A 42,981-nucleotide genomic window follows, 5' to 3' on the forward strand; every position below is an offset into this window, starting at 1 on the left:
CGAGCATGTCTCCTGGCGGTCGGCCGGCCCCGTGGGCAAGACGAGGCAGTACATGTCGTCGCCGTCCCGCGGCACGACGGTGGGCGGCTCGCAGCCGGGAAGCTGCTGGGTGGCCCAGTACCAGTCCTCGGTGAAGGCGAACTGCACGTTGGCGACCGCCGGTCCGCGCAGTTCGATATGCGTATCGCGCCACGGAGAGAGGCGCGCGTTCGCGCCCAGGTATTCGATACCCACGTTGTGGCCGCCCACGAACGCGTGCTGGCCGTCCACTACGACGATTTTGCGGTGGTTGCGGAAATTGAGCTGGAAGCGATTGACGAAGTGGCGCTTCGTGGAGAACGGGTGCACTTCCACGCCGCCGTCCTGCAACTCGTGCACGTAGCTGGCGGGCAGGTCGAACGAGCCGATGCTGTCGTACAGGAAATACACGCGCACGCCGCGTTTGCTGCAGTCGAGCAGCACGTCCTTGAGCATGTCGCCGAGCGCGTCGGCGCGCACGATGAAGAACTGCACGATCACGTAGTGCCGGGCTTGCTCGATCGCATCGAAGATGGCGGAGAAGGTCGCTTCGCCATTCACGAGCGTGCGCACGGCGTTGCCCGGCACGAGCGGCATCCCGCCCAGGCGCGCGAACGTGCGGATCACGCGCACGCCCAGTTCGTCGGCAGGCCATTCGCCCGTGGAGACGAGCTTGTCCCAGTCGGGCGCGTGGGCGCGTGAGCGCAAGGTTTCGTTGCGCAGGCGCCTCGCGTCCGCATAGCCCGCGAACTTGCTGCGGCCGAGAAAGAGATACGGGACGAGCGTGAGGTAGGGCATCGTCGCGAGCGAGACGGCCCAGGCAATCGCGCCTTGCGAGGTGCGCGTGTTGAGGATGGCGTGGCACGCTGCGATCAGTCCAAGCAGATGGATGATCGCGAGCAGCGTGCCGAGGTGTGACCAGTCGAATCGCATAGAGGCGTGGGACGCTCCTTCAGCCGGACGCAGGGCCGGCCCGCGCCGGGAGGCGCACGGCCGGAGGGCTCAATCTTACCGAACCCGCTGCGACGACGGCTATCGTCCCAGTCCTGCACGCGGGCAGACACGGCGCACGGGCGACGCGGCTCGCTCGCGCAGGACGATTAGACCGGCAGGTCGCATGCCTGAATCAGGAAGACCTGATCGTCGCCGGCGCTCGTCGAGAGCCAGACGAGATCGAGGCCGCCGAACGCTGCTTCCACGTTCTCGCGCTCGTTGCCGATCTCGATCACCAGCACACCGTCGTCGGTGAGCCAGTTGCGTGCATCCTTGATGATGCGGCGCACGATGTCCATGCCGTCCGCGCCGCCCGCGAGCGCCATTTCCGGCTCGTGGCGGTACTCGGGCGGCAGCGCCTGCATCGAGTCGGCGTTCACGTACGGCGGGTTCGTGATGATCACGTCGTAGCGGCGCTCGGGCAGCGGCGCGTACAGGTCGCCTTCGAAGAGGGCGATGCGCTCGTCGAGATCGTGTTCGTGCACGTTGCGCTGCGCGACTTCGAGCGCGGGCGCGGAAAGATCGACGGCGTCGACGTCGGCGTTCGGGAACGCGTGCGCCGCGAGAATCGCAAGGCTGGCCGAGCCGGTGCACAGCTCCAGCACCGCGCTGACCTGCTCGGGATCTTCCACGTAGGGCTGCAGGCCGTCTGCGAGCAGCTCGCCAATGAACGAGCGCGGCACGATGACGCGCTCATCCACGTAGAAGCGCAGGCCGTGCATCCACGCTTCCTGCGTGATGTAGGCGGCGGGTACGCGGTCGGTCGCGCGGCGCTCGATCACGCCGAGCACCTTGTCGATTTCCTCGCTCGTGAGGCGCGCGTCGAGAAACGGGTCGAGCAGGTCGAGCGGCAAATGCAGCGTGTGCAGGATCAGGTACGCGGCTTCGTCGTAGGCGTTGTTCGAGCCGTGGCCGAACGCGAGTTGCGCGGCCGAAAAGCGCGAGACACCGTAGCGCAACAGGTCGCGAACGGTGGCAAAGGTAGCGGCTAGCGGTTGGGTCATGTTCTGGACTCCAGAGCGTGTTCGGTTGGCCGGTCAGGCGATCAGCTGTTCGAGCACGCGGCGATATACGTTCTTGAGCGGATCGATGAATTTCACTTCGATATGCTCATCGATCTTGTGGATGCTGGCGTTCGGCGGCCCGAATTCCACCACTTGCTCGCACATGCGCGCGATGAAGCGGCCATCGGACGTGCCACCCGTAGTCGACAGTTCGGTCGTCACGCCGGTTTCGTCGTGGATCGCTTTTTCGAGCGCGTTCGAGAGCGTGCCGCGCGTCGTGAGGAAGGGCAGGCCGCTCACACTCCAGTGCAGGTCGTATTCGAGGCCGTGCTTGTCGAGGATCGCGTGTACGCGCTTTTGCAGGCCGTCCACCGTGCTCGCGGTCGAGAAGCGGAAGTTGAACATGACGTCGGCGTGGCCCGGAATCACGTTGCTCGCGCCGGTGCCGCTGTGCATGTTCGACACCTGCCACGTGGTGGGGGGGAAGTACTCGTTGCCGTCGTCCCACTTTTCGGCGACGAGTTCGGCGAGCGCGGGAGCCAGCAGATGCACCGGGTTCTTCGCGAGATGCGGATAGGCGATATGCCCCTGCACACCCTTCACGACGAGCTTGCCCGACATCGAGCCGCGGCGGCCGTTCTTCACGCAGTCGCCGAGCGTATTCGTCGAAGTCGGCTCGCCCACGATGCAGTAATCCATTTTCTCGCCGCGCGCCTGCAGCGCCTCGACGACCTTCACGGTCCCGTCGGTGGCCGGACCTTCTTCGTCGCTCGTGATGAGGAACGCGATGGCGCCGCGATGCTGCGGATGCGCTGCCACGAACTCTTCGCTCGCCACCACGAAGGCCGCGAGCGAGGTCTTCATGTCGGCGGCGCCGCGGCCATAGAGAATGCCGTCGCGGTGCGAGGGCTGGAACGGCGGCGAACTCCATTGCTCGATGGGGCCGGTGGGCACGACGTCGGTGTGGCCCGCGAAGGCGAGCAGCGGGCCCCGCGCGCCCGCGGTGCCGCGCTTGACGGCCCACAGGTTGGTCACGCCGTTGGATTCGATCGTTTCGCACGCGAAGCCGAGCGCGCTGAGGCGTTCGGTCATGATGCGCTGGCAGTGCTGGTCGTCGGGCGTGACGGACGCGCGCGCGATCAGGGCTTCGGTAAGGGCGAGGGTGGCGGACATAAAAAGACCACTTTCAATAAAAATGCCGGCGCCGCTGATGGAGCAGGGGCCGGCAACAACTTGTCATGACGGTGTGCGCTCGACCTGCCATGGAGCAGTTCAGGCGCACCGGTCTCATGCGGCGCTCAAGCAAACAGCTCCGCATACTGGTCGGCGGAAAAGCCGAGCGTCTTCACGCGGCCGTTCACGACGACCACGGGCCGCTTGATGATCGACGGCTTGTGGATCATCAGCGCGATCGCACCGGCGGTCGTGTCGGCTTCCGCCTTGTGCACCTCCGAAAGGCCGCGCCAGGTGGTGCCGCGCTTGTTGATGAGCTGATCCAGCGAGACGTCCTTGAGCCAGTCCTGGACGAGCGCATTCGACACGCCCGCCTTCTTGAAGTCGTGAAACTCGAACTCGACGCCGTGCTCTTCGAGCCACACACGGGCCTTCTTCACGGTGTCGCAGTTCGGAATGCCGTAGACGACGGTCTTGGCAGACTTCGCCATCAGTCGCCTCGCAGCAGCTCGTTCAGGCCGACCTTCGCGCGCGTCTTTGCGTCGACCTTCTTGACGATCACGGCGCAATACAGGCTGTGCGAGCCGTCCTTCGAGGGCAGGTTGCCCGCGACCACGACCGAGCCCGCCGGAATGCGGCCGTACGAGACTTCGCCGGTTTCGCGGTCGTAAATCTTGGTCGACTGGCCGAGGTACACGCCCATCGAGATGACCGAGTTCTCTTCGACGATCACGCCTTCCACGACTTCCGAGCGCGCGCCGATGAAGCAGTTGTCTTCGATGATGACCGGGTTGGCCTGCAGCGGTTCCAGCACGCCGCCGATGCCGACGCCACCCGAGAGGTGCACGTTCTTGCCGATCTGCGCGCACGAACCGACCGTGGCCCACGTATCGACCATCGTGCCTTCATCGACATACGCGCCGATGTTGGTGTACGACGGCATCAGCACGACGTTTTTCGCGATGAACGAGCCGCGGCGCGCGATGGCCGGCGGCACCACGCGGAAGCCGCCCGCGGCGAAGTCTTCGGCCGTGTAGTTGGCGAACTTCGAGGGCACCTTGTCGTAGAACTGGCTGTAGCCGCCAGCGGGCATCGGCGCGTTGTCTTCCAGGCGGAACGACAGCAGCACGGCCTTCTTCACCCATTGGTTGACGACCCAGTCGCCGTCCTTCTTCTCGGCGCAGCGCAGCGCGCCACGATCCAGTTCGCCGATGACGTGGGCGACGGCTTCGCGCACATCGTTCGGGGCCGACTTGGGCGAAAAGTCGGCGCGGTTTTCCCAGGCGGTGTCGATGATCTGCTGAAGTTGTTGCGACATGGTGGTGATTTCGTGAGATTGATGGTTGAAAGCGGTGTTGCGCGCAGCGAGGTGCAGGCCCCCGGCGCGCAGGCAAAGGCTTTACGGTTTGAGCGAGCGGCAGAACTCGACGATACGCTGCGCGCCCTCGATGCACTCCTCGACGTCGGCGACGAGCGCCATGCGGACGAAGTCTTTACCCGGATTCGTGCCATGCGCCTCGCGCGCGAGGAACGAGCCGGGCAGAACCGTCACATTATAGTCGGCGTAGAGACGCTGGGCGAACGCGGTGTCCGTGAGGCCGCTGCGCGCGACGTTGGCCCAGAGATAGAACGCGGCGTCGGGCAATTTCACGTCGAGCACGTCGGCGAGCATGGGCGTGACGGTCGAGAATTTCCGCACGTATTTCGCGCGGTTTTCGCGCACGTGCGCCTCGTCGCCCCAGGCCGCGATGCTGGCGGTCTGCCAGACCGGCGACATGGCCGAGCCGTGATAGGTGCGGTACAGCAGGAACTGCTTGAGGATGGCGGCGTCCCCGGCCACGAAGCCCGAGCGCATGCCCGGCGCGTTCGAGCGCTTCGAGAGGCTCGACAACATCACGAGGCGCTCGAAGCCGCGGCCCAGCTGGTGCGCTGCTTCGAGACCCCCGAGCGGCGGATTGGCTTCGTCGAAGTAGATTTCCGAGTAGCACTCGTCCGAGGCGATCACGAAGCCGTAACGGTCGGAGAGCGCGAACAGCTCGCGCCAGTCGTCGAGCGTGATCACAGCGCCGGTGGGATTGCCCGGCGAGCACACGTACAGCAACTGTGTGCGCGCCCAGACTTCTTCGGGAACCTGCGAATAGTCGCAGGCGAAGTTGCGGGCCGGATCGCTGTTCACGAAGTACGGCTCGCCGCCGCCGAGCAGCGCGGCGCCTTCGTAGATCTGGTAGAAAGGGTTCGGGCAGAGTACGATCGCCCGCTTTGCCGGGTCTTTGACGCCCGCTGTCGGGTCGATCACGGCCTGCGCGAGCGCAAACAGCGCCTCGCGCGAGCCCGAGACGGGCAGGATTTCCGTGTTCGAATCGATGGCCGGCAGCCCGTAGCGCGCCTTCATCCAGTTCGCAATCGACTCGCGCAGCGCTGGGGTGCCCGCCGTGGCCGGGTACGACGAGAGGCCGTCGAGCGAAGCGACGATGGCGTCGCGGATCAGCGCCGGAGTTGGGTGTTTCGGCTCGCCGATGCCGAAGCTGATGTGGCGCAGGCCGGCGTTCGGCGTGACGTCCTTGAAGAGCACGCGCAGCTTTTCGAAGGGGTAGGACTGAAGGGTGTCGAGTAGCGGATTCACTTGGGGCTGGACAGGCGTGGGCGAAAGACGGATGGCGTGGCGCGCGGGATCGGAGTGGCCACTGCGGGCCGGCGAGCCAGTCGCACCGCGCTGGGCGAAAAACGCGGATGCGCAGCGTGGCCCTGCGGCTGCAAGCGGTCGATTATAGCGTGGCGCTGCTGCTGCTGCGGGCGCCCGCCAGATCCCGCCTTGGCGCCGCCGGTGCTTGCCGGGCGACGAAACAAAGGAAAAGCATGAAATTTTCGAACAACGACGCACGTGCTGCGAACGCGCGGCCGGGCCAAGGGAAGCGCGAGCGATGAGCCAGAGCACAGGCTTGCGCGCCGCCTGGCCGACGCTCGCCATCATGATTGGCGCATCCGTATGGGGTTTTGTCTGGTATCCGCTGCGCATGCTGGCGGCCGCCGGGCTCACCGGCACGGCCTCCAGCGCCGCAACGAGCGCGGCCGGCTGCCTCTTCGTGCTGGTGCTGCGCTGGCGCTCGCTCGCGACCGTGCGCTGGCACTGGGTGCTGCCGATGCTCGGACTCGCCGCGGGCGTGACGAACGTCGGTTTCGTGTGGGGCGCGATCCACGGCGAAGTGATGCGCGTGCTGCTGCTCTTCTATCTGACCCCGGCGTGGACGGCGATCTTCGCGCACTTCATCCTGCACGAGCGCCTGAACTGGGCGGGCGGCGCGCTTGCGGCGCTTTCGCTGCTGGGCGCGGTGCTGATGCTCTGGTCGCCGCAGTTCGGCGTGCCGCTGCCCGCGAACGCGGCCGAATGGGCGGGGCTGATCGGCGGCATGGGGTTCGCGATGAGCAACGTGCTCGTCGTGAAGACGAGCCGCGTGCTTCCGCACATGAAGCCGGAAATGCGCACCGCCGTGATCTTCGCGGGCGCGGCGCTGTTCGGCGCGCTGACCTCCTGTTTCGAGCCGATGTCGGCCGCACCGGCTGGCGAACATCTCGCGCGCGTCGTGCTGCTCGTGCTCGCGCTCGGCATCGTGCTCGGTACCAACAACATGCTCGTTCAGTACGGGCTTGCCCGCGTGCCGGCGAACCGCGCCTCGATCATCATGCTGTTCGAGATCGTCGTGACGGCGCTCACGTCCTGGCTCTTCGCCGGCGAGACGCCGGGCCCGCGCGAATGGGCAGGCGGCGCGTGTATCGTGCTGGCTTCCCTGCTGTCGAGCTGGGTGCACCGGGCGCAGGACGCGCGCAAGGGCGTCGCGCACGCGAGCGCCGACGCGAGCGTCATGACCCACGCCGACGCCAGCCGCACCGATGACGCGGACGATGCCGACAGCAGCGGCCCCGGCGGTGACGATGGCAACGGCGGCGGCAACGGCGATGGCAGCGCAGGCGGTGGCACGGGTGCTGGGCCTTCCCGCGCGCGGAATGGCGCGCGTGCGATGGTATGATTGCCGCTGATTCCCGCCGGCTGCACGCGCTCATGCGCGTTCGTACGGCGAGCCGTGGCGGCTGCCCAGTGCGCACTCCGCCGTCGCGCGATCGATACCGGATTCGCGGCGGCAAGCGACGTACGGCACAGCCGGTCCCGTTCACCACTATTCCAACAGCGATATCGCCGTGCGTCTGACTTCGATTAAACTCGCTGGCTTCAAATCATTCGTCGATCCCACGCATTTCCAGGTTCCGGGCCAACTCGTCGGGGTGGTCGGGCCAAACGGCTGTGGGAAGTCCAACATCATCGACGCGGTGCGCTGGGTGCTGGGTGAATCCCGGGCGTCCGAGCTGCGCGGCGAGTCGATGCAGGACGTCATCTTCAACGGCTCCACCGCGCGCAAGCCCGGCAGCCGCGCGAGTGTCGAACTGGTGTTCGACAACGCGGATGGCCGCGCCGCCGGCCAGTGGGGCCAGTATGCCGAGATTGCCGTGAAGCGCGTGCTCACGCGCGACGGCACGTCGAGCTACTACATCAACAACCTGCCGGCGCGCCGGCGCGATATCCAGGACATTTTCCTGGGTACGGGCCTCGGCCCGCGCGCCTACGCGATCATCGGGCAGGGCATGATCGCGCGGATCATCGAGGCGAAGCCCGAGGAGTTGCGCGTGTTCCTCGAAGAAGCCGCGGGCGTTTCGAAATACAAGGAACGCCGCCGCGAGACCGAGAACCGCCTGCACGACACGCGCGAGAACCTCACGCGTGTCGAGGACATCGTGCGCGAGCTGTCCAGCAACCTCGAAAAGCTCGAGGGCCAGGCGGTCGTTGCCACGAAATTCCGCGAACTGCAGTCCGAGGGCGAGGAAAAGCAGCGCCTTCTGTGGCTCTTGCGCAAGAACGAGGCAGCGGGCGAGCAGCAACGCCAGCAGCGTGCGATCGAGCAGGCGCAGATCGACCTGGAGCGCCATACCGCGCAGCTGCGCGAAGTGGAAGCGCAACTCGAAACGCTGCGCGTGGCCCACTACTCGGCAAGCGACGCCATGCAGGGCGCACAGGGCGCGCTTTACGAAGCGAACGCCGAGGTGAGCCGTCTCGAAGCCGAGATCAAGTTCATCGTCGAGTCGCGCAACCGCGCGCAGGCGCAGATCGCCGCGCTCACCGCGCAGCGCGAGCAATGGCAAGTCCAGGCGCAGAAGGCGCAGGACGATATCGAAGACGCCGAAGAACAACTGGCGATCGCCGAGGAAAAGGCGGCGCTGGCCGAGGACGATGCGGCGGCGAAGCAGGAAGCGCTGCCCGCGCTCGAAAACCGCTGGCGCGACGCGCAGGCGCAACTGAACGACGAGCGCGCGGGCATCGCGCGCACCGAGCAGGCCATCAAGCTCGAAGCCGCGCATCAGCGCAATGCCGACCAGATGCTCCAGCAGCTTCAACAGCGCCACGAGCGTCTGAAGTCGGAGGAAGGCGGCCTCGACGCGCCGGACGAAGCCCAGCTCGAAGAGCTGCGCATGCAGCTGGCCGAGCAGGAGGAAGTCCTGCACGAAGCGCAGGCGCGCCTCGCCGACGCGCAGGAAACGGTGCCGCGCCTCGACGCGGAACGCCGCGCCGCGCACGAGCGCGTGCAGGCGGAAAACGCACAGATCCACCAGTTCGAAGCCCGTCTCGCTGCACTCAAGCAGTTGCAGGAAAACGTGCAGACGGAAGGCAAGATCCAGCCGTGGCTCGAACGTCACGAACTGGGCGCGTTGCCGCGGCTGTGGAAGAAGCTGCACGTCGAAGCGGGTTGGGAAACGGCGCTCGAATCGGTGTTGCGCGAGCGGGTCGCCGCGCTCGAGGTGTCGAACCTCGACTGGGTGAAGGCATTCGCGAGCGACGCTCCGCCTGCGAAGCTCGCGTTCTATTCGCCGCCGGCTGCGGGTCAGGCGAGCGCTGCGGCCGCGGGCCTCACGCCACTGCTCTCGCTCGTGCGTATCGACGATGCGGGCTTGCGCGCGGTGCTCACCGAATGGCTCGGCTCGACCTACGTTGCCAACGATCTCGGCGAGGCGCTCGCCCAGCGTGCGCAATTGCCCGGCAGCGGCGCGTTCGTCGTGAAGGCCGGCCATACGGTGACGCGCGTGGGTGTGCAACTGTACGCCGCCGACACCGAGCAGGCCGGCATGCTCGCGCGTCAGCAGGAAATCGAGAATCTCGAGCGCCAGGTGCGTGCCCAGACACTGCTCGCCGACGAGGCACGCACGGCTGTCGTGCGCGCGGAAGCGGCGCACACGCAGGCCGCCCAGGTGCTCACGGATGTGCGCCAGCAGACCGAGCGCGCGACCCAGCGCGTGCACGCGCTGCAGATGGATGTGCTGAAGCTGACCCAGGCGCATGAGCGCTACACGGCGCGCAGTACGCAGATCCGCGAAGAGCTCGACGAAATTCGCACGCAGATCGAAGAGCAGCGCGCGTTGCGGGCGGAGTCGGAAGCGAACTTCGAGCGCCACGATGTTGAACTCGCCGAACTGCAGGCCCGCTTCGAGGACAACCAGCTCGCCTTCGAAGCGCTCGACGAGGAACTTGGCGCGGCTCGCAACCAGGCGCGCGACCTCGAACGCGCGGCGGCCGACGCGCGCTTTGCCGCGCGCAACATGGCGAACCGCATCGAAGAGTTGAAGCGCAACATTCAGGTCGCGCACGATCAGAGCGAACGCGTGGCCGCGTCGCTCGAAGACGCGCGCGCCGAACTGGAAACGATCAACCAGCAGACCGCGCACACGGGCCTGCAAGACGCCCTGGAAATTCGCGCGCAGAAGGAAGACACGCTGCGCGCCGCGCGCGCCGAACTCGACGACCTGAGCGCAAAGCTGCGCGCCGCCGACGAAACGCGCCTCGCCGCGGAGCGCGCGCTGCAGCCGTTGCGCGACCGCATCACCGAGCTTCAGCTCAAGGAACAGGCCGCGCGCCTGAACGGCGAGCAGTTCGTCGAACAACTGCAGGCCGCGGGCGTCGACGAGGCCGCGCTGCAGGAAAAGCTCACGGCAGATATGAAGCCGTCGTATCTGCAAGGCGAGGTCACGCGCATCAACAACGCGATCGCGGCGCTTGGGCCCGTGAACATGGCCGCGCTCGACGAACTGGCCGCGGCGAAGGAGCGCAAGACCTTCCTCGACGCGCAGTCGGCCGACCTCACGAGCGCGATCGAAACGCTCGAAGACGCGATTCGCAAGATCGACCAGGAAACGCGCACGCTGCTGCAGGGCACGTTCGACGAAGTGAACCGTCATTTCGGCGAGTTGTTCCCGCGCCTGTTCGGCGGCGGTCAGGCGAAGCTCATCATGACCGGCGACGAGATTCTCGACGCCGGCGTGCAGGTGATGGCGCAACCGCCTGGCAAGAAAAATTCGACGATTCACCTGCTCTCTGGCGGTGAGAAGGCGCTCACGGCCACGGCCCTCGTGTTCGCGATGTTCCAGCTCAACCCGGCGCCGTTCTGTTTGCTCGACGAAGTGGACGCGCCGCTCGACGACGCGAACACCGAGCGCTTTGCGAACCTTGTTCGCGCGATGTCGGACAAAACACAGTTCCTGTTCATTTCGCACAACAAGATCGCCATGGAGATGGCGCAGCAGCTCATTGGCGTGACGATGCAGGAGCAGGGCGTTTCGCGCATCGTCGCGGTCGACATGGAAACTGCGGCGGGTTTCGCCCAAAATACGGTCTAATCGATTTATACGGTCTAACGGACGGCGCGCGATGCGCGGCCGGCGGCGCCATCGGTGAGGCAGCCGCCGCGCGCAATGCGCTCGCCAGAGAAACGGTGCGCAGAATGAGCGCGCCGTCGAATAAGAATTGCTGATGGAGCATGCATGGACGAGTTGACTCTCGGGTTGATCGGCGCGGGCGCCGTGGTAGTCGGGGGCGTGGTGGTGTACAACGCGTGGCAGGGCGCGAGGGTGCGCCGGCGCATGCCGCGCCCGATGCCCGAAGAGGCGGTCGAAGCGGCGCAGCGCGACGAGTTCCAGGAGCCGAGCCCGTTCATCGAACCGGCGCATGCTCCGTCGCGCCGCGAGCCGTCGCTTGCGGGCAGCACGGAAGCCGAGCGAGTGGAGCCGGGTTTCGGGACCGCGGCGCCGCTCGATACGCCGGCCGACATCCAGGCGGAAACGACGACACCCAACGGCTTTCCGGAGGCTGAATCCAGTATGGACGCGGGTACTGATACGGCGCCGGCTGCCAGTGCGGCTGCCCCGCAATCCGTTAAGGACGGCGCCGACGAAGCCGAGCGCATCGAGCCGGTCATGCCGGCCGCCACGACGATCTCTTCGGCGCCGCCCGCCGTGGTTGACCGTCGCATCGACTGCATCGTGCCGATCCGGCTTGGTGCGGCGGTGGCGGGCGAGCGGGTGATTCCGTTGGCGCAGCGGCTGCGCCGCGCGGGCAGCAAGCCGGTTCACATCGAAGGCAAACCCGAAGGGGGCGACGGTTGGGAGTTGCTCCAAAGCGGCGTGCGCTACGAGGAACTGCGCGCGGCTGCGCAACTCGCGAATCGCAACGGCCCGCTCAACGAACTCGAGTTCTCGGAATTCGTGACCGGTGTGCAGCAGTTTGCCGACGCGCTCGACGCCGCGCCCGAGTTTCCGGACATGATGGAGACGGTCGCCATGGCGCGCGAACTGGACGGCTTCGCCGCGCAATGCGACGCACAGCTTTCCGTCAACGTGATGTCGGATGGCGCGCCGTGGTCGGCAAACTATGTGCAGGCCGTGGCCGCTCAGGACGGCTTGCTGCTTTCGCGCGACGGCACGCGCTTCGTGAAGCTCGACGCGAAGCAGAGCCCCGTTTTCATGCTGCAGTTCGGCGACACCAACTTCCTGCGCGACGACCTCACGTACAAGGGCGGTGAGCTGATTACGCTGATCCTCGACGTGCCCGTGGCCGACGAAGACATCCTGCCGTTCCGCCTGATGTGCGACTACGCGAAGTCGCTTGCCGAGCGCATTGGCGGGCGCGTGGTCGATGACCAGCGCCGGCCGCTGCCGGAATCGGTGCTCCAGTCGATCGACAAGCAGCTCATGACGCTTTACGCGAAGCTGGAGCAGGCCGGCATTCCGGCCGGCTCGCCGGCCACGCGGCGACTGTTCAGCCAGTAACGCAGCAGGCCCGCAGGCGGCCAAAAGACAAGGCGCGACGCCGTAAGGCGCCGCGCCTTTTTTTGCGCGCAGGCGGCGCGGCGTGGAGGGCGCGGGCAGGTCGTGGCGATCGTTCATGGGCCGGGCGCGGTCGCCGGTACGCGTAATGCGGTGCGTTCAAGTTCGCATTGCTGGACGTGGGCGTCAATGCGACGGACGCAGCAGCGTTAGCTATTCGGCCAGGACCCTGGCGAGGCCCGTTCGGCGGCGCACGAAGATGGCCGTTCCGCCGATGCGACACGCGCCGCTTCCTGAGATAATCTGACGTCCGAAATCATTTCCAATCGCGAGTTGCCCAAGGCATGGTCCGTACTCCCGCCCGTCCTCCCGAAGAAGCCACCGCTGCGCAGCGCGCGGTGTGGTTGCGCGCTGAACTCGAGCGTGCGAATCACGCCTACTACGTGCTCGACCAGCCGGAACTGCCCGACGCGGAATACGACAAGCTGTTCGGCGAACTTCAGCAGATCGAGGCCACGCATCCCGATCTCATCACGCCCGATTCGCCCACTCAGCGTGTGGGTGGCGAAGCCGCTGGAGGCTTCGAGCCCGTGGTCCACGACGTGCGGATGCTTTCGCTCAACAACGGCTTTGCCGACGAGGACATCGTCGCGTTTGACAAGCGCGTGACCGATGCACTCGGCAAGGTCGGGGGCGCCGAAGTCGCGGTGGTCGAGTACGCCGCCGAACTCAAGTTCGATGGCCTCGCCATCTCGCTGCGCTACCTCGACGGCGCGTTCGTCCAGGCGTCCACGCGCGGCGACGGCGCGACCGGCGAGAACGTCACGGAGAACGTGCGCACGATCCGCTCGTTGCCATTGCGCCTGAAGGGCAAACGCGTGCCGAAGGTGCTCGACGTACGCGGCGAAGTGCTGATGTTCCGCCGCGACTTCGAGCGTATGAACCAGCGTCAACGCGATGCCGGCCAGAAGGAATTCGCGAACCCGCGCAATGCGGCGGCGGGCAGCCTGCGCCAGCTCGATCCGAAAATCACGGCGCAGCGGCCGCTCTCGTTTTTCGCTTACGGCATTGGCGTGCTCGAGGGAGAGCCGATGCCGGCCACCCATAGCGAACTGCTCGACTGGTACGCGGAAATGGGCCTCCCGGTCAATTCCGAGCGAGCGGTCGTGAAGGGGGCGCAAGGTCTGCTGGAATTCTTCCGCGCCGTGGGCGAGAAGCGCGATGGCCTGCCGTACGACATCGACGGCGTGGTCTACAAGGTGAACCGCCGCGACGAGCAGGACGCGCTCGGCTTCGTCTCGCGTGCGCCGCGCTTCGCGCTCGCGCACAAGTTCCCGGCCCAGGAAGCGCTCACGAAGCTGCTGGCCATCGACGTTCAGGTAGGCCGCACGGGCGCGATTACGCCGGTGGCGCGGCTCGAGCCAGTGTTCGTCGGCGGCGCGACGGTGACCAACGCCACGCTGCACAACGAAGACGAAGTGCGGCGCAAGGACATCCGCATCGGCGACACGGTGATCGTGCGGCGCGCCGGCGACGTGATTCCCGAGGTGGTCAGCGCACTCATGGACCGCCGTCCGGCCGACGCCCACGAGTTTGTGATGCCGACCGAATGCCCGGTCTGTGGGTCGCGCATCGAGCGCCTGCCCGACGAGGCAATCGCGCGCTGCACGGGTGGCCTGTTCTGTCCGGCCCAGCGCAAGCAGGCGCTCTGGCACTTCGCCCAGCGCCGCGCGCTCGATATCGACGGCCTGGGCGAGAAGATCATCGACCAGTTGGTCGACCAGAACCTCGTGCGCACGCCCGCCGATCTTTTCAATCTCGGCTTCGGCACGCTCGCGCAGCTCGAGCGCATGGCGGACAAGTCGGCGCAGAACCTGCTCGACTCGCTCGAGAAGGCCAAATCCACGACACTTGCGCGCTTCATCTACGCGCTCGGCATTCGGCACGTGGGCGAATCGACGGCCAAGGATCTCGCCAGGCACTTTGGCTCGCTCGATCCGATCATGAGCGCGTCGGTCGAGGAATTGCTCGAAGTGAACGACGTGGGGCCGATCGTCGCGCTCGCGATTCACGAGTTTTTTGCGGAAGAGCATAACCGCACGGTGATCGAGCAACTGCGCGCACCGGGCAAAGTAACATGGGCCGAAGGCCCGCCCGCGCCGAAGGCGCCGGTGGGCGCGCTGGCCGGCAAGACGGTGGTGCTCACGGGCACGCTGCCCACGCTCTCGCGCGACGAGGCGAAGGAGATGCTGGAAGCAGCCGGGGCGAAGGTCGCCGGCTCGGTGTCGAAGAAGACTGACTATGTGGTGGCGGGCGCCGACGCGGGCAGCAAGCTCGCAAAAGCCGAGGAACTCGGCGTGCCGGTGCTCGACGAAGAAGGAATGCGCAAGCTCCTGGAGAGGCAAACGACATGATTCGCAAAATTCTCAGAATGGGCGATCCGCGCCTGCTTGGCATTGCGAGGCCAGTGGATCACTTCGATACGCCCGAGTTGCACGAACTCATTGCCGATATGTTCGACACCATGCACGCGGCGAACGGTGCGGGACTCGCCGCCCCGCAGATCGGCGTCGACTTGCAAGTGGTGATCTTCGGTTTCGAGCAGAATGAGCGCTATCCCGAGGCGCCGGCCGTTCCGCAAACGGTGCTCATCAACCCGGTTATCCATCCGCTGTCGCACGACATGGAAGAGGGCTGGGAGGGGTGTCTTTCGGTGCCGGGCATGCGCGGTGCCGTGAGCCGCTATTCGATGATCCGCTATGACGGCTTCGATCAGTACGGCACGCCCATCGAGCGTGTGGCCGAGGGCTTTCACGCACGGGTCGTCCAGCACGAATGCGATCACCTCATCGGCAAGCTGTACCCCATGCGCATTACCGACTTCTCGAAGTTCGGCTTTACCGAAGTTCTGTTTCCGGAACTCGACCCGAACAGCGACGAGTGAAGAGCGAAGCATCGAAAAAAAACGGGAGCCAGATGGCTCCCGTTTTTCATTCGGCGCGGCGCCAGGCGCCGAAATGGCTTTAGAACGCTTCGTCGGCGGCCAGATAGCGCCATTGGCCTTGCGGCAGCGCGCCGAGCAGCACGCGGCCCATGCGCACGCGCTTGAGGCCCACGACCTTGAGGCCGACCAGTTCGCACATGCGGCGGATCTGGCGCTTTTTGCCTTCGCGCAGCACGAAACGCAACTGCTCGCCGTTTTGCCAGCTCACCTGCGCGGGCTTGAGCGGCACGTCGTCGAGCGACAGGCCGTGGCGCAGTTGCGCGAGCAACTCGGGCGGGAAGTGCTGATCGATTTCGGTCTCGATGTCGTTGTAGGTGACGCGCACGAGGTATTCCTTGTCGATGTCCGAGCTCTCGCCGATCAACTGCTTGGCCACGCGACCGTCCTGGGTCAGCACGAGCAGGCCAGTCGAGTCGATGTCGAGCCGGCCAGCCGGCGCGAGCGTGCGCAGATGCGTGGCCGAGAAGCGGATACCCGACTGATCGCCGTCCCAATGATTCTCGCCGGTGATCAGCGTAGCGGCGGGCTCGTAGCCGTCCTCGGCCTGGCCCGACACATAGCCCACGGGCTTGTGCAGCAGGATCGTCACCTGGCGCGCCTGCGCGGCGAGCGCGGCCGGACCGACTTCGATGCGCTGATTCGGTGTGACCTTGGCGCCGAGCGTGTCGACGACTTCGCCGTCCACATACACCCAGCCTTTTTCGATCCATTCGTCGGCTTCACGGCGCGAGCACAGGCCCAGTTCGGACATGCGCTTGGACAGGCGCAGGGCGTTGTCCCCGTCGACTTCTTCCCGCGGTGTGCGACGCGGTGCGGATACAGCGTCATCGGTGCGGCGTGGGGACTTCTCGGCCGATTTGACAGGGCGGGCGGTCTTGCGGCCGCCGCCTTCTTCGGCGCTGCGGCGTGCGCGCGGCGCGGCGCCTTGACGCTCATCGCTCCACGCGGATTTCACCGGGCGCGCGGCGCGGCGCTCGGTGCCCTCGTCGCGGGCGCGTGCGGGGCGGCGGTCGTCACTGTCCGTGCGGCGGACGAAGCGCCCCTCGCTGGTTTCGCCGCGGCTTCGCGGCGGACGGCGATCATCGCCTTCGGTGCGCCGTTCGAAGCGACGCTCGTCACCTTCCTCGCGGCTGCGCGGCGGGCGGCGGTCGTCACCCTCGGGGCGGCGCGCGAAGGGACGTGCACCACCTTCGTCGCGGTTACGCGGCGGGCGGCGATCATCGCCTTCGGTGCGACGCGCGAAGGGGCGTGCGCCACCTTCTTCACGGCCGCGCGGCGGGCGTCGGTCGTCACCCTCGGGGCGGCGCGCGAAGGGACGTGCGCCGCCTTCGTCACGGCTGCGCGGCGGTCGGCGGTCATCGCCTTCGGCACCGCGCGTGAAGGGGCGTGCACCGCCTTCCTCGCGGCTGCGCGGCGGGCGGCGGTCATCGCCTTCGGCACGGCGCGCGAAGGGACGTGCACTGCCTTCCTCACGGCTGCGCGGCGGCCGGCGGTCATCGCCTTCGGTGCGTCGTTCGAAGCGTCGGTCGCCGCCTTCGTCACGGCCGCGCGCAAAGCCACGCGCCTCATCGCCGGAGCGACGGGCCGGGCGGCGCTCGTCGCCGAACCCGCCTTCGCGAGCCGGCCGCGCCGGGCGCTCGCGTGGACGCGTATCGCCGGTGCGAGGCGTGGCGCGGCCGGTTGAGGTGCGCGCAGGCTTCCCGGCGGAAGTTTTCGCGGCCGATGCAGGCCGGGCGTCAGCCGGCCGCACCTCAGCCGGCCGCACCTCAGCCGGCCGCACCGGCTTACGCGCGGTCGTGCTGCCGCGGCGGACGGGGGCGCGTTCCGGAGTGGTCGGGCGCGGATGTTTGGCTGTCAGTTTGGCTCGCATGGATCTGGATATTTCGCTTGGGTCATTCACACTGCGATCGCGCGCAGCAATTCGGTTTCGACGTGAATCTGCTGGCGGTTGTCGGAGAGTCCCGAACCGTCGAGCAGAAACACGTCTTCCACACGTTCGCCGAGCGTATTGATCCGCGCCGCATGGACGCCGACATGATGCTCCGCGAGCACGCGCGCGATGGAATAGAGAAGGCCCGGCCGGTCGTTCGCCGACACGGACAGGATGTAGTATTGGCCGCGCTCGTCGGCCCGCAGGTCGACGCGCGGCGTCACCGGGAAGGTGCGTGAGAGGCGCGAGAGACGGCCCTTCGATGGCTCGGGCAATGCATTGCCCGTCGCCTTCAGGCGCGCCGCGAGTTCCTGCTCGACCAGGTTCGCGATATCGCGGTAATGCACGTCGCCCTCGGTGTGGGCGACGATGAAGTTATCGAGCGCGTAGCCGTGGCGCGTGGTGCTCACGCGCGCGTCGAGCACGGAAAGGCCGCTGCGGTCGAAGTACGCGCACATCGTCGCGAAGAGGTCCGGGCGGTCCTGCGCGTAGACGAGCACCTGCAACGCCTCGCCGATCGGCGACGGGCGCGCACGCACGACCGGCTCCGGCGCCTCGACGTGGCGGTAGAGCACGCGCGTTTGCCAGGCGATGTCGGCGGCGTCGTGGCGCAGGAAGTAGCCTACGTCGAGCTTGTCCCAGAGCGCGCGGTGCACGTGCTCCGGCACCGTCTCGAGACGCAGCAGCGCAAGCGCCAGCTCCTGGCGCGTTTTGAGCTCCGAGTGCGCGTCGGGCTTGGCGCCGCCGAGCACGGCGAGCGTCGAGCGGTAGAGGTCTTCGAGCAGCTTGCCTTTCCAGTTGTTCCAGACCTTCGGGCTCGTGCCGCGAATGTCGGCGACCGTCAGCAGGTAGAGCGCCGAAAGACGCCGCTCTGTGCCGACGAGTTCGGCGAAGCGCTTCACGACCTCGGGGTCGGTGATGTCCTGCTTCTGGGCGACCTGGCTCATCGTCAGGTGCTGCTGGACGAGCCAGACAACCAGGTCCGCGTCGTCGCCCGTGATGTCGTGCTCGCGGCAAAAGCGCCGCGCGTCTGCCATGCCGAGCTGCGAGTGGTCGCCGCCGCGCCCCTTGGCGATGTCGTGGAACAGCGCCGCGACGTAGAGCACCCATGGATGCTCGAAGTTGGCGATGAGCTGGCTGCAGAAGGGATACTCGTGCGCATGTTCAGCCACGGCGAAGCGGCGCATATTGCGCAGCACCATCAGGATGTGCTGATCGACCGTATAGACGTGATAGAGGTCGTGCTGCATCTGTCCGACGATGCGGCGGAAATTCAGCAGATAGCGCCCGAGCACGCTCGTCTGGTTCATGAGCCGCATGGCGTGCGTGATGCCGGCCGGCTGCTTGAGGATCTCCATGAAGAGCCGGCGGTTTTCCGGGTCGCGGCGCCAGCGCTGGTCCATGGACTCGCGCGCGTTGTAGAGCGCGCGCAGCGTGCGCGCCGACAGGCCCTTCACGCCCGGCACCTGCTCGTAGAGCAGGAATGCTTCGAGAATCGCGTGCGGCTCGCGTTCGAATACGTCGTCGCTGACGATCTCCAGCATCCCCTGCTTCTCGACGAAGTGCTCGGAGAGCGTGCGCGTGATGCCGCTCGTGCTTGGGAAGAGCTGCGCCTCGATGTTCTGGATCAGGATGGTGGAAAGCTGCGTGACTGCCTTCGCGGCCCAGTAGTAGCGGCGCATGAGCTGCTCGCTCGCACGCCGTGCGCTGCTGGCCTTGTAGCCGAAGCTTTCGGCCACGGCCGTCTGCAGGTCGAACACGAGGATGTCCTGGCGGCGGCCCGCGATCACATGCAGGCGCGCGCGCAGCGCCTTCAGAAATGCCTCGTTGCGGCGCAGTTCGCGCGCCTCGCGCCCGGTAATGAGGCCGCGCTGGTCCAGTTCCTTCCAGCTGCTGCCGAAGGCGGCGGCCTCGGTGACCCAGAGGATCAGCTGCAGGTCGCGCAGGCCGCCGGGGCTTTCCTTGACGTTGGGTTCGAGCGAATAGGGCGTGTCCTGGAAGCGCGCATGTCGCTGGCGCATTTCGAGCACTTTCGCCTGGAAGAACGCCCGCGGGTCCATGGCGTCGCGATAGCGCTGCGCGAAGTCGCCGAAGAGCGTCGCGCTGCCCGTGATGCGGCGCGCCTCGAGGAGCGACGTGCGCACGGTGACGTCGTTGGCGGCTTCTTCGAGGCATTGCGAGACGCTGCGCACGCTGCTGCCGATATCGAGTCCGAGATCCCACGCAAGGCCGATAAATCGCTCGATGCGTTCTTCGAGCGGCGCGAGCGGCTCGTCGTCCGGCAGCAGCACGAGGATATCGACGTCGGACCAGGGCGCAAGCTCGCCGCGCCCGAAACCGCCCACCGCCACGAGCGCCAGCGTGGCCGGCAGCTCGCACAGGTTCCAGGCGCTGCACAAGGTGTCGTCGGTGGTGCGGGCGAGGGCGCGCATCAACGAGTCGACATTGGTCGCGGTCTTGAAACGCTCGAGCAACTGGGCCTTGGCGGCCTTGTAGTCGGACTTCAGCGACGACGTATCGGGAACGGCGACAGCGGGAACACTCATGGGCTCGGGTCGTGTCTGGCGTGGTTGGGCGGGTGGCAGGTCGTGCGCGCGATCGGCCTGGCGCAGGGTCGCGTTGGTTCGTCGGTCAGTGCGTCGGCTGCTTGGCAGGCTACCCCATCGTGCTGCTGGCGCCGGGCGGCGTGCGCATGTTATGCCTCGCTCTCGATGGGCGTACTAGCCCCCGAGGCGCGGGTCGCTCTCTACGAGTTCACCCATTTTGCGCCGGATCGCGCGATGAAGCGCTTTCCGGCACTTTTTTCGGCAGTCAGGCTGCCGTGCCCGCCATCTGCGCGACGATGGCTGGCTTGGCAGGCGTACCCGCCGAGACCGTCAGGACCTCGTAGCCCGTTTCAGTCACGAGTACCGTGTGTTCCCACTGTGCCGAGAGGCTGCGATCCTTCGTCTTGACGGTCCATTGGTCCGGCATCGTGCGAATGTCGCGGCGGCCGGCGTTGATCATCGGCTCGACGGTGAAGATCATGCCGGGCACGAGTTCGATGCCGGTGCCGGGGCGGCCGTAGTGCAGGACCTGCGGGTCTTCGTGAAACACGGTGCCGATGCCGTGGCCGCAGTATTCGCGCACCACGCTGTAGCCCTGGCTTTCGGCGTAGCGCTGAATGGCATGGCCGATGTCGCCCAGGTGGCCGCCCGGACGCACCTGGTCGATGCCGAGCCACATGCATTCATAGGTGGTCTGCACGAGGCGCTTCGCGAGGATCGAGCCTTCGCCGACGATGAACATGCGGCTCGTGTCGCCGAAATAGCCTTCCTTGATGACGGTGATGTCGATATTGAGCGCGTCGCCGTTCTTCAGCGCCTTGTCGCCCGGAATACCGTGACAGATCACGTCGTTCACCGAAGTGCAGATCGCCTTCGGGTAGGGCGGATAGCCGGGCGGCTGATAGTTCAGCGGCGCGGGCACCGTGCCCTGCACATTGGTCATGTATTCGTGGCACAGGCGGTCGAGTTCACCCGTCGTCACGCCCGCGGTGACGAACGGCGTAATGTAATCGAGCACCTCGCTCGCCAGTCGGCAGGCGACGCGCATTTGCGCGATGTCTTGTTCGTTCTTGATCGAAATGGCCATGGTATGCGCCCGAAAATGCAGTCGAATATTGAATTATCGCACCTAATGCCAGTGGTCGCTGACTTTTGAAAAGGCAGGTCGCGATCCGGTGCGCGCTGCATGTGCCATTGATGGCGCCGTATTCCGCGGGTAATAGCTGTCTTGAATAAGGGGTAGTTTGCGTGCTATACTCTTCGGCTAAGTCGCTTCCCATATTCTTCGAATTCATGTTCGAAGGAAGTACGCAAGTACACGCGGGGGCGGCCGGATCCGCCGTTGCCGCGGAGCGCTTTGCCAAAGACGAATTTTGGCGGGTGCGCGAAGAACATTCGGAAGCATCTTCTTCAGGCAGCACACTCGCAAGCCGGCGCACCCAGGGTGTCGGGCGCGTCGATCTCCGGAAATGGGAGGGCGCACCGATACGGCAGCCGGCTTCAGACCCAAACCCTAGCGGAGAATTGAAACATGGCAGTTACCATGCGCCAGATGCTGGAAGCCGGTGTCCACTTCGGTCACCAAACGCGCTTCTGGAACCCGAAGATGGCCCCCTTCATCTTCGGTCATCGCAACAAGATTCACATCATCAACCTCGAAAAGACGCTGCCGATGTACAACGACGCGCTGAAGTACGTGCGTCAACTGGCAGCGAACCGCGGCACGATCCTGTTCGTCGGCACGAAGCGTCAATCGCGCGACACGATCGCTCTGGAAGCGCAGCGCGCTGGCATGCCGTTCGTGAACGCACGCTGGCTCGGCGGCATGCTGACCAACTTCAAGACGCTGAAGGTTTCGATCAAGCGCCTGAAGGACATGGAAGCAGCCGTGGAAGCGGGCGAGCTCGAGAAGATGAGCAAGAAGGAAGCGCTCCTGTTCGAACGCGAAATCGCCAAGCTGCAAAAGTCGATCGGCGGCGTGAAGGACATGGGCGGCATTCCGGACGCGATCTTCGTGGTCGACGTCGGCTACCACAAGATTGCCGTGACGGAAGCGAACAAGCTGGGCATCCCCGTGATCGCCGTGGTCGACACGAACCACTCGCCGGAAGGCATCGACTACGTCATTCCGGGTAACGACGACGCCAGCAAGGCTGTCGCGCTGTACACGCAAGGCGTGGCGGACGCGATCCTCGAAGGCCGTGCAAACTCGGTGAACGAAGTCGTCGCAGCAGCGCGTGGCAACGACGGCGACGACGAGTTCGTCGAGGTCAATTCGGAGGCGTAAGCTGCCCCGTGTCCGGCAAGAAAAGGGGGCTTTCCATAGGCCCCTTTTTTTTAAGCCGCGACTTTCGTCGCCGCGACATATGCGCGGCACCGTAGCCCTGTAGAAGCAGCTGTAAAAAAGCGTTTCACCGCAGGCGGAAACGGAAACGAATTTCTGCCGGCCGCGTCGAAAGGCGGGCGGCGTGTACCAGACAGACTCAAGGAGCGAATGATGGCGGCAATTACCGCAAGCATGGTGGCAGAACTGCGCGCGAAGACCGACGCGCCGATGATGGAATGCAAGAAGGCGCTGACGGAAGCCGACGGCGACCTGGAGCGTGCCGAAGAACTGCTGCGCGTGAAGCTCGGCAACAAGGCCAGCAAGGCCGCTTCGCGCGTCACGGCTGAAGGCGTGATCTCGTCGTTCATCGGCGGCGGCGCTGGTGCGATCGTCGAACTGAACTGCGAAACCGACTTCGTTTCGAAGAACGATGACTTCATCGGCTTCTCGACGAAGATCGCCGAACTCGTCGCCACGCAAAACCCGGCTGACGTCGCCGCGCTGTCGGTGCTGCCGCTGGACGGCTCGACGGTCGATGCAGTGCGCCTCGCACTGGTCGGCAAGATCGGCGAAAACCTCTCGATCCGCCGTTTCGCGCGTTTCGAAACCGCCAACAAGCTGGCTGCCTACCTGCACGGCACGCGTATCGGCGTGCTGGTCGAGTACACGGGTGCGGACGAGCAAGTGGGCAAGGACGTCGCGATGCACATCGCCGCGATGAAGCCGGTCTCGCTGTCGTCGGACGACGTGCCGGCCGACCTGATCGCCAAGGAGCGCAGCATCGCCGAGCAGAAGGCCGCCGAATCGGGCAAGCCGGCTGAGATCGTCGCGAAGATGGTCGAAGGTTCGGTCCAGAAGTACCTGAAGGAAGTCTCGCTGCTGAACCAGCCGTTCGTTAAGAACGACAAGCAGACGATCGAGCAGATGCTCAAGGCTGCTGGCGCGACGGTGCAGAAGTTCGCCCTCTTCGTGGTGGGCGAAGGCATCGAGAAGCGCCAGGACGACTTCGCTGCCGAAGTGGCCGCGCAAGTCGCTGCTGCAAAGCAGCAATAAAGACGGGTAAGCCCGCCTCGCCGCGCCTTGTGCGGCAGGCGGGAACCGCAGTTGTTGCAGCACCGCAGTTAGCACCGCAGTTTGCTGAGTTGTAAGCCGTGGCGGAGCAATCCGCCGTGGCGGGCAGCGTAGCGGCGACGCGCATGGTAGTCCCCCGCCGTGCGCGGCGCCGGAAATCTTCGCTATTTCTGGCGGCGCTTGCCCGAAGCCGTATTTCACCCCTACAGTTTCAAGTTATTGCCCTTTGCGCGCGATCCTGGATACCTCCATGCCCACACCCGCCTATAAACGCGTCCTGCTCAAACTTTCCGGCGAAGCCCTGATGGGCGATGATGCCTTCGGCATCAATCGCGCCACGATCGAACGTATGGTGGCAGACGTGGCCGAGGTGGTGCGTCTGGGCACCCAACTCGCAGTCGTGATCGGCGGCGGCAATATTTTCCGGGGCGTCGCGGGCGGCGCGGCCGGTATGGACCGTGCAACGGCCGACTACATGGGTATGCTGGCCACGATGATGAACGCGCTCGCACTGCAGGACGCCATGCGTCACGCGGGCATCGAGGCGCGCGTGCAGTCGGCGCTGCGCATGGACCAGGTCGTCGAACCATACATCCGCCCCCGCGCGATTCGCCAGCTCGAAGAAGGCAAGGTCGTGATCTTCGCCGCCGGCACGGGTAACCCGTTCTTCACCACCGACACGGCTGCTGCGCTGCGCGGCTCGGAAGTCGGCGCCGAAGTCGTGCTGAAGGCCACCAAGGTCGACGGCGTCTACTCGGCCGACCCGAAGAAGGACCCGGACGCCACGCGTTACTCGACGATCAGCTTCGATGAGGCAATTGGCCGCAACCTGCAGGTGATGGACGCCACCGCGTTCGCGCTGTGCCGCGACCAGAAGCTGCCGATCCGGGTTTTTTCCATCGTCAAGCCGGGTGCGCTCAAGCGCATCGTTCTGGGCGAAGACGAAGGTACGCTCGTCCACGTGTAAACTCTCGTCTCACGAGAGGTTCGAACACGGGCCGCGCCGCCCATCAGCGCGCCGGCGGGCTCGTTCCGTTATGAAGGTTCGGAGGTATCAAAATGGCTGTGGCTGACATCAAGAAGGGCGCCGAGCAGAAAATGCAGCGCTCGATCGACGCGTTCAAGAGCGATCTGGCGAAAATCCGCACGGGCCGCGCCCACACCGGTCTGCTCGACCACATCCAGGTCGACTACTACGGCTCGCCCGTGCCCATCTCGCAGGTCGCGAACCTCACGCTCGTCGATGCGCGCACGATCGGCGTGCAGGCGTGGGAAAAGAAGATGGTGCCGGTCATCGAAAAGGCGATCCGCGAGTCGGATCTCGGCCTGAACCCGGCCACGCACGGCGACCTGATCCGCGTGCCGATGCCCGCGCTCACCGAAGAGCGCCGCAAGGAGCTCACGAAGGTCGTCAAGAACGAAGGTGAAACGGCGAAGGTCGCCGTACGTAACCTGCGTCGCGACGCCAATGAGCAGCTCAAGAAGCTCGTGAAGGACAAGGAAATTTCCGAAGACGACGAGCGCCGCGGCGGCGACGAAGTCCAAAAGCTGACTGACCGCTTCGTGACCGAGATCGACAAGCTCGTGCAGACGAAGGAAGCCGAGATCATGACGGTCTGAGGCCTTGGGGCTTCCAGATTCGCCAGATTTCTGGCGGTTTCCCTTTTTTATCGCAGTTACAGTCCAACGGCCATGACCTATACCAGCTCAACCGTTCGCGTGCCCGACGTGGCGGCCGTGCCGCGCCACATCGCGATCATCATGGACGGCAATGGCCGTTGGGCAACCCAGCGGCGCCTGCCGCGCGTCGCGGGTCACACGCGCGGCGTCGACGCCGTGCGTTCCGTGGTCGAATCGTGCGTGGAGCGCGGCGTCGAATACGTTACGCTCTTCGCCTTCAGTTCCGAAAACTGGCGTCGCCCGACCGACGAAGTGTCGTTCCTCATGCGCCTTTTCGTCACCGCGCTCGAGCGCGAGGTGGCGCGCCTGCATGCCAACGGCATCCGCCTGCGCGTGGTCGGCGACCTGTCGATGTTCAACGAGCGCATCCAGGACCTGATTCGCCGCGCGGAAACCAAAACCGCGCGCAACACCCGTCTCACGCTCACGATCGCCGCGAACTACGGTGGCCGCTGGGATATCCTGCAGGCCACCCGCAAGCTGGTCGAGGAAGCCGCGGCTACGGGACAGCCGGTTCCCGTCACCGAAGACACGCTGTCGCAGCATCTGGCAATGGCCTACGCGCCCGAACCGGATCTCTTCATCCGCACGGGTGGCGAGCAGCGGGTGAGCAACTTCCTGCTCTGGCAACTCGCCTACGCCGAGTTCTATTTCACCGATACGTTCTGGCCGGATTTCGACGCCGAAGCGCTCAGTCGCGCGATTGCGTCGTATGCCGAGCGCGAGCGCCGCTTCGGCCGCACGAGCGCGCAGGTCGTCGCGCAGAACGCCGATTCGCTTTCATGCTGAAGACCCGCGTCATTACGGCGCTCGTCCTGCTGGCAGTCTTCCTGCCGATCACGCTGTTCGCACCTGTGGCGGCGTTCGGCGCGCTGATTGGCGTCGTGGTCGTGTTCGCCGCGTGGGAATGGGCGCGCCTCCTGAAGGCGGGCGCGACCGGCTCGATTGTCTACGCCGTGATCGCGGCGGCCGCCGTGGCGCTCAGCACGCGCCTGCCGGCGCCCCGGCCGCTCTTTCAGGCGGCGGGCGTGTTCTGGATCATCGTCGGCCCTTACGTGCTACTGCGCAAGCCGGTGCTCGCCGCGGGCGCCTGGCGCGCCTTCCTGCTGGCTGCCGGGCTCGCCGTTTTCGCGGCCTGCTGGCACGCCCTCGTTGCTGCGCGCACGGCCGGCGTAGCGTTCGTTTTGTCCCTGCTACTCGTCGTCTGGCTGGCCGATATCGGCGCATACTTTGCAGGTAAGGCATTCGGAAAGCATAAGCTTGCGCCGTCGATCAGCCCCGGCAAGACCTGGGAAGGCGCCGTGGGCGGCTGGGCCGCCGTGATGGTGGTGTCCGGCGCGGCGATCGCGTTGCACGCGTTCGAACCCACGCTGTATTCCGCGCTCGCCGCCCAGATCGGGCTCGGCCGTGCGCTTTTCGTACTTACCGTGCTGGTCGCGTTCAGCGTGATCGGCGATCTGTTCGAGTCGATGATGAAGCGCCAGGCTGGCGTGAAGGATTCGAGCGGCCTCCTGCCGGGCCACGGCGGAGTCCTCGACCGCATCGACGCGCTGCTGCCCGTGCTGCCGCTTGCCATGCTGCTGTTCGGCTAGAGATTTGAATATGCAAAAACGACTCACACTGCTCGGTTCCACGGGCTCGATTGGAGACAGCACGCTCGACGTCGTCGCGCGTCATCCGCAACGCTTCTCGATCTATGCGCTCACCGCGCATCGCAACGGCGAGAAACTCGTCGAACAATGCTTGCGCTTCGCACCCGAAGTGGCCGTGGTCGGCGACGCCGACACCGCCGCGCAGGTCGAGCGCAAGCTGCGCGAGGCGGGCTCGAAGACCATCGTGACCTACGGGCCGCAGGCGCTCGTCGAAGTCTCGAAAAGCGATGGCTGCGACACCGTGGTCGCGGCCATTGTCGGCGCGGCGGGTCTCGCACCCACGCTCGCAGCGGCGAAGGCCGGCAAGCAGATCCTGCTCGCCAACAAGGAAGCGCTCGTGATGTCGGGCGACATCTTCATCGACGCCGTGCGCGACAGCGGCGCCGTGCTGCTGCCGCTCGACAGCGAGCACAACGCCGTGTTCCAGTGCTTCCCGCGCGAAAACGCGCAGCGCGACGGCGTGACGAAGATCATCCTGACCGCCTCGGGCGGCCCGTTCCGGACCCGCGAGCCTTCGACGCTCGTGAACGTGACGCCCGACGAGGCCTGCAAGCACCCGAACTGGTCGATGGGCCGCAAGATCTCCGTCGATTCGGCCACGATGATGAACAAGGGCCTCGAAGTGATCGAGGCGCATTACCTGTTCGACCTGCCGGGCGAGCGCATCGACGTGCTGATCCACCCGCAGAGCGTGATTCACTCGATGGTTTCGTACGCCGACGGTTCGGTGCTCGCGCAACTAGGCAACCCCGACATGCGCACGCCGATCGCGCACGCGCTGGCGTACCCGGACCGTGTCGATTCCGGCGTCGCGCAGCTCGATCTCGCGCAAATCGCGACGCTCACGTTCGAAAAGCCCGACTACGCGCGCTTTCCGTGTCTTGCACTCGCGATGCAGGCATTGGCCGCCGGCGGCGTGGCGAGCGCGGCGCTCAACGCGGCGAACGAAGTTGCAGTGGAAGCATTTTTGAACCGGCGCATCGGCTTCATGGCCATCGCCCAGACGGTAGATGCCGTACTAAACGCGCTCGAGAACCGCAACGCGTCGAGTCTCGAAGTCGTGCTCGAAGCCGACGCGGCTGCCCGCCGCGCGGCTCACACCATCATCGACAGCCTGCCGGTGCCGGCCTGACAGGTCAGCGAGGGGCTTGCGGAAGGGCCCTGGCGGCCCCTCAGGCACGCGAGCCCGACCTCGGGACCGCTCCCGCACCGGTGCGCTGCTTCCAGCCCAGGAGGCGCTCATGAACCTGCTTACCGAACTGGTCGCATTCGTCGTGGCGATCGGCGTGCTGGTCGTCGTGCACGAATACGGGCACTACAGCGTCGCGCGCTTGTGCGGCGTGAAGGTCCTGCGCTTCTCGATCGGCTTTGGCCGGCCGCTCGTGCAGTGGGTCAGCAAAAAGAGCGGCACTGAGTGGACCATCGCGGCGCTGCCGCTCGGCGGCTACGTGAAGATGCTCGACGAGCGCGAATCGCCCGACCAGATTCCCGCGAGCGATTTGCCGCACGCATTCAACCGCCAGTCGGTCGGCAAGCGCATTGCGATCGTCGCGGCGGGGCCGATCGCCAATTTCGTGCTGGCCGTCGTGCTCTTTGCGGTGGTGTACGCGAGTGGGGTGACCGAGCAGAAGGCCATTGTCGCGGCGCCGCCCGCGCAATCGGCGGCGGCTCGGGCCGGCTTTCAGGGCGGCGAAACGATTCTTTCGGTGAGCGACGCAAACGGCAGCCGCTCCGAGCCCGTGCGTTCGTGGTCCGACCTGCGCTGGAAACTGCTTGCCACGGTGTTCGACCAGGGCAATGTCGTTCTTGCCGCGCGTGACGGCGAGGGTACCTACGATTTCCCGCTCGATCTCTCGCAACTGACCGGCAAGGACCTCGACGACGACTTCATGGCGAAGCTCGGCCTCGAGGCGGGCGGCAATACGCTCAAGGTGGCGGCCGTGGAGGCGGGTAGTGCGGCGCAACATGCCGGGCTGCAAGCGGGCGATCAGCTGCGCGCCGTCGATGGCCGGCCCGTGGACAGCGCAAGCACTTTCATCGCCTACGTGAAGGCGCGTGCGGGCAAGCCCATGCGGCTCACGGTCGCGCGCGGCGACGCTACACAGCACGTGCAGCAGACGCTCTCGCTCACGGTCACGCCGACGCTGCAGCGAGACGCGCAGACGGGCGAGGAAGTGGGGCGAATCGGCGCTGCGCTCTCGGCGCAGCCGCCTTCCGTGGACGTCCGTTATGGGCCGCTCGAGAGCGTGCGGCTCGGTGCGTATCGCACGTGGGACATCGCCGTGTATTCGCTGCGGATGTTCGGCCGCATGATCACGGGCGAAGCATCGCTTAAGAATCTGTCGGGCCCGGTGACGATTGCTGACTATGCCGGCAAGAGTGCGCGACTCGGTCCTTCAGCGTTCCTGTCGTTCCTCGCCCTCGTGAGCATCAGCCTCGGCGTATTGAATCTGCTCCCAATTCCGGTATTGGACGGGGGGCATCTGTTATATTATGCGGTTGAAGCCGTAACGGGCAAAGCCGTCTCGGACCGCTGGCAGCTCGTACTGCAGCGCGCGGGACTTGCCTGCATCGTCGCACTGTCGGCGATCGCGTTGTTCAACGATCTGGCTCGGTTAATCCATTTTTAAAGATGTCTGGCGGCGTCCGTGGGCGTACCGCCTGACCTGATGCAGCTATACATAATTGGGGAAGCACGTTGTTTAGACCTCATCGCTTGGTTCCAAAAACGGTTGCGGCCGCGGCGATCGCCGCACATGGACTCGTTGCCCACGCAGCAACGACGCCTTTCGTGGTTCAGGACATCCGCATCGAAGGGCTGCAACGCGTCGAGCCGGGCACGGTGTTCGCGTACCTGCCGATCAAGCAGGGCGACACGTTCAACGACGACAAGGCGTCCGAGGCCATCCGCGCACTCTATGCGACGGGCTTCTTCAACGACGTGAAGATCGCCACCGAAGGCGGCGTAGTGGTGGTGCAGGTGCAGGAGCGCCCGGCCATCGGCACGATCGACTTCGCGGGCATCAAGGAATTCGACAAGGACAACTTGACGAAGGCGCTGCGCGCGGTCGGCCTCTCGCAAGGCCGCTACTACGACAAGGCGCTCGTCGACAAGGCCGAGCAGGAGCTCAAGCGCCAGTACCTCACGCGTGGCTTCTACGCCGCCGAGGTCACGACCACGGTCACGCCGATCGACCGTAATCGCGTCGGTCTGCTGTTTTCGGTGGTCGAAGGTCCGAGCGCGAAGATCCGCCAGATCAACTTCATCGGCAACAAGACGTACAGCAGCGGCACGCTCCTGGCGGAGATGCAGCTCTCCACGCCGAACTGGTTCTCGTGGTACACGAAGAACGACCTCTACTCGAAGGAAAAGCTCACGGGCGACCTCGAGAACGTGCGCTCGTACTACCTGAATCACGGCTACCTCGAGTTCAACATCGACTCGACGCAGGTCTCGATCTCGCCCGACAAGAAGGACATGTACCTCACCGTCGGCATTCACGAAGGTGAGCCGTACAAGGTGTCGGGTATTCAGCTGTCGGGCAACCTGCTCGACCGTGAGGCCGAGCTCAAGAAGCTCATCAAGATCAAGCCGGGAGACACCTTCTCGGCCGAGAAGCTGCAGGCCACGACCAAGGCCATCGTCGACAAGCTCGGCGAGTACGGTTACGCGTTCGCGACCGTCAACGCGCTGCCGCAGATCGATCAGGCGAATCACACGGTCAACCTCACGCTGCAGGTCGATCCGAGCCGCCGCGTGTACGTGCGCCGCATCAACGTGGTGGGCAACACGCGCACTCGCGACGAAGTCGTCCGCCGCGAAATGCGCCAGCTCGAAAGCTCGTGGTTCGACTCGAACCGCCTCGCGCTCTCGAAGGACCGTATCAACCGTCTGGGCTACTTCACCGACGTCGACGTGACCACGGTGCCTGTGGAAGGCACGGCTGACCAGGTGGACGTGAACGTGAAGGTCGCCGAAAAGCCGACCGGCGCGATCACGCTGGGCGCGGGCTTCTCGTCCACGGACAAGGTGGTGCTGTCGGCGGGCGTGTCGCAGGACAACGTGTTCGGTTCGGGCACCTCGCTCTCGCTGAACGTGAACACCGCGAAGACGTACCGCACGCTGGCCCTCACGCAGGTGGACCCGTACTTCACGGTGGACGGCATCAAGCGCATTACCGACGTCTACTACCGCACGTACCAGCCGCTGTACTACTCCACCGATTCGAGTTTCCGCATCATCACGATGGGCGGCGACCTCAAGTTCGGCATCCCGTTCTCGGAAGTCGACACGGTCTACTTCGGCGCGGGCTTCGAGCAGGACACGCTCGACGTCGACTCGAACACGCCGCAGAGTTATATCGACTACGTGAACCAGTTTGGCCGCGTGTCGAACAATGTGCCGCTCACGGTGGGCTGGTCGCGCGACGCGCGTGACAGCGCGCTCGTGCCGAGCAAGGGCTACTTCACGCAGGCGAATGCCGAGTACGGCACGCCGGTTGGCGGCACGCAGTACTACAAGGCCGACGTGCAGGCGCAGTATTACTACTCGTTCGCGCGCGGCTTCGTGCTGGGGCTGAACTTCCAGGGCGGCTACGGTAATGGCCTCAGCGGCAAGCCGTACCCGATCTTCAAGAACTACTACGCCGGTGGTATCGGTTCGGTGCGTGGCTACGAGCCGAGTTCGCTGGGTCCGCGCGACAAGACGACGAACGACCCGATCGGCGGTTCGAAGATGCTGGTCGGCAACATCGAGCTGACCTTCCCGCTGCCGGGCACGGGCTATGACCGGACGCTGCGCGTCTTCACGTTCGTCGATGGTGGTAACGTCTGGGGCACGGAAGGCAACAGTATTGGCGCCAATGGCTTGCGTTACAGCTACGGCTTCGGTCTCGCGTGGATTTCGCCGATCGGTCCGCTCAAGCTGAGCCTGGGCTTCCCGGTTACCAAGCACGAAGGCGACCAGTACCAGAAGTTCCAGTTCCAGATCGGGACGGCATTCTGACGTATGTTTTGCCCGGCGTTCGTTGCGCGCGCAGCGCGCGGCGCCGGAATCCAGGAAACGAGAGGATGACTTTGCTAACGGGTATGTTTTCCAGACGGACGATCGGGGCGATGACCGTGTCGCTGGCGCTCCTCGGTTTTGGCATGGGCGTGGCGCAGGCGCAGGAAGCCAGGATCGCGGCGGTGAACTCCGATCGCATCCTGCGCGAATCCGTTCCCGCGAAGGCCGCGCAGACCAAGCTCGAAGCCGAGTTCGCCAAGCGCGACAAGGATCTGCAGGACATGGCGCAGCGTCTGAAGTCGCTGTCCGATTCGCTCGACAAGAACGGCCCGTCGATGTCGCCGGCCGATCGCGCGCAGAAGCAGCGCGACCTTTCAGGGCTCGACAGCGACTTTCAGCGCAAGCAGCGCGAATTCCGCGAAGACCTGAACCAGCGCCGCAATGAGGAACTGGCGGCGGTGCTCGACCGGGCGAACAAGGTGATCAAGCAGATCGCCGAGCAGCAACATTACGACCTGATCGTGCAGGAAGCGGTGTACGTGAGCCCGCGCATCGACATCACCGACCAGGTGCTGAAGGCGCTTGCAGCGAATAGCACTGGCGGCAGTAGCAGCAACTAAGGCAACCAGGCAACTAAAAGCAACTAAGGCAGGAGCAGCACGCGCATGGCATTTACGCTTGAGGACATCGTCGGGCGGTTCGGCGGCGAGGTGGTGGGCGATGCGACGCAACGCGTCAGTTCGCTGGCGCCGCTCGACCAGGCTGGTCCGCAACAGCTCGCGTTCCTCGCCAATCCGAAGTATCTCGCGCAGGTCGAGACGACCCGCGCGGGCGCGGTGCTCATCAGCCCCGGCGACCTCGAGAAGCTCGCATCGCGCGAAGGACGCAACTTCATCGTCACACCCAATCCGTATGCTTACTTCGCGCGTGTCGCGCAGGCGTATATCGACCTCGCCGCGCCGAAGGCGCAGCCGGGCGTCCACGCCAGCGCCCACGTCGACTCGAAGGCGCGGGTCGCCGCGAGTGCGGTGATCGGCCCGAACGTCACGGTCGAAGCGGGCGCGGTGATCGGGGAAAACGTGCGGCTCGACGCGAACGTGTTCATCGGCCGCGGCACCCAGGTGGGCGAGGGCTCGCACCTGTATCCGGGCGTGACCGTCTACCACAGCTGCAAGCTTGGCGCGCGCGCCATCGTGCATGCCGGCGCCGTGATCGGCTCGGACGGCTTTGGTTTCGCCCCCGATTTCACGGGCGAGGGCGACGCACGCACGGGTAGCTGGGTCAAGATTCCGCAGGTGGGCGGCGTGGCCATTGGGCCTGACGTCGAGATCGGCGCGAACAGCACGATCGACCGTGGCGCGATGGCCGATACGATCATCGAAGAATGCGTGAAGATCGATAACCTCGTGCAGATCGGCCACAACTGCAAGATCGGCGCGTACACGGTCATCGCGGGCTGCGCGGGCATTGCGGGCAGCACGACGATCGGGCGCCATTGCATGATCGGCGGTGCAGTGGGCATTGCGGGGCACGTCACGCTGGGCGACTACGTGATCGTCACGGCGAAGTCGGGTGTCTCGAAATCGTTGCCGAAGGCCGGCATCTACACGAGCGCTTTCCCGGCGGTCGATCACGCCGACTGGAACAAGAGCGCGGCGCTGTTGCGTAACATCGGCAAGCTGCGCGACCGTATCAAGGCGCTGGAGGCTGTGGTTGCCCAGAAGGCGCCGGGCGAATAAGAAAGCAGTATCGAGGTAGCGGGCGGCGTGTCGCGGGAGCGGCGCGCCGCTTTGCGTCGCGGACGACCAAAGCTCCCCGCCCGGGGCTTCCCGCCCGGGGCAATACGCATGCACGGGAGCCCGGGCGTGGCGCATACTTCGCGTCAGCGCGGACGTGTTTGGTCAAGCGCCTCGAAAATCGAAATCGAAAGTCACACGCGCAATTCCTGCGTGAGCAGAACCACCATGAACATCGAAAAACTCAACTTCGACATCCACAAGATTCTCACGCTGCTGCCGCACCGCTATCCGTTCCTGATGGTGGACCGGGTCATTGAGCTGGAGCCGCACAAGAGCATCAAGGCGTTGAAGAACGTGACGGTCAACGAGCCCTTTTTCACGGGGCACTTCCCGCAGCGTCCGGTCATGCCCGGTGTGATGATCCTCGAGGCGCTGGCGCAAACCGCCGCGCTGCTAACGTTCTCGGAGGAAGAGCAGGACTTCGAGAATACGCTGTACTACTTCGTGGGCATCGATGGCGCGCGCTTTAAGCGCGTGGTCGAGCCGGGCGACCAGCTCATCCTCAACGTGACGTTCGAGCGCTACATGCGCGGCATCTGGAAGTTCAAGGCGGTGGCCGAAGTGGAAGGCTCCGTGGCCTGCGAGGCGGAACTCATGTGCACCGTCAAGAAAATGGACGCGGCGCAATAAGAAGCGCCGCCGCATGCCGCAGCGCGCCTTGACCTCGAGGCGCCGGCGCACGGAAACAGAATCGGAGAGCGAGGACGAATGAGCAGGATCCATCCCACTGCGGTCGTCGAATCGGGCGCGCAGGTCGACGAATCGGTCGAAATTGGGCCGTTCGCGGTCATCGGTGCGAACGTCACCATCGGTGCGCGCACGAAGGTCGGTTCGCATAGCGTGCTGGAAGGTCACACGACGATTGGCGAAGACAACACGATCGGCCACTACGCGTCGATCGGCGGCCGTCCGCAGGACATGAAGTACAGGGGCGAGCCCACGAAGCTCGTGATCGGCAACCGCAATACCATCCGCGAGTTCACGACGCTGCATACGGGCACGGTGCAGGACACCGGCGTCACGATCATCGGCGACGACAACTGGATCATGGCCTACGTGCACGTGGGCCACGACTGCCGTCTGGGCAACAACGTCATCATGTCGAGCAACGCGCAGCTCGCGGGCCATGTGTTCGTCGAAGACCACGCGATCGTCGGTGGCATGACCGGCGTGCACCAGTTCGTGCGCATTGGCGCGCATTCGATGGTGGGCGGCGCCTCGGCGCTCGTGCAGGACGTGCCGCCGTTCGTGATCGCCGCCGGCAACAAGGCGGTGCCGCACGGCATCAACGTCGAAGGTCTGCGCCGTCGCGGCTTTTCGGCTGATGCGATTTCCGCGCTGCGCTCGGCGTATCGCACGCTCTACAAGAACGGGCTCTCGCTCGAAGAGGCGAAGGTGCAGCTCGCCGACCTCGCGCAGGCGGGCGGCGACGGCGACGTGCACGTGAAGGCGCTGCTCGACTTCGTCGAGCAGTCGCAACGCGGCATCATTCGCTGATCGATGGCGCTGCAAACGCGTCCGCTGCGTCTCGCGATGGTCGCCGGCGAGCCGTCCGGCGACCTGCTTGCGTCGTCGCTGCTCGCTGGGCTCAAAGCCCGCTTGCCAGACACTACGCAGTACTACGGAATCGGCGGCCCGCGCATGACGGCCGCCGGCTTCGACACGCACTGGCCGATGGAAAAGCTCTCGGTGCGCGGCTACGTCGAGGCGCTGCGGCACATTCCCGAGATTCTGCGCATCCGCAACGAGCTCAAGCATCAGCTGCTGGCCGAACCGCCTGACGCTTTCATCGGCGTGGATGCGCCTGACTTCAATTTCGGCCTCGAGCACGCGCTGCGCGACGCGGGCATTCCGACGATCCACTTCGTCTGCCCGTCGATCTGGGCGTGGCGTGGCGGTCGTATCAAGAAGATCCAGAAGGCCGTGGATCACATGCTGTGCGTGTTTCCGTTCGAAACGGCGCTCCTCGAGAAGTCCGGGGTGGCGGCATCGTACGTGGGCCATCCGCTCGCCGACGAGATTCCGCTCGAACCGGACATGCCCGGAGCGCGCCGTACACTGGGTATGCCGGAAAGCGGCCCGGTGATCGCGGTGCTGCCGGGCAGCCGCCGCTCGGAAATCAACCTGATCGGCCCGACCTTCTTCGACGCGATGCAGATCATGCAGCAGCGCGAGCCGGCGCTGCGTTTCGTGATGCCGGCGGCAACGCCGGCTATCCACACGCAGCTGCAGGAACTCGCGAATGCGCATCAGGGTCTCGCGCTCACGATCATCGACGGCCAGTCGCAACTCGCCATGACGGCCGCCGACGCGATCCTCGTGAAGAGCGGCACGGTCACGCTCGAAGCGGCGCTGCTCAAGAAGCCGATGGTCATCTCCTACAAGGTGCCCTGGCTCACGGGGCAGATCATGCGCCGCCAGGCCTATCTGCCTTACGTGGGCCTGCCGAACATTCTCGCGGGCCGCTTCGTCGTGCCGGAAATCCTGCAGCACTTCGCGACGCCGGAGGCGCTTGCCGACGCGACACTCACGCAGTTGCAGGACGAGGCAAACCGGCGCACGCTGACCGAGGTGTTCACGCAGATGCATCTGACCCTGCGCCAGAACACCGCGGAGCGCGCGGCCGAGGTGGTCGCGAGCATCGTCGAACGCCGAAAGGGGCGGGCATGAGCGAGCGCACGACCAGGCGCACAACGGCGCCAGCCGTGAAAAAGCCGCCGTCGCAGGCGGCGCTCAAGCTCGCCGCGCGTCGCAAGGCTGCGCGGCAGGCCGGACTGCTGTTCGAATCGCCAGACGACGTGATTTGCGGCGTGGACGAGGCCGGCCGCGGGCCGCTCGCTGGGCCTGTGGTCGCGGCGGCCGTGATTCTCGATCCGGCCCGGCCGATTCGCGGGCTCGACGATTCGAAGGTGCTGACGGCGCAGGCGCGCGAAACGCTCTACGAGCGTATCGTCGAACGCTCGCTCGCGTGGTGCGTCGCGTCGGCGAGCGTCGAGGAAATCGACACGCTCAACATCCTGCACGCGACGATGCTGGCGATGCGGCGTGCGGTTGAAGGCTTGAGCATTGTGCCGACGCTCGCGAAGATCGACGGCAATCGCTGCCCGGTGATGCCGGTGCGCAGCGAAGCGGTGATTGGCGGCGACGCGCTCGTGCCGAGTATCTCGGCGGCGTCGATCATCGCCAAGGTCACGCGTGACCGCATGCTGGTCGATCTGCACCAACGCCATCCGCATTATGGTTTCGACGCCCATGCGGGCTACGGCACGCCGCAGCACCTCGAAGCGTTGCGGGCGCATGGTCCGTGTGAGCACCACCGGCGCTCGTTCGCGCCCGTGCGCGACGCGTATGCGCTGCACGGCGTCGTCCTGCCCGGTGCTTCGACAATGGTTGGCGCCGCCGCCGGCCTCGAAGAAGGCGACGCCTTCGCGCCACTCCCTTGAGCCGCCGCTAACGGCGTCTCACGCGAGCCGGCGCCGTTTCGTGCAGTGCCGGCACCGCCGTTTTTCTATCTCCCGATCCCTCATTTGATACGCCAGGGCCGCCCGTGAAAGCCATTACCTCGCGCGACAATCCGCTCTACAAGCGCCTGAAGGCGCTCGCCGGCTCGACGCATCAACAGCGGCGCAGCCATCAGGCTTTGCTCGAAGGCTTCCATCTCGCGAGCGCGTGGCTCGACGGCGGTACGCAGCCCGAGTACTGCGTGGTGACCGAAGGCGCGCTCGCGCATGAAGAAGCGCGGGCCATCGTCGCCCGAGTGGACGAGCGCCGCGTGATCACACTGCCCGATGCGCTCTTCGGGCAGCTCTCGAACGTTATGCACGGCATGGGGCTGCTGCTGCTCGTCGATATGCCGGAGGCGCAGTTGCCCGCGCGCGTCGGATCGACCTGCCTCGTGCTCGACGGATTGCAGGACGCCGGCAACGTCGGCTCGATCCTGCGCAGCGCGGCGGCGGCCGGCATCGACAAGGTGTTTTGCACGCCGGGCACGGCCTATGTGTGGTCGTCGAAGGTGCTGCGCTCGGCAATGGGCGCGCATTTCCTCTTGCAGATCTATGAGAACGCGGAGGCCGAAGCGCTCGTCGAGATGCTTGGCGTGCCGGTGGTCATCACCGATTCGCACGGCGCGCAGGCGATCGACGAGGCCGATCTCACGGGCCAGGTCGCGTGGGTGTTCGGCAACGAAGGGGCGGGCGTCTCGCAGGTATGGCGTGACGCGGCCGCGCTGCGCGTAACGATTCCGCAGCCGGGCGGCATGGAGTCGCTCAACGTCGCGGCGGCGGCGGCGGTGTGCGTGTTCGAGCAATGCCGGCAGCAGCGGCACGCACGTTGACGCTCGCGCCAGTGAGCAATAAAAAAGCCCGCGATGCGGGCTTTTTCGTTTCAGGCGGGCCGTTTCAATACGACGGCTTGTCGATGCGAATTTCCTGCAGGATCGTGGTGGCGATTTCCTCGATCGACTTGTGTGTCGACGAGAGCCACTTGATGCCTTCGCGCCGCATCATCGCCTCGGCTTCGTTCACCTCATAGCGGCAATTTTCCAGCGCGGCGTACTTGCTGCCGGGCCGCCGCTCGTTGCGGATCTCGGTAAGGCGCTGCGGATCGATCGAGAGGCCGAATATCTTCGTGCGATGCGAAAGCAACGGATTCGGCAGCTTGCCGCGCTCGAAATCGTCCGGGATGAGCGGGTAGTTCGCGGCCTTCACACCGTACTGCATCGCGAGATACAGGCTCGTAGGTGTCTTGCCGCTGCGCGACACGCCCACGAGGATCACGTCGGCGTCGGCGAGATTGCGGTCGGACTGGCCGTCGTCGTGCGCGAGCGAGAAGTTGATCGCCTCGATACGGTTCTTGTATTCGTCGGTGTCGGCGTTCTGGTGGCCGCGGCCCATGGCGTGGCTCGACTTGAGCTCCAGCTCCTGCTCGAGCGGTTCCACGAAGGTCTGGAACATGTCCATCACGAGCGCATTCGCCCGTTTGACGATCTCGTTCGAGTTGCTGTCCACCAGCGTCGTGAACACGATCGGGCGGCGGCCTTCCTGCACGGCGGCTTCGTTGATCTTCTCGGCGGTCGAGTAGGCCTTTTCGGACGAATCGACAAAGGGCACGCGTACGAGGCGGAACTTCTGGTCGAACTGCGACAGGATCGAATGCGCGAAAGTTTCGGCAGTGATCCCGGTACCGTCGGAGACGATGAATACGGTGGGCGGCATCGGTTGAGGCTGGGTACGTGAGCTGCAGGGCTGCTCGGGACAGGCTTGGGCGCCCGGAAAGCCCCGTCCGGCGGGACCGAGGGGCAATTCTCGCCGACTGGCACAAATTCAAGAGTCGGCACGGTAGAATAGCGGCAACCTGTTGGATAAGCAATTGCAGTGCAACCGCGCCAAACAGCCGTCTATCGCGGCGCATTCTGGTGTCAATTTGCAGCGATTTCATCTAACACCATGGAATCGCGCGCATCTTCGTGCTTTTCCATTGAATGGAAATTCGCTCACGGCATGTGAGCGATTGCTTCTCCAACAGGTTGCGCAAGACGCGAATCCGCTTCCAATGGGCGGACCGCGTTCGAGCCCACTTGCGCAATCGTGAATTTTTTTCACACTTAGGGGCTTGTATGACTAACACCGTTGCCAAGGATCAGGCGTATGTAGTGCCTTTCGAGCAGTTGCGGATGACCGATGTCGAGATCGTGGGCGGCAAGAACGCCTCGCTCGGCGAAATGATCAGCCAGTTGGCTGAGGCAGGTGTGCGAGTGCCCACGGGCTTCGCGACGAGCGCGCTCGCCTTCCGCGACTTCCTGAAACATAACAACCTGACCGAACGGATCGCCGCTCGCCTGGAGACGTTCGACGTCGACGACGTGAAGGCGCTGGCCGAAGCTGGCAAGGAGATCCGTCAATGGATCATCGACGCGCCGCTGCAGCCGAAACTCGAAGCGGAGATCCGCGCCGGTTTCGAGACGCTGCAGAACGGTTCGCCGTCTGAGCTCTCGTTCGCCGTGCGTTCGTCGGCAACGGCGGAAGACCTGCCCGACGCATCGTTTGCTGGTCAGCAGGAAAGCTACCTTAACGTGGTGGGCATCGAGGACGTGCTCGATCGCCTCAAGCACGTTTTCGCGTCGCTCTACAACGACCGCGCTATTTCCTATCGCGTCCACAAGGGCTTCACCCACGCCGAAGTCGCGCTGTCGGCTGGCGTGCAGCGCATGGTCCGTTCGGATCGCGGCGCCGCAGGCGTGATGTTCACGCTGGACACGGAATCGGGCTTCAAGGATGCCGTCTTCATCACGTCGAGCTACGGCCTCGGTGAAACGGTCGTGCAGGGCGCAGTGAATCCGGACGAGTTCTACGTCTTCAAGACCACGCTCGCTCAAGGCAAGGCTCCGATCATCCGCCGCTCGATCGGCTCGAAGCTCATCAAGATGGAATTCACGCAGCCGGGCGAGCCGGGCCGCGTGAAGACGGTCGACGTTTCGCACGAACAGCGCAACCGCTTCTCGATCACCGACGAAGACGTGATCGAGTTGGCCAAGTACGCCGTCATCATCGAGAAGCACTACCAGCGTCCGATGGACATCGAGTGGGGCAAGGACGGTCTCGATGGCAAGATCTTCATTCTCCAGGCGCGTCCGGAGACTGTGAAGAGCCAGGCCGCCGGCAAGGTCGAGCAGCGCTTCAAGCTCAAGGGCCAGTCGCAGGTGCTCGCAACGGGCCGCGCGATCGGCCAGAAGATCGGCGCGGGCCGCGTGAAGGTGATTCACGATCCGTCCGAAATGGAACGCGTGCAGCCGGGCGACGTGCTGGTCGCCGACATGACCGACCCGAACTGGGAGCCGGTGATGAAGCGCGCAGCGGCGATCGTCACGAACCGTGGCGGCCGTACTTGCCACGCGGCGATCATCGCGCGCGAGCTGGGCGTGCCGGCCGTGGTGGGCTGTGGCGACGCGACCGACGTGCTGAAGGACGGCGCGCTCGTGACGGTTTCGTGCGCGGAAGGCGACGAAGGCCGGATTTACGACGGTCTGCTGGAAACGGAAGTCAGCGAAGTCCAGCGTGGCGAGCTGCCGTCGATTCCGGTCAAGATCATGATGAACGTGGGCAATCCGCAGCTCGCGTTCGACTTCTCGCAACTGCCGAATGCGGGTGTTGGCCTCGCGCGTCTCGAGTTCATCATCAACAACAATATCGGCGTGCACCCGAAGGCGATCCTCGAGTACCCGAATATCGACGCGGACCTGAAGAAGGCCGTGGAAAGCGTTGCGCGCGGGCACGCCTCGCCGCGCGCGTTCTACGTCGACAAGCTCACGGAAGGCATCGCCACGATTGCGGCGGCGTTCTATCCGAAGCCCGTGATCGTGCGTCTCTCGGACTTCAAGTCGAACGAGTACAAGAAGCTGATCGGCGGTTCGCGCTACGAGCCGGACGAAGAAAACCCGATGCTGGGTTTCCGGGGCGCGTCGCGTTATATCGCCGAGGACTTCGCGCAGGCGTTCGAAATGGAGTGCCTGGCGCTCAAGCGTGTGCGTGAAGAAATGGGTCTCACGAACGTCGAGATCATGGTGCCGTTCGTGCGTACGCTCAAGCAAGCGGAGCGCGTGGTTGGCCTGCTCGAGAAGTTCGGCCTGAAGCGCGGCGTGAACGACCTCAAGCTGATCATGATGTGCGAAGTGCCGTCGAACGCGATTCTCGCGGAAGAGTTTCTGCAGTACTTCGACGGCTTCTCGATCGGCTCGAACGATCTCACGCAGCTCACGCTCGGCCTCGACCGGGACTCGGGCATGGAACTGCTGGCCGTCGACTTCGACGAGCGCGATCCGGCCGTGAAGTTCATGCTCAAGCGCGCGATCGAAACCTGCCGCCGCTTGAACAAGTACGTCGGCATCTGCGGTCAGGGCCCGTCCGACCACCCGGACTTCGCCCAGTGGCTCGCGGAAGAAGGCATCGCTTCGATCTCGCTGAACCCGGACTCGGTTATCGAGACGTGGCAGCAGCTGGCGAAGTCGCAGTCGAAGTAAGCGCGGTGCCGAGGGGGGCAATCTTCGGCACATGCGGAGCTTGATGCAGCTTCCCGTGCGTCATTGCACGCTGCGGAAAAAAGTGTCAGCTTCGTGCTATAACACCCCGGTCTATCCGGGGTGTTTTACTTTGGGAGGTCGTCGTGGGTCCGCATGGTTTGTTCTGGTGGATTGCCGCAGGCGTACTCATCGTCGCCGAGCTGATGACCGGCACGTTCTACCTCTTGATGATCGCGCTCGGCTTTCTCGCCGGCGCGCTCAGCTATGAGCTTGGCGCGCCGCTCGACGTGCAGCTGATTGTCGCGGCGGTGGTTGGGCTCGCGGCCGTGATTACGCTGCGGCGCTCGCGCTTTGGACGCCGCCGGCGCATGACCGACGCCTCGACCGATCCGGGCGTGAACCTCGATATTGGCGCGACACTTGCTGTCGCCGCATGGCGTGACGGGCGCGCGCGCACGATGTATCGCGGCGCCGAATGGGACGTCGAACTCGCGCCTGGCGAGCCCGAAGATGCGCCTCTCTATGAAATCAAGGCGCTGCGCGGCAGTTGCCTCGTCGTCGCGGCGAAGCGCGAGCGGCGCGAAGCCGATGCGCCCGGCACCGCTCGCGACGGCGCGCGCCACGCGTGACTGGCCGATTTCAAAATCACACCAACACACCACACAGAAGCGAACGGAGGTCCCGTATGCAAGTCCCAGTCGTCGGCCTGATTCTGCTCGTGATCGTCATCGTGCTGATCGCGCAGACCATCAAGATCGTGCCGCAACAGCATGCCTGGGTGCTTGAACGGCTCGGGCGCTATCACGCCACGCTCACGCCGGGGTTGACGATTGTGCTGCCGTTCGTGGATCGCGTGGCCTACAAGCACGTGCTCAAGGAGATTCCGCTCGAAGTGCCCAGCCAGGTCTGCATCACGCGCGACAACACGCAACTTCAGGTGGATGGCGTGCTGTACTTCCAGGTGACCGATCCCATGAAGGCGTCGTACGGCTCGAGCAATTTCGTGTTCGCGATTACGCAGCTTTCGCAGACCACGCTGCGCTCTGTGATCGGCAAGCTCGAACTCGACAAGACCTTCGAGGAACGCGACTTCATCAACCATAGCGTCGTGTCGTCGCTCGATGAGGCCGCATCGAACTGGGGCGTGAAGGTGCTGCGCTACGAAATCAAGGATCTCACGCCGCCGAAGGAAATCCTGCACGCCATGCAGGCGCAGATCACCGCCGAGCGGGAAAAGCGCGCGCTCATCGCGGCCTCGGAAGGCCGCAAGCAGGAACAGATCAACCTGGCAGCCGGGGCGCGCGAGGCGGCGATCCAGAAGTCGGAAGGCGAGCGTCAGGCGGCGATCAACCAGGCTCAGGGTCAGGCGGCCGCCATTCTCGCGGTGGCCGAGGCGAACGCGCAGGCTATCCAGAAGATCGGCAACTCGATCCAGGCGCAGGGCGGTATGGATGCCGTCAACCTCAAGGTGGCCGAACAGTACGTGAATGCCTTTGCCAATCTTGCGAAGCAGGGCAATACGCTGATCGTGCCGGGCAACATGGGCGACCTGAGCACGATGATCGCTTCGGCGCTGACGATCGTGAACCGGGCGGGCTTGCGCGAGGGGCAGATCAGTGGGGCTGGGG

35 protein-coding genes (1 of these 35 only partly in view) are annotated in these 42,981 nt (G+C 65.2%); 25 read left to right on the forward strand and 10 right to left on the reverse strand.

Going from position 1 to position 42,981, the window contains the following annotated elements; genetic code table 11:
* The 6 genes from cls to dapC form a co-directional block, all read right to left on the reverse strand.
* Positions 1 to 951: the 5' portion of a cardiolipin synthase gene (gene cls / locus M3I54_RS20625; RefSeq protein ID WP_254339232.1), read on the reverse strand. It extends 492 nt beyond the left edge of the window; only the first 951 of its 1,443 coding nucleotides appear in the window; its start codon is at positions 949 to 951; its stop codon lies beyond the left edge, outside the window.
* A 167-nt stretch (positions 952 to 1,118) separates the two neighbouring features.
* Entirely contained in the window at positions 1,119 to 2,015 is an 897-nt protein-coding gene (gene prmB / locus M3I54_RS20630) for a 50S ribosomal protein L3 N(5)-glutamine methyltransferase (RefSeq protein WP_254339235.1), read from the reverse strand.
* 33 nt (positions 2,016 to 2,048) lie between these two features.
* Positions 2,049 to 3,188 carry a succinyl-diaminopimelate desuccinylase gene (gene dapE / locus M3I54_RS20635; protein WP_254339237.1) on the reverse strand — a complete coding sequence of 380 codons (1,140 nt, stop codon included), beginning with the start codon at positions 3,186 to 3,188 and terminating at the stop codon, positions 2,049 to 2,051.
* 125 nt (positions 3,189 to 3,313) lie between these two features.
* On the reverse strand, positions 3,314 to 3,679 hold the full coding sequence (locus M3I54_RS20640) for an ArsC family reductase (protein WP_110384044.1): 366 nt from the start codon (positions 3,677 to 3,679) through the stop codon (positions 3,314 to 3,316).
* Positions 3,679 to 4,506 (reverse strand): 2,3,4,5-tetrahydropyridine-2,6-dicarboxylate N-succinyltransferase, encoded by an 828-nt coding sequence (gene dapD / locus M3I54_RS20645; protein ID WP_254339240.1) that lies wholly within the window; start codon positions 4,504 to 4,506, stop codon positions 3,679 to 3,681. Before dapD ends, M3I54_RS20640 begins: the two co-directional genes overlap by 1 nt.
* A gap of 81 nt (positions 4,507 to 4,587) precedes the next feature.
* Positions 4,588 to 5,811, reverse strand: a complete 1,224-nt coding sequence (gene dapC, locus M3I54_RS20650; protein WP_254339242.1) for a succinyldiaminopimelate transaminase — start codon at positions 5,809 to 5,811, stop codon at positions 4,588 to 4,590.
* A gap of 298 nt (positions 5,812 to 6,109) precedes the next feature.
* On the opposite strand from dapC, the gene M3I54_RS20655 reads away from it, so the two are divergent.
* The 5 genes from M3I54_RS20655 (at position 6,110) to def (ending at position 15,270) form a co-directional block, all read left to right on the forward strand.
* Entirely contained in the window at positions 6,110 to 7,213 is a 1,104-nt protein-coding gene (locus M3I54_RS20655; RefSeq protein ID WP_254339244.1) for a DMT family transporter, read from the forward strand.
* A 169-nt stretch (positions 7,214 to 7,382) separates the two neighbouring features.
* On the forward strand, positions 7,383 to 10,901 hold the full coding sequence (gene smc / locus M3I54_RS20660; RefSeq protein WP_254339246.1) for a chromosome segregation protein SMC: 3,519 nt from the start codon (positions 7,383 to 7,385) through the stop codon (positions 10,899 to 10,901).
* Between the two features lie 144 nt (positions 10,902 to 11,045).
* Positions 11,046 to 12,329, forward strand: a complete 1,284-nt coding sequence (locus tag M3I54_RS20665) for a cell division protein ZipA C-terminal FtsZ-binding domain-containing protein (protein WP_254339248.1) — start codon at positions 11,046 to 11,048, stop codon at positions 12,327 to 12,329.
* A 341-nt stretch (positions 12,330 to 12,670) separates the two neighbouring features.
* The gene (gene ligA, locus M3I54_RS20670) at positions 12,671 to 14,740 is read left to right on the forward strand and encodes an NAD-dependent DNA ligase LigA (protein ID WP_254339257.1); all 2,070 of its coding nucleotides are present in this window, start codon (positions 12,671 to 12,673) and stop codon (positions 14,738 to 14,740) included.
* Positions 14,737 to 15,270, forward strand: a complete 534-nt coding sequence (def, locus tag M3I54_RS20675; protein ID WP_254339259.1) for a peptide deformylase — start codon at positions 14,737 to 14,739, stop codon at positions 15,268 to 15,270. Before ligA ends, def begins: the two co-directional genes overlap by 4 nt.
* A 79-nt stretch (positions 15,271 to 15,349) precedes the next feature.
* On the opposite strand, the gene M3I54_RS45140 is transcribed toward def, so the two are convergent.
* Complete coding sequence (locus M3I54_RS45140; protein ID WP_309249626.1) at positions 15,350 to 16,285, reverse strand: pseudouridine synthase; 936 nt, start codon at positions 16,283 to 16,285, stop codon at positions 15,350 to 15,352.
* On the opposite strand from M3I54_RS45140, the gene M3I54_RS45145 reads away from it, so the two are divergent.
* Positions 16,256 to 17,014, forward strand: coding sequence for a hypothetical protein (locus M3I54_RS45145; protein ID WP_309249627.1), 759 nt, complete (start codon positions 16,256 to 16,258; stop codon positions 17,012 to 17,014). The genes M3I54_RS45140 and M3I54_RS45145 overlap by 30 nt on opposite strands.
* 212 nt (positions 17,015 to 17,226) lie before the next feature.
* On the opposite strand, the gene M3I54_RS20685 is transcribed toward M3I54_RS45145, so the two are convergent.
* Positions 17,227 to 19,806 carry a [protein-PII] uridylyltransferase gene (locus M3I54_RS20685; protein WP_254339264.1) on the reverse strand — a complete coding sequence of 860 codons (2,580 nt, stop codon included), beginning with the start codon at positions 19,804 to 19,806 and terminating at the stop codon, positions 17,227 to 17,229.
* 265 nt (positions 19,807 to 20,071) lie between these two features.
* Positions 20,072 to 20,893 (reverse strand): type I methionyl aminopeptidase, encoded by an 822-nt coding sequence (gene map, locus M3I54_RS20690; protein WP_069265615.1) that lies wholly within the window; start codon positions 20,891 to 20,893, stop codon positions 20,072 to 20,074.
* A gap of 444 nt (positions 20,894 to 21,337) precedes the next feature.
* On the opposite strand from map, the gene rpsB reads away from it, so the two are divergent.
* The 16 genes from rpsB to M3I54_RS20770 all read left to right on the forward strand — a co-directional run bounded on the left by rpsB (position 21,338) and on the right by M3I54_RS20770 (position 37,672).
* Positions 21,338 to 22,093 carry a 30S ribosomal protein S2 gene (rpsB, locus tag M3I54_RS20695; protein ID WP_254339267.1) on the forward strand — a complete coding sequence of 252 codons (756 nt, stop codon included), beginning with the start codon at positions 21,338 to 21,340 and terminating at the stop codon, positions 22,091 to 22,093.
* A gap of 210 nt (positions 22,094 to 22,303) precedes the next feature.
* Positions 22,304 to 23,185 (forward strand): translation elongation factor Ts, encoded by an 882-nt coding sequence (gene tsf, locus M3I54_RS20700; protein WP_254339315.1) that lies wholly within the window; start codon positions 22,304 to 22,306, stop codon positions 23,183 to 23,185.
* Between the two features lie 268 nt (positions 23,186 to 23,453).
* Positions 23,454 to 24,170, forward strand: a complete 717-nt coding sequence (pyrH, locus tag M3I54_RS20705) for a UMP kinase (RefSeq protein WP_254339276.1) — start codon at positions 23,454 to 23,456, stop codon at positions 24,168 to 24,170.
* Positions 24,171 to 24,262: 92 nt separating this feature from the next.
* Entirely contained in the window at positions 24,263 to 24,823 is a 561-nt protein-coding gene (frr, locus tag M3I54_RS20710; RefSeq protein WP_028204060.1) for a ribosome recycling factor, read from the forward strand.
* Between the two features lie 72 nt (positions 24,824 to 24,895).
* Positions 24,896 to 25,672 (forward strand): isoprenyl transferase, encoded by a 777-nt coding sequence (locus M3I54_RS20715; RefSeq protein WP_254339278.1) that lies wholly within the window; start codon positions 24,896 to 24,898, stop codon positions 25,670 to 25,672.
* The gene (locus M3I54_RS20720; RefSeq protein WP_254339280.1) at positions 25,666 to 26,475 is read left to right on the forward strand and encodes a phosphatidate cytidylyltransferase; all 810 of its coding nucleotides are present in this window, start codon (positions 25,666 to 25,668) and stop codon (positions 26,473 to 26,475) included. The genes M3I54_RS20715 and M3I54_RS20720 overlap by 7 nt, the downstream gene beginning before the upstream one ends.
* A gap of 10 nt (positions 26,476 to 26,485) precedes the next feature.
* On the forward strand, positions 26,486 to 27,667 hold the full coding sequence (locus M3I54_RS20725; RefSeq protein ID WP_254339282.1) for a 1-deoxy-D-xylulose-5-phosphate reductoisomerase: 1,182 nt from the start codon (positions 26,486 to 26,488) through the stop codon (positions 27,665 to 27,667).
* 109 nt (positions 27,668 to 27,776) lie between these two features.
* Positions 27,777 to 29,165, forward strand: a complete 1,389-nt coding sequence (rseP, locus tag M3I54_RS20730; RefSeq protein ID WP_254339292.1) for an RIP metalloprotease RseP — start codon at positions 27,777 to 27,779, stop codon at positions 29,163 to 29,165.
* Between the two features lie 68 nt (positions 29,166 to 29,233).
* Positions 29,234 to 31,540, forward strand: a complete 2,307-nt coding sequence (gene bamA, locus M3I54_RS20735) for an outer membrane protein assembly factor BamA (protein WP_254339294.1) — start codon at positions 29,234 to 29,236, stop codon at positions 31,538 to 31,540.
* A 71-nt stretch (positions 31,541 to 31,611) separates the two neighbouring features.
* Entirely contained in the window at positions 31,612 to 32,160 is a 549-nt protein-coding gene (locus M3I54_RS20740) for an OmpH family outer membrane protein (RefSeq protein WP_254339317.1), read from the forward strand.
* A gap of 45 nt (positions 32,161 to 32,205) precedes the next feature.
* Positions 32,206 to 33,279 (forward strand): UDP-3-O-(3-hydroxymyristoyl)glucosamine N-acyltransferase, encoded by a 1,074-nt coding sequence (gene lpxD / locus M3I54_RS20745; protein ID WP_254339296.1) that lies wholly within the window; start codon positions 32,206 to 32,208, stop codon positions 33,277 to 33,279.
* A 225-nt stretch (positions 33,280 to 33,504) separates the two neighbouring features.
* Positions 33,505 to 33,969, forward strand: a complete 465-nt coding sequence (gene fabZ, locus M3I54_RS20750; RefSeq protein WP_028204052.1) for a 3-hydroxyacyl-ACP dehydratase FabZ — start codon at positions 33,505 to 33,507, stop codon at positions 33,967 to 33,969.
* 78 nt (positions 33,970 to 34,047) lie between these two features.
* Positions 34,048 to 34,836 (forward strand): acyl-ACP--UDP-N-acetylglucosamine O-acyltransferase, encoded by a 789-nt coding sequence (lpxA, locus tag M3I54_RS20755; RefSeq protein ID WP_254339298.1) that lies wholly within the window; start codon positions 34,048 to 34,050, stop codon positions 34,834 to 34,836.
* 3 nt (positions 34,837 to 34,839) lie between these two features.
* Positions 34,840 to 36,009, forward strand: a complete 1,170-nt coding sequence (gene lpxB / locus M3I54_RS20760; RefSeq protein WP_254339300.1) for a lipid-A-disaccharide synthase — start codon at positions 34,840 to 34,842, stop codon at positions 36,007 to 36,009.
* Entirely contained in the window at positions 36,006 to 36,782 is a 777-nt protein-coding gene (rnhB, locus tag M3I54_RS20765) for a ribonuclease HII (RefSeq protein ID WP_375542175.1), read from the forward strand. Before lpxB ends, rnhB begins: the two co-directional genes overlap by 4 nt.
* 104 nt (positions 36,783 to 36,886) lie before the next feature.
* On the forward strand, positions 36,887 to 37,672 hold the full coding sequence (locus M3I54_RS20770) for an RNA methyltransferase (RefSeq protein ID WP_254339302.1): 786 nt from the start codon (positions 36,887 to 36,889) through the stop codon (positions 37,670 to 37,672).
* Between the two features lie 64 nt (positions 37,673 to 37,736).
* Here the strand turns inward: M3I54_RS20770 and M3I54_RS20775 are convergent, their stop codons facing one another.
* Positions 37,737 to 38,552, reverse strand: a complete 816-nt coding sequence (locus tag M3I54_RS20775; protein ID WP_254339304.1) for a pyruvate, water dikinase regulatory protein — start codon at positions 38,550 to 38,552, stop codon at positions 37,737 to 37,739.
* 401 nt (positions 38,553 to 38,953) lie between these two features.
* Here M3I54_RS20775 and ppsA point away from each other — a divergent pair, with 401 nt between their 5' ends.
* The 3 genes from ppsA to M3I54_RS20790 form a co-directional block, all read left to right on the forward strand.
* The gene (gene ppsA, locus M3I54_RS20780) at positions 38,954 to 41,353 is read left to right on the forward strand and encodes a phosphoenolpyruvate synthase (RefSeq protein ID WP_254339306.1); all 2,400 of its coding nucleotides are present in this window, start codon (positions 38,954 to 38,956) and stop codon (positions 41,351 to 41,353) included.
* 143 nt (positions 41,354 to 41,496) lie between these two features.
* A complete protein-coding gene (locus M3I54_RS20785) occupies positions 41,497 to 41,982 on the forward strand; it encodes an NfeD family protein (protein ID WP_254339308.1) in 486 nt (161 codons plus the stop codon).
* A 56-nt stretch (positions 41,983 to 42,038) separates the two neighbouring features.
* Positions 42,039 to 42,981: SPFH domain-containing protein (locus M3I54_RS20790; RefSeq protein ID WP_254339310.1), on the forward strand; the 943-nt coding region annotated here is incomplete at its 3' end.

The organism is Paraburkholderia sp. CNPSo 3274 (assembly GCF_024206475.1).
Classification (GTDB): domain Bacteria; phylum Pseudomonadota; class Gammaproteobacteria; order Burkholderiales; family Burkholderiaceae; genus Paraburkholderia.

Coding starts and splice junctions, on each gene's coding strand:
- ligA (WP_254339257.1), top strand. CDS start 12,671: ATGGTCCGTACTCCCGCCCGTCCTCCCGAAGAAGCCACCGCTGCGCAG.
- frr (WP_028204060.1), top strand. CDS start 24,263: ATGGCTGTGGCTGACATCAAGAAGGGCGCCGAGCAGAAAATGCAGCGC.
- M3I54_RS20725 (WP_254339282.1), top strand. CDS start 26,486: ATGCAAAAACGACTCACACTGCTCGGTTCCACGGGCTCGATTGGAGAC.
- rseP (WP_254339292.1), top strand. CDS start 27,777: ATGAACCTGCTTACCGAACTGGTCGCATTCGTCGTGGCGATCGGCGTG.
- tsf (WP_254339315.1), top strand. CDS start 22,304: ATGGCGGCAATTACCGCAAGCATGGTGGCAGAACTGCGCGCGAAGACC.
- ppsA (WP_254339306.1), top strand. CDS start 38,954: ATGACTAACACCGTTGCCAAGGATCAGGCGTATGTAGTGCCTTTCGAG.
- M3I54_RS20665 (WP_254339248.1), top strand. CDS start 11,046: ATGGACGAGTTGACTCTCGGGTTGATCGGCGCGGGCGCCGTGGTAGTC.
- lpxA (WP_254339298.1), top strand. CDS start 34,048: ATGAGCAGGATCCATCCCACTGCGGTCGTCGAATCGGGCGCGCAGGTC.
- M3I54_RS20775 (WP_254339304.1), bottom strand. CDS start 38,552: ATGCCGCCCACCGTATTCATCGTCTCCGACGGTACCGGGATCACTGCC.
- M3I54_RS20640 (WP_110384044.1), bottom strand. CDS start 3,679: ATGGCGAAGTCTGCCAAGACCGTCGTCTACGGCATTCCGAACTGCGAC.
- map (WP_069265615.1), bottom strand. CDS start 20,893: ATGGCCATTTCGATCAAGAACGAACAAGACATCGCGCAAATGCGCGTC.
- lpxD (WP_254339296.1), top strand. CDS start 32,206: ATGGCATTTACGCTTGAGGACATCGTCGGGCGGTTCGGCGGCGAGGTG.
- pyrH (WP_254339276.1), top strand. CDS start 23,454: ATGCCCACACCCGCCTATAAACGCGTCCTGCTCAAACTTTCCGGCGAA.
- dapE (WP_254339237.1), bottom strand. CDS start 3,188: ATGTCCGCCACCCTCGCCCTTACCGAAGCCCTGATCGCGCGCGCGTCC.
- def (WP_254339259.1), top strand. CDS start 14,737: ATGATTCGCAAAATTCTCAGAATGGGCGATCCGCGCCTGCTTGGCATT.
- M3I54_RS20685 (WP_254339264.1), bottom strand. CDS start 19,806: ATGAGTGTTCCCGCTGTCGCCGTTCCCGATACGTCGTCGCTGAAGTCC.
- lpxB (WP_254339300.1), top strand. CDS start 34,840: ATGGCGCTGCAAACGCGTCCGCTGCGTCTCGCGATGGTCGCCGGCGAG.
- prmB (WP_254339235.1), bottom strand. CDS start 2,015: ATGACCCAACCGCTAGCCGCTACCTTTGCCACCGTTCGCGACCTGTTG.
- rpsB (WP_254339267.1), top strand. CDS start 21,338: ATGGCAGTTACCATGCGCCAGATGCTGGAAGCCGGTGTCCACTTCGGT.
- rnhB (WP_375542175.1), top strand. CDS start 36,006: ATGAGCGAGCGCACGACCAGGCGCACAACGGCGCCAGCCGTGAAAAAG.
- M3I54_RS20655 (WP_254339244.1), top strand. CDS start 6,110: ATGAGCCAGAGCACAGGCTTGCGCGCCGCCTGGCCGACGCTCGCCATC.
- dapD (WP_254339240.1), bottom strand. CDS start 4,506: ATGTCGCAACAACTTCAGCAGATCATCGACACCGCCTGGGAAAACCGC.
- M3I54_RS20715 (WP_254339278.1), top strand. CDS start 24,896: ATGACCTATACCAGCTCAACCGTTCGCGTGCCCGACGTGGCGGCCGTG.
- fabZ (WP_028204052.1), top strand. CDS start 33,505: ATGAACATCGAAAAACTCAACTTCGACATCCACAAGATTCTCACGCTG.
- M3I54_RS20720 (WP_254339280.1), top strand. CDS start 25,666: ATGCTGAAGACCCGCGTCATTACGGCGCTCGTCCTGCTGGCAGTCTTC.